Genomic DNA, 54,775 nt, shown 5'->3' with positions numbered 1-54,775 from the left:
CCAGCGCAGCCTGGACATCCTCTATCGCCAGGGCGTTGAGCTGTGGCGCCTGCGACTCTATCTGCTGCTGGAAATGCTGTTGTTGTGCGTGCTCGGCGGGGTTCTCGGTGTATGGCTTGGGCAGGTGCTGGCGGGCCTCTTGGCCGAGGGCTTTCGAGGCACTCTGGCGGGGTTGTTCAGTGTGGAGGGGCTGGGTGCCGGCCTGTCGGCGGCGGAACTTTGGCTGCGGGCCGCCTTTGTCCTGCTGGTACTGCTGGCCTGGGCCTGCAGCGATATCTTGCTGCTGAGGTCCGGCATTCAGACGGGCGAGGATAGCCGCGTTGAGGGACTCTGGGGCTGGCTCGCCGCAGTGCTGCTGATGCAGGCGGGTATTCTGGGTCTGGCGCTGGATACGCCGCTGTGGCTGATTTTTGCCGCGACCGCTGCCTGCCTGCTGGGTGCCGGGCTCTTATTGCCGCGTCTGCTGTCGCTGCTGCTGGACGGGCTGCAGGTCTTGGCGCAGCGAAGACCTGGCACCGTGCTGCTGGAGTGGTCCTGCTCAGAGATGCAGGCGCTGTGCCGTCTGCTGCGCCTGCCATTGCTGGCGCTGGCGTTTGCCATTGCCTCGGCCATTGGTATCCAGGCCATGGTGACGGGCTTTGAAAGCACCTTCGCGCGCTGGCTCGATCAGCGCCTGCAGGGGCAGCTCTATCTGGATCCAGGGCAGCCGGTGGCGTTGCAGGACTGGGTTGCGCAGCTGCAGACGCTGCCCCAGGTGGTGGCGGTGCTGCCTCAGGTACGCGGACGGGCGCTGGTGGAGCAACAGGCGGTGGATGTGCTGGGGGTGGATCCTGGGTCCGCGCTGGTGTCGGGCTGGGATTTTATTGAGTCGACGCCGCAGCCCTGGCTGGCGCTGCGGGGGCAGGGCCTGATGGTCAATGAGCAGCTGGCGCGGCGCCAGCATCTCAAGCTCGGTGACTGGATCAAGGTGCGCATGGGCGCCATGGAAAAGCTGTACCAGGTGGCGGCCATCTATGCCGATTACGGCCGGCCGGATGGCGAAATTCTGCTGGCGTCCCGCCATATGCCCGCGGCGCTGCCCGGGCGCTATACCACCTTTGTGTTGGGGCTGGCGCCGGGCCCTGCGCCGGATTGGCAGCGCTGGACGCAACAGTATCCCTGGCTTGGCGGCAGCCGGCTGCGCGATCAGGCCGCGCTCAAGGCGGGGGCCCGGGCGGTGTTTGGCCGTACCTTCGATATTACCGGCGCGCTGAGCGGCCTGACGCTATTGTTGTCCGGGGTTGCGCTGATGCTGATGGCGCTGACGCTGTTTCGTTTGCGTCAGCGCCTGTACAGCTGGATCTACGTCTGCGGCCTGACCCCTGCTCAGTTGCGCTGGCGCCTGTGCGCCCACGCCATGCTGCTCACCACTGTGCTGGGGATGCTGGCGACACCGCTGGGGGTTTTTCTGTCCTGGGTGCTGGTGGCCAGGGTCAACCCGGTGGCCTTTGGCTGGGCACTGCCCTTTAACCTCTATCCGGCGTACTGGCTACAGGTGTGGCTGGCCTGTCTGCTGGTCGGCGCCGTAACCGGTTTGCTGATGGCAAGCCCGATACGGCTCGAGACACTGAAAAATGAATAGCCGCCTGAGCTGCTGGCGACCCTGTGTGGGCATCTTGCTGTTGCTGTTGCTGGCAGGCTCTGAGCCTGCACCGCCGCCAGCAGCCGATGCGAAGGCTGGGCTGAGCGAACTGACATCGCCCGAGACGGGCTTTACCCAGGCTCGGCCCGGCATGACGATCTCCTTGCCCCAGGATATGGGTGCGCATCCGGACTATCGGCTGGAATGGTGGTACCTCAATGCCAACCTGCACAGCGAGGCAGGCGAGGCCTTCGGTGTGCAGTGGACGCTGTTTCGCATGGGCCTTGGCGGGCGCAGGGGGGAGGATGCAGTAGAGAGGCCCGGTGCCGCCGGCTGGTATAGCGATGAGTTGTGGCTGGCGCACGCGGCGCTGAGTCAGCCGGGAAAACATCAGTTCGCATCAAGGTTGGCACGGGGTGGCAGTGGCCAGGCCGGGGTCAAAGCTGCGCCTTTTGAGGCCTGGATCGATGACTGGCAGTTGGGTGCCGTAAAACAGGGTGCCTGGGCGCTGCAGACGCAGGCGGATGATTTTGGCTACCGCTTGCAGCTGATGCCGACCCTGGCTGCGGTACGTCACGGCGATCAGGGCTTTAGCGCCAAGTCGGCAGTGGGCGGTGGTTCTATGTATTTCAGTTATCCAGCCCTGGAAATCCAGGGAGAGATCACTCTGGAGGGCAAGACGTATAAGGTCAGCGGCCAGGGCTGGTTTGACCGTGAATGGAGCAGCCAGCTGCTGCAACCGGATCAGCGCGGCTGGGACTGGCTGGCGCTGCACCTGGATGATGGCCGTCGGCTGATGCTGTTCCGGGTACATGGCGCAACGCCGTATTATGCCGCCAGCCTGATTCAGGCCGATGGCAGCAGCCAGGCGTTGAAGCCCGATGAATTCAGTTTGCAGCCGCTGGCTTTTCGCGACAGCACGCGTGGCCAGGTGCCGGTGCGCTGGCAGGTGAATGTGCCTGCAGCGGGTATCGAACTTGAGGTGGCAGCCTGGCCTGGAGACTTCTGGAATCCGGGCCGGCTGAGTTACTGGGAAGGACCGGTGGAGGTAAGCGGCAGTCATACGGGTGAAGGCTACCTGGAAATGACCGGCTACGGCGACTGAGGCTGCGCCCGCCGCGGCTTCGGGTTATGCTGGCGACCTTTCGTTATCGACTGTCAACCCTGCTCCGAGACCGGTTTTTCCCATGGCGTTATTTTTTCAGCTTGGCTGGTTTTTTCGTGAACACTGGCGCACCTACAGCCTGGCGCTGCTGATGCTGGCGGGTGTGGCTGTGCTGAACATGAGCGTGCCCTGGCTGATCGGCCGCGCCATCGATGCGCTGCTGCAGGCGCCGGCCGACACCGACAACACCACACCGGGCGCGCATTATCTGCTGGCGCTGTGCGGGCTGGGGTTGGCGGTCTATCTGCTGCGCATGGGCTGGCGGCTTATTCTGTTTGGCACCTCCTATCGGTTGGGCAATCTGCTGCGGGCGCGCTTCTATCAGCGCCTGACACGTCAGGGGCAGGCGTTCTACAACGTCCACAACACCGGCGATCTGATGGCCCGCGCCACCAACGATATCGATGCCATCGAGCTTGCGGCGGGCGAGGGCGTGCTGTCGGGCTTTGATGGCCTGCTGACGCTGTTGCTGGTGCTGCTGATGATGTTTGTCGTTATCGACTGGCGTCTGGCACTGGTGGCGCTGATTCCGTTTCCCTTTATGGCGCTGGCGTTCTATCGCATCTCCAGCGCCGTGCACCGTCATTTTCAGCAGGCGCTGGAGCAGTTTTCCCGCCTTAATGATCGCACCCAGGAAGCCCTGGCCGGCATTCGGCTGGTCAAGGCCATGGGGCGTGAAAGGGTTGAAACCAGTGCTTTTTGCACCATCGCCGAAGAAGCCGCGGCAAGCAACTTCAAGGTGGCGCGCAGCGAGGCGCTGTTCGAGCCGGTGATCTTCCTCTGCATGGCGGCGGCGCTGGCGCTGAGCGTGGGCTTTGGCGCCTGGCTGATTGTGCAGCAGGCGCTGACGGTCGGCGCCCTGGCCAGCTTTATCATGTATCTGGGGCAGCTGATCTGGCCGATGTTTGCCTTTGGCTGGCTGCTGAACATTGTCGAGCGTGGCAGTGCCGCCTTCAAGCGGGTAGACAGCCTGCTGCAGCGCCCGGACAGCATCGATGCCAGTGGCACCTCGCAGCCAGCGGGGGCGGATATTCGCCTGCGCGGGCTGACCTTCAGCTACCCCGATAGCCCGACGCCTGCGCTGGGGCAGATCGACCTGAACCTGCCCCAGGGGCGGGTGCTCGGGATTGTAGGCCCGACCGGCGCCGGCAAGAGCACGCTGATTCAGCTGCTGATGCGCTACTGGGATGCGCAGCAGGGGGCTATTGAGTTGGGCGGCGTTGGCATCAGGGAATTGCAGCTGGCGGCGGTGCGGGGCACTTTCGCCTATGTGCCCCAGGATGCTTTCCTGTTCAGTATCAGCATCGCGCAAAACATTGCCCTGGCCAGGCCCGATGCCTGTCGGGCGGACATCGAAGCCGCTGCCCGCATCGCGGCGGTGCACGAGGATATCATGGGCTTTGAGCACGGTTACGATACCCCGGTGGGCGAGCGTGGCGTGACTCTCTCGGGTGGGCAGCGTCAGCGTCTGGCGATAGCCCGGGCGCTGCTGACCCAGGCGCCGGTACTGGTGCTGGACGATGCGCTCTCGGCGGTAGATGTGCATACCGAGCGGCATATCCTGGGGCATCTGCGGCGCAATATCGGTGCCCAGAGCTGCATTATCATCAGCCACCGATTATCTGCGGTACAGCATGCCGACGAAATTATGGTGCTGTCCCACGGCCTTGTGCTGGAGCGTGGCAATCATGCCGCCCTGCAGGCGGCAGACGGCTGGTACAGCCGCATGCAGGCTTATCAGCAACTCGAGGCGTCACTGGAAGCCAGGGATCAGGAGCTAACGCTATGACCGCCGATACTAAATCCGAGCAGTCCGAGCAGCCTGCAGACAAGCGCGGCGCCTTTCGCCTGCTGAGTGAGTATGTGGTGCGGGACAAGCCGCTGCTGATCAAGGCGCTGCTCCTGTTGCTGCTGGCCACGGCGGCGGATGTGGCCGGCCCGATTTTGCTTAAAATATTTATTGACGATCACCTGCTGGTGGAAAATTTCGAGCTGCGGGCGCTACTGACCCTGCTGCTGGTCTATCTGCTGACTCAGATCTCGGCCGCCTGGCTGCGCTATCAGCAAACGCTGCGCTTTTGCGACATGGCGCTTGGGGCTGTTTTGGATATTCGCGAGCGGGTATTCGCCCATGTGCTGCGCCTGCCCATGGCCTTCTACGACCGCGCCATGACCGGTCAGCTGGTCAGCCGCATCACCAACGATACCGAGGCGATCAAGGACCTGTATGTGCAGTTCCTGTCGGTGGTGCTGACCAACCTGATTCTGCTGGCGGGCATCATAGTCGCCATGGGGCTGCTCAATGTGCAGCTGATGCTGATTGCACTGACCCTGGTGCCAGCGGTGGTGGCGGTGATTTACGTCTATCAGCGTCTCAGTGGCGCGGCTGTGGGGCAAACGCGCCAGCTCCGCTCCGAGATTAACGCCAGTATTAGCGAGTCCATCGCTGGCATGGGGGTAATTCAGGCCAGCAATCAGCAGCAGCGTTTCAGTGCCCAGTTCGAGGGCCTGAACAGCCAGTACTACCAGGCCCGCATGCGCACCGTGCGGGCCGGAGCTTTCCTGCTGCGCCCGGCCATCGATCTGCTCAGCGTACTGGTGCTGGTGGCGGTGGTCTGGGGCTTTGGTCTGCAGCAGGTCGCCGGTGTGGCGGAAATTGGCGTGCTCTACGCCTTCCTCAATTACCTGAGTCGCTTCACCGAGCCCCTGGCCGAAATCACCCAGCGCTTTAATCTCTATCAGCAGGCCATGGTTGCGGGCAGCCGCGTGCATCAGCTGATTCAGGAGGGCGAGCAGCAATACTCGGCCGGTGATGCACGGATCAGTGCCGGTGCCATCAGCGTGCGCCAGCTGGATTTCCAGTATCAGCCGGGCAAACCGGTGCTGAAACGGCTTTCAATCGAGGTGCCGGCGGGTGGATTCTTCGCCGTGGTGGGGCATACCGGCAGCGGCAAGAGTACGCTGCTGAACCTGCTGCTGAATTTCTACAGCCCCAGCGGCGGCGAGATACGTCTGGACGATCAGCGTCTGTCGCAGCTGGGCCACGAGGCTCTGCGCTCAGGCATAGGCCTGATTCCACAGGAGCCCTTTGTACTGGCGGCCAGTCTCTACGACAACATCGACATGGGGCGGGGTCTGGGTCAGTCGGCGGTCGAAAATGCGGCGCGCCAGGCACATCTGCACAGTCTGATTGTGTCCATGCCGGATGGCTATGAGACCCTGCTGGGTGAGCGGGGCACGCGCCTGTCGACCGGCCAGCGCCAGCAGCTGATTATTGCCCGGGCGCTGGCTGCATCGCCGCGTATTCTGCTGCTCGATGAAGCCACGGCCAACGTCGACAGCGAAACCGAGCAGGTGGTGCAGCAGGCGCTGAGCGAGCTGCATGGCAAGGTCACGCTGATGGTGGTGGCGCATCGATTGTCTACCATCCGCCAGGCTGACCGTATTCTGGTGCTGTCCCACGGCGAGATCGCAGAAGCGGGTACTCACACTGAACTGCTGGCTCTCCCCGACGGCCTGTACGGCTCCATGTATCGGCTGCAGCAGCAAGCACAGCGGGTGGCAGAGGCCGAAGACGCCTGAGGAGTGGGCCAAAGGTCTAGCCGCTGCTCAGTCTGTCCGCCAGTTGGCGCAGGCGCAGCCGGTCCGGCTCGAAGCGCAACTCCTGTTCGGCGCGCGCCAGCGCGCGGCGGGCATGCTCCAGACTGATCCGCTGCATTTCAGCGTGACCGGTGGTGGCGAGGCTTTCAAAGGCTTTTTGCAGTCGTATGGCCACTTCCAGGTTGGCGGCGCCATCGCGGGCAATCGGGTCGAAGGCATCGTCGAACAGATCCTGCAGTGCGAGTGTCGGTACGCCGATCCGGTCGTACAGGGTGCTGCAGCGCTCGTCATCGCCGACAGGCGTAGCCCAGAGCGCAAACAGCCGCACCAGCGAGCCGATTACATCGATGGCGGTCCCGGGATCATTCACCGCCGGCGACAGCGCCCGGCTGGCGATTTCAGCCAGTACGATCAGGCCAAAGCGAGGGTCTTCATCGAAGGTGCGTTCGGCCTGAACGCGAAAGGCGGCGGCAATTTCAGCGCCGTCCCAGGGCTCGGCAGCGCTGTCTGGCGGGAGTGTGCCGGATTCTGGATCTGGTACAACCTGGGCCAGGGGCCTGCCCGGGCCTATAAAGCTGCCGGGAAGGCAGGTCAGGCTGATATGCAGACGTGACTTTTCAGCCAGCGCCTGTAGGGCAGCCAGATCTACAATCTGCACATAACCAATGTGTTCGCTGAACACCGCTTGTGCGCCTGGCTCAAGCGGCGTCACCGCAATGCCTCTGAGGGTAGGGGAGCAGCGACGGCGTTGCAGTGCCGTGGCGGCGGCCTTTTCTGCCTTGTGTACGGTGCTGCCCAAACGACCCAGGCGGGCGATGGAGTCCACCCAGCGCACGAAGGTGATGATAACGATGGCAAACACCAGCAGGGTCAGAATGAAGAGGGCAAAATAGCCCGTCTTGCCGTAGTAGCCATTTTGCAGGGCAATGAGGGCGACGATGCTGAAGATAAAGGCACTGATAAAGGCGGAGAGTGCGTTCTGGGACCTGTCGTCCGCGATCACCAGGGCAAAGGTACGTGGCGTGGCGGTACTGCTGGCCGAGGCGTAGGCCGACACCATGGAGGCAACGGCGAAGGTGGCGATGACCAGCATGCTGGAGGAAATAATGCTGAGCAGTGTTTCGATCGAATCCGGTGTAATGCTCGGCACTATGGCCGCAAGGCCCGTGTAGTCGGCCATCTTGGCGACGAAGACCCAGAGGATCGACAGCACGCAACTGAGCAGCGGCTTGACCCAGAGGCGCTCGCTGATGCGGTTGAACATAAATCTCAGGCGATCATTCATGATCAGTCATTTTGCGGGAACCTGTTGCAACACAGCTACCCGCAAAGCGTAGCACTCAGTTACATGCTTGCCGGCCCATTAGTCATCCTGTTTTGCAGCAACGGCCGGAATCGCCTTGAGGTAGGCCGCAATGGCATGCCGGTCGCTGGCTGCAAGCCTCGCCGTATTCTCCACCACCTTGGCCATGGAACTGCCGACCACGTCGTAGTCGGGGGTAAAGCCGGAGGACAGATACTCGGCGATATCGGCCTTGTCCCAGTCGCCAAAGTCTCCTCCGCCTGGGCTGATATCGGGAATGCTACCCTCGCCATCCGGGTTGGCGGCGCCACCGAGCCAGCGGCTGTAGTCAGTGCCACCCAGAGCACTGCGTGGCGAATGACATTCACCGCAGTGTCCCGGGCCTTCGACCAGATACTGGCCGCGCAGCAACTCAGGGTCTGCAGTGCTCAGGTCGATCACAGGTCCTGCGCGCAGATAGAGTTGCTTCCAGAGTCCCAGGGCTCTGCGCACGGAAAACGGGAAATCGAGATCGTGCACCTCATTGGGCCGGTTGACGGCCGGTTGAGCGTCGAGAAAGGCCTTGAGATCGGCCACATCCTGCAGGGTCATGCGGCCGTAGGAGCTGTAGGGAAAGGCCGGATAGTAGTGTTGCCCCTGGGGTGACACGCCTTTTAGCAGGGCGGTGGCAAAGTCAGTATCTGACCAGGTACCGATACCGGTCGTCTTGTCTGGAGTGATATTGGGTGCGACAAAGGTGCCGAAGGCGGTGCTGAAGCGCATGCCGCCACTGAGCGGCGGAACGCTGTCGGTATCCGGCTGTTCGTAGCCAGGCGGCATATGGCAGGAGGCACAGCCACCGATATGAAAGATGCCGGCGCCGCGCTCTGCATCACCGACAGCGCCTGTGGCCAGGGCCTTGGCCGAGATGGCGGGCTCGGGTGCGCTGAGCATCCAGAGTCCGGCGGCAATGCCCGTTGCGGCCAGCATGGCCACTTTCAAGCACAGTTTCATGGGATGTCCTGAATGTTGGTCGTGATTTTGCGGCTGTTGTCAGGCCTGGCAAAGATACCCAGGGAAGGGGCCTGGACATCTCGCCTGAGCAGCGCGCTTATCCTGAGCTACTTGTCTTCTTTCTTGGCGCGGAAGTCTTCGTGGCAGCCCTTGCAGCCGTCACCGACCGCCTTCATGCCACCCCTGAGGCTGGCAAGGTCCTTGCCCGCCACTGTGGCGAAGGTTTCCAGCGCCGTGGTGAGGTCGTCCTGCTTCTCAGCTATTTTGGGGTAGGTGGTCCAGATTTCCGGCAGGGCGCGGGTCACTTCTTCGAGCCCGGTATCGGCCTTGCTGCTGCCCTGGGGCCACATAGGGCCTGTGTTCATCTTCGCCAGCGCCAGCAGGTTTTGTGCGGCATTGGCGGCAATTTCGGCGTCGTACTCGGTCTTGCCCTTGGCCATTTCACCGACCAGACCCAGGTTAAAGGAGTACAGCTGCATAAATGATTGCCGGGCTTCAATGACCTTCTCGACTTCCTCTGCGATAACAGCGCCGCTGCCAAGTGCCGATACAGTCACCAGCGTTGCGACAATTCCCTTTAGTTTGATCATTAAGGCTCTCCAGTGGTTTGGGGCATAGGGCCCCATGGCGTAAACAAGTGCCAAATTACCCTGAAACGGAACAAAAGTCCCTATCGGGTGTGTCTTTACTGCGTCTGATCTTTGGCGTGTTGCGAGTCCGGATCTGTGTAGTCACTGCTGGAGCTGAGGGAGCCGGGCAGAGGGCGCAGCGGGAGCAAAGGGAAGGGCGGGCGCTGATACTGTCGGCTCAGCGCTCGCGGAACTAACGGGGCTTATCAGGGGGCAGTCCACTGCTTGATTCTGTCCTGGGATATCTTTACGGCGTCGTCACTGAAGGTTTCCGGGTAGCGGATGATCACGGCTTCCAGCGCATAGTCTTCCAGGCCCATGTCGACGAGGCTGATGTAGCCTTCGGGCTCGGCCGGGCGGTTGATGGCGCGGTCAACGGCGCTGATGATACCGTGGCGCTTGATCAGCTGCCAGGTACTGGAGGCGCGGGTTTTCTTGCCGTTTTTGGCGCTGAGGACTTCTTCATAGGCATAGATGGCGCTGATGGCCTCTTTTTCTGCCTCCGACTCGGTGTCGTAGGCGTCGGCCCGCAATTGCACGGCCCGCTGCTTGGCTTCCATCGCCAAATCATCTCTGCCACGGTCGGCGCAGTTCTTGGCAAATATTTCACATTTTTCCGGTGTTTTTATATTCCTGACTCTGTCGTCCATATTTGTTTTCACCCTGTGTTGGCAGATGCCGACAATAACGTCGACAGAGCACGTTGCTCGCTGACGTATATCAGCCTGTATCGCATTATTTCCCCTAGACACTTTTTTCACTATACGGAGATTAATCGCGCAATGCAGCCAAAGGCCTGAGTTCTGCAAGATTAACTGCCGCAGCGATAGGGGAGTAACGGCAGAATTCTGTGGCTGGCGCCCGGCTTTTGGGGCGGCCAGGGCGAAGCGCATAGTTGCGCGGGCAAGTTTTCGTTTGTTTGGCGCAGAACTAAATGCGATTCGTGCAATCTATTGAAACTGCACCGGTAATTAACCTGATGTACGGAGCCTGGAACGGACGTGAAGGCATTATTCTATACTCTGACATTGCTGCTGTTTTCGCTGGGCGCATCCGCATCCGAGCATGCTCATGATGAAGCGCTGCCGGCGAGCCATGCTGATTTCAGCACGCTGTCTGCGGTTATTGATCCGGCGCCTTGCAGCGGTGCGGATCGTATTTTTGCCGCCGCTGTATTAACCAGCCTGCTTGATCTGCCGCCAGCTAAGCCTGGGTTCCAATGTCGGCTTGGCTATGGCTCATCGGTCAGTGGTCTCCAGTCGATCCGCGCCCCCCCTGCCTCTCTTGTGTCCCGTTCGAGCGTTTAACAACTGCATTGTTATTTTTATTGATTCCATTTATTTGGGGTGGCATCTGCACGTCTGCAGCCTGTGGCCCCCCGGGGGATTGCATGATTACTTCGACTCTTTTTCGTCACGGTGTGAGCGATGCGCCCGCCAAACAGCAGATCAGCCACCGGCTGCAACGGCTCGCCGCAGCGGCGCCGCAGATTACCCGGGTGGATATAGTGCTGGATCAGGTACCTTATGGAGGGCGTCCCAAGCACCTGTATCAGTGCCATATTTCGATGCGTTCCGCCGGGCGCAAGCAGTGCGATGTCTACGTGAACAATGGCTCCATTGATCTTGCGGTCGCGGATGCTTTCGATCAGATAGGCAGTTTTATTCGCTACAAAAATCCCGAAAACCGGGCGCTGAACCGATAGCCCCGAGAGTACGTATGAACACTTTAATGCACAGGAGTACCCCTACAATGGCGCGTAAATTCAGGTACATGCTGATTCTGGTGCTTGGCACCCTGTCGAGCCTGAGCATGGCGGGCTTGCCGATGGCCGATGGTTCGGGGCGCGAGCTGCCGTCCCTGGCGCCCATGCTGGAGCAGGTCAATCCGGCGGTAGTGAACATCTCGACCTATACCAGCAAGGAGCAACAGCAGAATCCCTTGCTGCAGGATCCATTCTTTCGGCGCTTTTTCAATATTCCCGATGAGCAGGCCCGGCCGCGCCCGCGGCGCCGTCAGACCAGTGCTGGCTCCGGTGTTATCGTTGATGCCGCCAAGGGCTCCATTGTTACCAACTTCCATGTCATCAAGGGCGCGGATGAAATTCAGGTTTCGCTGGTCGATGGCCGCACCTTCGAGGCGCAGCTGGTAGGTGGCGATCCCGAGGTGGATATCGCGGTGCTGCAGATCCAAGCTGACGCCCTCACAGCTGTGTCACTGGCGGACTCGGACAATCTGCGCGTAGGTGATTTCGTGGTGGCCATTGGCAATCCCTTTGGTCTGGGCCAGACCATTACCACCGGTGTTGTCAGTGCGCTGGGGCGCAGTGGGCTTGGAATCGAGGGCTATGAAGACTTTATCCAGACCGATGCCTCGATCAATCCGGGTAACTCCGGCGGTGCGCTGGTGAACCTGCGCGGCGAGCTGGTGGGGATCAATACGGCCATTATTGCCCCGGGTGGCGGCAACGTGGGTATCGGTTTTGCCATTCCGGTCAATATGGCCCAGGCCAGTGCGGCGCAGATTCTGGAACACGGCGAGGTCAAACGGGGCCAGATCGGCGTTGCGATTCAGGACATGACACCTGCGTTGCAAAAGGCCTTCAAACTGCCCAATGGCCAGAAAGGCGTGCTGGTGACCGATGTGAAGAAGGATTCTGAAGCCGACAAGGCAGGATTGGAAGCCGGTGACCTGATCATGGCCGTTAATGGCCAGGCAACGCCGAGTACCGGTCAGCTGCGCAACAGCATTGCTTTCAGCGATATTGGCGAAACCCTGATATTGAAGGTATTGCGTGATGGCAGAATCCTGATGCTTGAGGTGGATGTCGGTGAGTCGGCGGACTGGGCGCTCAAAGCTGGGCATCCGCTGCTGCAGAACCTGACGCTGCAGCCCAACCCCCAGGGGCCCGGTGTGCAGATCAAGGCGCTGGCGCCGGACTCAATGGCGGCGGCCAATGGCCTGCGTGCCAATGATATCCTGCTGAGCGTTAACCGGGTCAAGGTCGCCTCGGAGCAGGATATCGCCCAGGCGCTGCAGAAAAGTGACGATCCCGTACTGTTGCAGGTCGAGCGGGGCGGTGGTGTGTTTTTTCTGGTGATTCACTAATTTAAGTCGGCAACACTGAAGGACAAACAGGCGTCCTGCCTGTTTGTCCTTCATTTCTCCTGCAATATGAGGGTTAGCGCAGTGCCTGCCTGTCGTACCAGGCACGGTGATGAGCGAGTGACCCGACTAACTACTTCCAGACTTCCTGCTTCTAAGGCGTTATGTCGCTTCACTGCGACCGCTTTCTGTGCTTCCATCGGCGGTCTATTAACCGAACAGGATTTTCTCCCATGCCTCTGGCCATTAGTCTGCATCTGCTTGCTGCCGTTATCTGGGTGGGAGGCATGTTTTTCGCCTACCAGTGCCTGCGCCCGGTGGCTGCCAAAGTGCTGGAACCGCCACTGCGCCTGACGCTCTGGTGCCATCTGTTCAGCCGCTTCTTCGCCTGGGTCTGGGGTGCAATAGTCACGCTGCTCGTTACCGGCCACTGGATGATCGGACTGATGGGCGGCATGGCCGCGGTGGGGATGCATGTACACGTCATGCTTGCCACTGGGTACCTGATGGTGGCGCTCTTCCTGCATCTGTATTTTGCCCCCTATCAGCGCCTGAAAAAGGCAGTGGGCGCGTCCGACTGGCCGCAGGCGGGCGTGCAGCTCAACAAGATTCGGCTCTTTGTGGGCATTAATCTGCTGCTGGGGCTGATCACAGTGATCAATGCTGTCGGCGGGCGAATGCTCTACGCTTAAGGCGGGAGCGGGATGTTAGTGGGTCGGCGGCGCTGTCGCCAATCGGTCTTCGCAAGTGGTAACAGGTTGTCGCATGAAAACCATAGATGGCCAGGCACTCTGGCATTCATTGGGAGCGAGTCATTTCAGGGAGATGTCTACATTCGGCGCCTTGCCGGACAGTACGGTGCAACGCCTGCTGACAGAAGGTAAGGTGCGGCAGCTCGACAAGGGGGAGGTGCTGTACCGGGCCGGTGATCGGGTCTACAGCTTCTTTGTGGTGATTAGCGGCAAGCTGGCGATGTATATCTGCGCCGAGGATCAGTACGCTTTTTCGCGCCACCATATTAGAGGCGAAGAGCTGGGTTTTGTCGCCATGATTGGCTTGCATGACAGGGTCGGAACGGCGGTCGCGGCTGAGGAAACCCTGGTGGCGGAAATATCGTCCGATCAGTTTCTCGAATTGCACATCAGCGAGCCCGAAGCTTTCGGCCTGCTGTTGCTGAACCTGTCGCGGGAAATGGCCCGGGGCATTCGTCAGCTGAACAACATCATTGTTCAGATGAGCATGCAGCAAAACACGGGCAAGGCCGGCTGATTCGCGCAGCCTTGTACGTGCTTTAATCGAGCTGCGCGCCGGCGACACCGCTCTGGTGCCGCCGTCACTTATCCGCTTACTCGGGTGCGGCTTCAAGATCCAGGTGCAGGGACACTTCATCGCCGATGGCGGGCAGGCCGTAGCCCATGCCGAAGTCGCTGCGCTTGATGGTGCCGCTGGCGGAGAAACCGGCCATCGGTGCCTTGGTGAAGGGGTGCGGGCCAATCTTGTTGATGGTCATGTCCAGTACCACCGGCTTGGTAACGCCCAGCAGGGTCAGATCACCTTCAAGGGTGGCGGTATTGTCACCGGTCTTGGTGATCTTGCTGCTTTCGAACGTCATTTCAGAGAATTCGGCAGCATTGAAAAAGTCCGGCGAGCGCAGGTGCTCGTCACGCTTCTCATGGAAGGTGGTAACCGATTCAGTGTCGATGACCATCTTGATGCTGGAGTTTTCGATATTGTCGGCGTCCAGCATCAGGGTGCCGTCCAGCTTGCCGAAGCGGCCGAACATGGTGGAAAAGCCCAGGTGGTTGATGTTGAACACGGCACTGGTGTGAGCCATGTCGATCTTGTAGTTGGCAGGCGCAGCCAAGGCTGCACCACTGGACAGGGTGGCGGCAATAACGCTGGCGGTGAGCAGGGATTTCAGGGTCATGGTCAGTTCCTTTCGGTTGTTGGTTTTGTACTGCATAAAGCAAAGTGGAATTAGTAACCCGGAGGGTTACTACATGAAGCAGGGATGCTTCATCATTGGCCGCAGGCCAATGCGAACGCCAGAAAAACCAGCATGTCCGCGCACCTGCGCCCGTTTTTATGGCGTGACGGACAAATAGGGAGGGAGCCTATTTGTCCGCCAGGTCAATAGTAACCTGAGGCGCTGTCGGCGCTCAGCAGCAGTGCCACGGCAATGGCCAGCGCGCAGATCAGGGCGCCAAGCGTGGCCAGACACAGAGCCCGGGGTCCGGGCTGGGTGACATTGCGCAGGCCCGGCAATCGGGCCTGCAGCAGGTCGATCAGTAGCAAGGGGGTCAGCAGCAGCAGGGCCCAGCCGCTGGCCTTGGTGAAAAACAGCAGCTGAGCACAGAGGGCTGTCAGTGCGGTGATCAGTACATAATGGCCGCTGGCCCCCAGGGGAAAGCGAACCCGGGGCCAGTTCCACAGCAGGAAGCCGCCGCAGGCCGCCATCATGGCAAAGCCGGTTTGAGCGATGGATGCCGAGGCGCCGATCAGGCTGATGGCGCCGACGCCGCCGCTGGCAAAGAGCAGCATGATGCCGCCATCAAGGCGTTCCCGGGTCGCGCTGCTGCGCAGGGTGGCGAGCAGGGCGACGGCGATCAGCAGCAGTATCAGAACCCAGCCTGCCAGGTCGATGCGCTCGATGCGGCTGCCCAGCAACCAGCCCAGGGCAATGAGGGAGAGCACAAAGCCGATTCCCTGCCGGAGGCGGCCGCGCAGATTCAGAGCGTCGATAACGAGTCCCAGTACCAGTGCCAGTGCGACCAGGTAGGGCAGCTTTTGCGATGCCGAGCGCGGTGGAAACACCGGTATCTGGATAAGCAGCAGGCTGGCAAGAAAACCAATGGCAATGGCGGCGCTGGCAAGCCGGGCGCCGGCGTGGGGGCCGAATGCCAGGCGGATCAGCCCGCTCAAGCCCAGGGCCAGCAGCAGGGGCAGCAGTGAGCTTTGTATGGCGGGGTTATTCAACAAGGATGACATCCGTGCGCCTCGGCCTTTATATCGATGGGTTGCGGTCAGGGCTCTATTAAGCCGGTTAAATGTGTACAAAGTTTTTCAGTCAGCGGCTGAATTGTCGCGCCTTGTCGCAAGTGGCTCGCCTGGCATACTTTGATACACTTTGCTGTTCGCCCAGGGCCTGCACAGCAGTTAAGCTGGCCAGATTCCCACACCGACTGAGATCCCATGAATTCGACGCCCCACATACTTGTTGTTGACGACCATCAGGAGATTCGTGATCTGGTGGCGCGCTATCTTGAACAGTACGAGATGCGGGTCAGCACGGCGCGGGACGGTCAGGAAATGAAAAGGCGCCTGGCAGGCAGCGCCATCGATCTGGTGGTGCTGGATCTGATGATGCCGGGGGAAGATGGGCTGGCGCTCTGCCGTCATCTGCGTGAACACAGCCAGATTCCCATTATCATGCTGACCGCGATGGCGGAAGAAACCGACCGGGTGCTGGGACTTGAAATGGGCGCCGATGATTACCTCACCAAACCGTTTTTCCCCCGCGAGTTGCTGGCGCGCATCAAGGCGGTGTTGCGACGCACCGAGGCGCTGCCACCGCAGCGCGAGGCGCCGGCGGTGGAGCAGCTGCGCTTTGCCGGCTGGCGGCTGGATGTTGCACGCCGGGAGCTGGTGGGGGCCGATGAGGTGGCGGTACCCCTGAGCACCGCTGAATTCAAGCTGCTGTCGACCTTTCTGGCGCATCCGCAGCGAGTGCTGAGCCGCGAGCAGCTGCTGGATATGACAAGGGGCCGCCAGGCTGAGGTATTCGATCGCAGTATCGATAACCAGGTCAGTCGGCTGCGCCGCAAGATCGAGCAGGATCCGGGTAATCCGGTACTGATCAAGACGGTGTGGGGCGGTGGCTACATGCTCAGCGTCGAGGTAAGCGAGTAATGCTGCGCTACCTGCGCCAGAGCCTGCCCGGCAGGGTGATTGGTCTGCTGATCGTGACGCTGGGGATTGTGAATGCCACGACGGTGTATATCTTCTTCGAGGAGCGCAGTCGCGCCGTGCGGCACAGCCAGATGGAAGACCTGGTCTCGCGCAGCGCCGCCATGGAGCGTCTGCTCGGCGACACACCGATCGAGCTGCATCAGCAGATGCTCAGCTCCGTGACCAGCACCCGTTTTCGCTTCGCCATTGAGGACGATGCCGCCGCCAGCCCCGCTGAGCGCACCGCGCCTGATCATCCGCTGTATCAGCGTTTAAGCGACCTTTCCAGCACGGCGCCGGATCAGACCCGGCTGTCGATCAGCCCGCGTTACTACTGGTGCTACAGCTGGGTACAGAATCTGCTCAGGCCCAATTTGCTGTTCGACTCCGCCGACGGTGGCCTGCCCCTGGCCACGGTATCGCTGCAGCGTGGCGACGGCCAGTGGCTCAATGCGGTGCTGCTGTCGCCCACCAAATTGCCGAGCTGGATAGGCCCGCTGCTGGTGGCGCTGGGGCTCTTTGCTCTTACGGTCATAGTGGTGGTGCTGATTGTACGCCACGTCACAGCGCCTCTGGCGGCGCTGACCCAGGCGGCGGACCGAATAGGGCGCGGCGAGGCAACAGAGGTTATTTCCGAGCAGGGCCCGCAGGATATGCGCCACACCATGCGGGCCTTCAACCGCATGCGTGAGCGCCTCGAGCGCTTCGTGCGCAACCGTACCCAGATGATGGCGGCCATTTCCCATGACCTGCGCACCCCGCTGACGTCCCTGCGCCTGCATGCCGAGTTTCTGCCCCAGGGGCCGGAGCGGGACAAGATGCTGTGCATCCTGGGGGAAATGCAGGACATGATAAATGCGACCCTGGCGTTCACACGGGAGGATGCGGTGCAGGAAGACTCACGCAATGTGGACCTGGCGGCCCTGACCGGCAGTCTGTGTGACGACCTGCAGGCGCTGGGACTGAATATCAGCTATGACGACAGTCGGCGAATTCCGTTTTTGTGCCGGCCTGTGTCCCTGCGCCGGGCCCTGAGCAACCTGCTTGAAAATGCCTGTCACTATGGCGGCAGTGCCGAGGTCGAAATACGTCAGGACGCCCAGCAGCTGCAGATATTTGTGCGTGATCAGGGGCCCGGTATAGCGGCGGCGGATCTTGAACGGGTGTTCGATCCCTTCGTGCGGCTGGAAGGGTCACGCAACCGGGATACCGGCGGCATAGGCCTGGGGCTCTCCATCGCCCGCAGCATTGCCCACGCCCACGGTGGCGAGATTCATTTGCGTAATCGCACCACTGGCGGTCTCGAAGTCGAGCTGCAACTGCCGCGCAGCTGAGCACAGTAGCCCTGGCGCTATTGAACACAGGGAGTGTCGCCTGGCCGCTGGTTTTGCCGGGCTGGCGGCTGACAGATTTCCGTTATATAGTTCCGCCTGCGCTCTGAGACTAAGGTTGCGGGGCCGAAAACAATAACAAGGGTGCGATGAATGAAAGCTTTTCTGAATGCTTGTGTGCGCTCACTGGCGAAATGCAGTGTCTATTTCACCTATGTGGAGTCCCGGCCTGACCTGCTCGAAGGCGCTCGGATCGTCAGACACTGAGGATTGAGGCTCGGGCAGCCTCCTGAAACGCTTTGCAAGGATCGCTTCAGAAAAAGCACCGCTGGCCAGGTCAGCGGTGCTTTTTTGTCATTGGGCCTGCTTTTCCTGAGTTGCCGGACTGGACCTTATGCGCATAACCCTGGTCACTCTGATACTCGCCACCCTGGGCGGTTACCTGGCGTGGCTGGCCGAGATTCCGTTGCCCTGGATGCTGGGGTCCATGTGCCTGACCGGAGCCCTGGCGGTCGCGGGCAGGCCCGTGGCGGTGCCGGCGGGATTGCGCAGTCTGTTTCTGGCGGTACTGGGGGTCTATCTCGGTTCCGGCGTCTCATCGGACCTGGTGCAACAACTGCTGGGCTGGCGCTACTCCCTGGCACTGATTCTGCTTTATGTGCCGCTGCTGACGCTGATTCTGCTGATCACGGCCAGTCAGTACCTCTTTGCCCGTGAGCGCGCCCTTTAAGGGGGTGGAGCTAAGGGCTCAGCGTAAGAGCTTAGAAAGTTTCGGTATCGACTTCCTGCAGGGTAGCGTCGTTATAGCGCGCGCCCTTGACCGTATGCTGGTTAATCAGCTCCCCCAGCCGTTCCATTGTTTCCTGCGACAGCTCGACCTCGGCGCTCTGGCTGTTTTCGATCATATGGTCGGCATTGCTGGTCCCCGGGATCGGAATGATGTGATCTGCCTTGGCCAGTAGCCAGGCCAGCGCCAGTTGCGCCATGGAGCATTCCGCCTGCCGTGCGATGCGGTGGTATTCGCGCAGCAGCGCAAGGTTGGCCGGGTAGTGCTGCTCGCTAAAGCGCGGCATGCTGCGCCTGAGGTCACTTTCGGCCAGTTGCCGCGGGTTGTTCAACTGGCCGGGCAGAAAGCCCCGGGCCAGCGGGCTGAAGGCCACGAAGGCGGCTCCTATGTCCTTGCAGGCCTGCAGCACGGCAATTTCGGGCTCGCGGGTCCAGAGTGAATACTCGCTCTGCACGGCACTGATCGGATGTTCGGCGTGGGCACGCTGCAGGGTCTTCGCCGATACTTCGGACAGGCCCAGGGCGCGGACTTTGCCCGCACGCACCAGATCACCCAGGGCGCCAACGCTTTCCTCGATGGGCACCTGCTTGTCCCAGCGGTGCAGGTAGTACAGATCAATGGTGTCGGTATTGAGGCGACGCAGGCTGTCTTCACAGGTTTTGCGCAGCACCTCGGGGCGGCCATTGATTTCCCGCGTGCCGGCCTCGTTCCGGAAAATACCGCACTTGCTCGTCAGCACGAACTCATCGCGCCTGTGCATCACCGCCTGGCCGAGCAGGCTTTCATTCTGCCCGAAACCATAGAGGGCGGCGGTATCGAGCAGGGTATGGCCTGCGTCCAGCGCCTGATGCAGCAGGCGGATGGCGCTGTCTTCATCGGGCCCAGGGCCATAGCCGTGGGACAGGCTCATGCAGCCGAAACCAATGGCCGAAACGTCGAAGGGGCCGAGTGTGCGCCGCTGCATAGGGTGCCTCTGGTACTGTTCGTGAAAAGTGAAAAGTAAGTGTTAAGCCTGGTCGCGAATAAAGACCCAGGTATCAGCCTCGGACATGGATTCAGCGAAGCGGTAACCGTCGCTATCGAAAGCGCGCAGCTGTTCGGGGTCCTGGATGCGGTTCTGGATAATGTAGCGCGCCATCAGGCCGCGGGCCTTCTTGGCGTAAAAACTGATGATCTTGTACTGGCCGTTTTTCCAGTCCTTGAATACCGGAGTGATCAGGCGTGCATCCAGTTTTTTGGGCTGCACGGATCGAAAATACTCATTGGAGGCCAGGTTCACCAGTACCGGTGTAGCGCCCAGTGCCAGTTCCTGATTCAGGGCTTCGGTCAGGCGCGGGCCCCAGAATGTATACAGGTCCTTGCCGCGGCTGTTACCAAGCTTGGTGCCCATTTCCAGCCGGTAGGGCTGCATCAGATCCAGCGGTTTGAGCAGGCCATACAAGCCCGACAGGATACGCAGTTTGGACTGGGCAAAGTCGAGATCATCCGCCGACAGACTTTCGGCATCCAGCCCCGTATAGACATCGCCCTTGAACGCCAGCAGCGCCTGCTTGGCGTTGTCGGCACTGAAAGGCGTTTCCCAGCTGGCATAGCGCGCCACATTGAGGCTGGCCAGTTTGTCGCTGAGCTTCATCAGCTGGGCCACATCCTGCACCGCCAGGGTGCGCAGCTCATCGATCAGCATTTGCGACTGCTCAAGGTAGGCCGGCTGGCTGTGCTGCTCGGTACCGGGGGGCGTTTCGAAATCCAGTGTCTTGGCGGGGGAGATGACTGTCAGCATGGGTACGGGATCTTTGGCTTCAATTCGACCCCGATCATACGCAGGTTGGGCCAGCAAAAAAAGCATCGCAGGCAGCAGGCCTGCGGGGGCTGCCCGTGATGCAAATAATGCAGCCTGACAGCCTTGGGGCTGCCAGCCACAGGCGCTATTTGTGCTAAAGTGGGCGGCACTTTATTTGCGAGCCGGATATGCAATATACAACGGGAAAGGAAGCCTTTTACGCCGGGGTTCGGGCGCTGTTGCCAGCAGCGCCGGGGGTGATCCCCTTTGGGCTGGTTACAGGCGTTACGGCTATCGAACAGGGATTGTCGCCACTGACCACCATCGGCATGACGGTGTTGTTCTTCGCCGGTGCCGCCCAGATGGCAGCGCTGCAACTGCTGCGCAACGATGCCTTCCCGCTGGTCATTATTGTCACGGCTCTGGTGATCAATCTGCGCTTTCTGATGTACAGCGCCTCCATGGCGCCGCATTTTGCCCGCTTGCCCAAACGCTGGAAATGGCCATTGTCCTATGTGCTGTCCGATCAGGCCTATGTGCTGAGCATCCTTAAATTTACCGATGGCAAATCGGCCTTGTATGGCCACTACTTTTTTGCCGGCGCAGGCTTCAGCATGTGGCTGACCTGGCAGCTGGCGGTGATGGCAGGGGCGTTTCTGGGGGCTGAGATTCCGGCCAGCTGGTCGCTGGACTTTGCCATTCCGCTGGTCTTTCTGGCGCTGCTGGTGCCCTCGGTCAGAAATAGCGCCTGCCTGGCAGCCGCCTGTGTCGGCGGGGTGGTAGCGGTGCTTGCGGTGGATATGGCCTATAACCTGGGTCTGCTGCTGGCGTCTGTGTGCGGTATTTGTACGGGTCTTATGGCGGAGCGTTTTCAGCGCCGCAGGCCTGGCCGGGCCCTGTCTCCGGCGGTTGAGGGTGATGCATCCGAGGAGATCGTACCCGAAGCTAAAGCTCCCGAGGAGAAAGTAACTGGGGAGAAAGCACCATGAGTGAACTGGAACTCTGGTTGCTGTTTCTTGCTGTGGGGCTGGGGACCTTTTCCCTGCGGCTTTCGTTTATTCAATTTCACGGTCAGTTGCGCTTGCCGGCGGTACTGAACCGGGCCCTGGTCTATGTGCCGGCCAGCGTACTGGCCGCTCTGGTGTTGCCATCGGTGGTCAACTCTGGCGCCGATGCTGAGCTGTCACTCCTGAGCCCGCGCACCCTTGCTGCGCTGGCGGCGGCGCTGGTGGCCTGGAAGACGAAAAACATTCTGCTAACCCTGGGCACTGGTATGGGGGTGCTCTGGCTGCTACAGGCATTTGGCTAAAGTAATAAAGCTTTGGCGGTAACGGCGGGTCTGGCGCCTGAGTTGATTCAGTTGCGCAGGCGGGTATTGAGCTCGTCGACCACCTCGCTCCAGTCCGAGTCATCGTCGATGGCTTCGCGCAGAAACGCCGCCTGTACCGGCGTCCAGAACGTGGCCTGGTCGAGTTGAATGTCCTGGCTGAAGAGCCGGTGGATGCGAATAAACTGCTCGACATCCTGCTCACTGCTGGGCAGACCGAGCTGCTCGAACAGGTTGTGCATACTGTGTTGCGAGGTATCCATGCTGATTTCCTGCCATGTGTTGCGGTGGTGCCCAGGCGCGACGCGTCTGATTCTGTGCCTGCACACTGGAGTCTTGTTCAGGTATGGGGGAAAGTCAAAGCGCAGGGTCGCGCCTGACCTGTGCTTCAGATCAGTGTTGCAGCCATAGCCCCGGCGGGGCTGTTCAGGGGCATAGGCGTGCCGAATTGTGTATCATGGCGCTCAACCTTTTCTGCAGGCTTGTAAAGAGTTCATCACAGAGCCATGACCAAAAAAACAGTACTTACCGGCATCACCACGAGCGGCACGCCGCATATCGGCAACTACCTCGGCGCCATCCAGCCGGCCATCGAAGCCAGCCGCAATCCGGCACTGGACAGCTATTTCTTTCTGGCCGATTTCCATGCCCTGATCAAATGCCATGATCCGGAGCGTGTGGCGCGTTCGACCCGCGAAATCGCCGCCACCTGGCTGGCCATGGGGCTGGATACCGATGCGGCGACTTACTATCGTCAGACGGACATCCCCGAGATACCCGAGCTGACCTGGATCCTGACCTGCATGACCTCCAAGGGTCTGATGAATCGGGCCCATGCGTACAAGGCGTCCACCGATGCGAACCGGGACGCGGGCAATGCGGATCTGGATGACGGCGTCACCATGGGGCTGTTCAGCTACCCGATTTTGATGGCCGCCGATATTCTGATGTTCAATGCCGACATTATTCCGGTGGGCAAGGATCAGATTCAGCATATTGAAATGGCGCGGGATATTGCCGGACGTTTCAATCATAACTATCAGCCGCTGTTTAACCTGCCTGAAGCTCAGGTGGATGAGCAGACCCAGCTGATTCCGGGGCTCGACGGGCGCAAGATGTCCAAGAGCTACGACAACACCATTCCGCTGTTCAGCTCCACGGATGAACTGCGCAAGCTGATCAACCTCATTACCACCGATCTGCGTGCGCCCGGCGAGCCCAAAGATCCGGATAGCAGCACACTGTTTCAGCTCTACAACTGCTTTGCCGATGAGGCCCAGGCCCAGGCCATGCGGCGTCAGTTCCTCGAAGGGATTGCCTGGGGTGAAGCCAAGAAGCAGCTGTTCGAGTTCCTGGATGCCAAGCTCAGCGCGCCGCGCAGCCGTTACAACGAGCTGATGCAGGATCTGGGTCATGTCGAGCAGGAGCTGCAAAAGGGCGCCGAGAAAGCCCGTGCCAAGGCCGCGCCTTTGCTGGAGCAGGTACGTATCGCCGCCGGTATTCGTCCGCTGACTTACCAGGCACCGGCGGCCGCGAACGACGCCAAAAAGAAAGCAAAGTCGGCTGAAGAGCTGGCGCGGGTGGACGAAGGCCGTCGCCGGGCTATTCTTATGCAGCTCAAGCCATTGCTCGATCAGGTCACCGGTGCCGACGACAAGGCTGCAGCTGCGGCCGATATCATTGCGCAGAAAAGCGCCGAAGTGGATGGGCTCAAGAAAAAGGCCCGCCAAAAAGCCCAGAACGAACTCGATGTGCTGCACGAAGAGCTGGCGGAGTTCCTTAACGCCTGATCCCAGCAGCCAAAAGGTGAAGCCATGTTGAACAGCCCGTTCAGTACAATTGTCAGTCCGCAGCAGCTGCAACAGTTGCTGGCGCAGAACGCCTCGCAGTGCTGCCTGCTGGATTGCCGCTTCAGCCTGGCGGACAAGGGCTATGGCCGGCGCCTCTATGGCGAGGGTCATATAGCGGGCGCCCATTACCTTGATCTGGATGATGATCTGGCTTCGCCGGTGGCGCCAGGCACGGGGCGTCATCCACTGCCGGACATGGACGCGCTTATGGCGCGGCTGCGCGCCTGTGGTATCGATGCCGCCAGGCAGGTTGTGGTGTACGACGATTGTGGCGGTGCCATGGCGGCCCGTGCCTGGTGGCTGCTGCGCGGTCTTGGGCTTGCGTCCGTCGCCGTGCTTGATGGTGGCATCGGGGCCTGGGTTGCTGAAGGCGGTGCCCTGAACGCAGAGATTCCCGTCGCTGCAGAATCCTCCTGGCAGGGTGAGTGGTCCGCTACCGGGGTGCTCGATAGCACCGCGGTGGAGGAAAACCTGCTATCAGATCAGTTAATACTGGTGGATGCTCGCAGCGCAGAGCGCTTTCGGGGTGAGCAGGAGCCGATAGACCCGGTGGCAGGCCATGTGCCGGGTGCGCTCAACCGTCCATTGGGCGACAACCTGCAGCAGGGGCGATTCAAGAACCCGCAGCAGCTCAAGGACGAGTGGAATTCGTTACTGGGTGGGCGCAATGCCAACCTGGTGGTGCACATGTGTGGCTCAGGTATAACGGCCTGCCATAATCTGCTGTCCATGCAGATTGCCGGCCTTGATGGCGCCGAGCTCTATCCCGGTTCCTGGAGCGAATGGATTCAGGATCCACTGCGGCCTGTGGCCACAGGCCCCGCCTGAGGCGCTTTCTTCGCCTGCATTCAACCCTGTTACTGTCATGAATCTGTTGGCAAACCGGCACAGGGCTGTCATCTGCCGTCGCTATCCTTAAAGTGCTATCCGGGTGGTTAGGCTAGACTTAATGGTTAAGACAATAATAACGGGAGAGTGGTGAATGCAGATCAAAGAGCAGATCAGAAAGATCGCCGTGCTGGATGTGGACGGTGAAAGTTTTGAAGTCGATGGTCATTACAGGGGGCATGCCCGCAAGGCGAGCTGGTATACGGTGACCCGCGCCAGCACCCGCAAGGTGCATGCGGATCATCTGGCAAGCTTCCCCAGCTGTGAAACGATACGCAGCCTGACCCACTAAGCGTCGGTCATGATAAAACGCCAGGGGCATGCCCCTGGCGTTTTTGTTTACTGCACCAGTTCGTTGTCGCTGAACATGCCTTCAAACAGTGCGGTCGACAGGTAGCGCTCGCCCGAGTCCGGCAGAATCACGACTATATGCTGGCCGGCGAAAGCCGGATCATTGGCGATGCGCAGTGCTGCACAGACCGCTGCGCCACAGGAAATCCCCGCCAGAATACCTTCCTTTTCCATCAGCGCCCGAGCGGTGGCGATGGCGTCGTCATTGCTGACCTGCTCGACCCGATCGATCAGTGCCAGATCCAGGTTGCCGGGTACGAAGCCTGCGCCAATGCCCTGGATCTTGTGCGGTGAAGGCTTGAGCTCATCGCCCGCCAGTGTCTGGCTGATAATGGGTGAGTCCACCGGCTCCACCGCCACGCTGGTGATGGCCTTGCCCTGGGTCTGCTTGATATAGCGTGATACGCCGGTAATAGTGCCGCCGGTACCCACGCCTGCTACCAGTACGTCCACCAGACCGTCGGTATCCTGCCAGATTTCGGGGCCTGTTGTCTTTTCGTGGATCTGCGGGTTGGCCGGGTTTTCAAACTGCTGCAGCATCAGGTGGGTCGAAGGGTTGCTTTCCACCAGTTCTGCGGCCTTGGCAATAGCGCCCTTCATGCCTTTGGCCGGTTCCGTCAGTACGATCTCGGCGCCCAGGGCTTTCATCAGCTTGCGGCGTTCAATGCTCATGGAGGAGGGCATGGTCAGTACCAGCTTGTAGCCGCGTGCCGCAGCAACATAGGCCAGGGCAACGCCGGTGTTGCCGCTGGTGGGTTCAACCAGGGTCATGCCGGGCTTGAGCTGGCCGGACTTTTCCGCCGCCCATACCATGCTGGCGCCGATACGGCACTTGACGGAGCCTGCCGGATTGCGGGATTCGATCTTGGCGTACAGCCGGGCGTTGGGGGCCAGCTGTTTGAGTTGTACCAGCGGTGTATTGCCAATGGATAAAGAGTTGTCCTCGTATATCTTCATGGTGATCCTTGCGTTGTGGGCGGTGGTAAAATCCGTTGCACAGTTATAGCGAACCCAGAGGCTTTGTGAAAGGCTGCGGGGGCTTGATGACAGAACAAGGCAGGATTGCCTTTAGCATTAATGATGAAAGAGAGGTAAAGGATGCGCTTGTTGATGAGAGTCCTGTCCCCAGTGGTGTTCTGGCTGGCCTATGGGCTCTTCAGAATGCGCTGGCTGAAGTCGTCACGTCGCCGGCATCTGCTGGCCATGAAGCTGTTCCGGCTGGCGGCGGATAACGGCCATCGCCGGGCGCTGTCGGTCTATGGTCATCTGCTGCACTTTAGGGGCGAGGGCATTGCCAACCGTATCCAGGGTGCGATCTATCTGCAGCTGGCCGCCGACAAGGGTGACAGCAAGGCCTGCTATCAGATGGGACGTATCTGCGAGCAGGGTTTTGAACACCGCTTCCCCGTCGATGAGGCCCGGGCACTGCATTACTATCGCCTTGCCGCCGAACAGCTGCACCCACTGGCCGTGCGCCGTCTGGCGGATGTCTACCGTGACGGCGAACTGGGGCAGAACGCCGATGGCCAGGCGGCAGAGCGCTGGGAACTGAACCTCTGACCGGAACAGGGGCAGTGGCTAATCTCGTCTTTCCCCTTGCCCCTGGTTTCCCCCTGAATCAGGGCGTTGGGTTCTTCAGCTTGACGCGAAAGCGCAGCATGGTTTTGTCCTTGGCGGGAATATCCAGCGTCCAGTGCGCCCGGCCTCCAAGACTCTCGCCCATGGGCTGGCTGGCGTGTTCCAGCGTCCAGGGCTGGGTGAAATTGACCGCCAGATTCAGTTGCTTGGCGTCACTGCTGCTGTTGCGCACCAGTACTTCGTACTCGGCCAGGTAGCTGTCATATTCCTTGCTGAGCAGCGTTTGCTGGCGCTCAACGCTCAGGTCAAAGGCCTCGCCAAGCATCAGCTCCACCGTCTGACCGGTGGCGGTATGATCAATCTGGCTGCCGCCGATAAACTGCAGTCGGCCGTCTTCATCCGGTGCAAAGGTGCGCACGGCGCCGCCCGGCAGCGGCGTCGTGTCGCCATTCTGGAAACTGAGCCAGCTTTGCGGTGCCGAGCGGTGGCGCTGGTTGTCCGGATGCGGCATGGCAAGAAATTCGTGGCGGTATTCCCGTGTGACCGGCAGCGCGGCTGTACTGACCAGTGGCAGCTGTTTTTGCTGCTGATCCAGCAAGCTGGTGCTGTTGGGCAGGGTGTAGAGCTGGTAGTCCTCAAAGGCGGCAGGTGCCGCTCCGCTATCGGCGGCCATGGACGCCATGGCGAGGTTGGCCTTGCGGTAGGACTCAGGTGCGGGCTGGTTCAGGGTGCCAGCCATCAGCTGGAAGTGGGCATTTTCAAAGTCAACGCCGCTGGAGTTGTGCAGCGTGGCAAGACCTTCAAGCGACATCTGGCTGCCGCCTTTATTGAGGGTCATGACATAGTCCATCTGCCAGCTCAGGCCACCGGTCAGGTAGCTGAATGTACCCTCGGCGGGGCTGTCGGTGCCCTGGCTGCGAAACTCAAGGCTTGGCTTGCTGCTCAGGTGCGCTGGCAGTGACGGGAAGATAAAGCGCCAGTCGGTGTTCAGCGGGATGCTTTCAATCTGGCTGTCACGTCGTACCAGGGCGCGATCTCCCTCAATGCTCAGCAGGGTGACAGGGGTGATGCTTTCGTCGCCACTGGCGGGGTTACGCCTGGCCAGCTGCAGCTCCTGGCCCAGGTAATATTGCAGCAGGGATTGATGGGACAGCAGGTTGGTGTTGAGATTCTGCTCAAGGATCTGACCTGCGCCCTTGATGGACAGGGTTTCGGTCTGCATTTGCCGGCTGACATCCTGAATGATAACCGCCTGGCCGGGCGCCAGAGCCGGCAGGGCTCGACTGTCCCGTACCAGCCCGAGGTTCTGGGTATAGACGGTCAGCGTCACGCCTTTCTGCGCGCTGGCATCAATGCTCAGCGGTGAGGGTGTTGCAGCGTACAGCTGAGTGCTCAGGGTCATCAGCAGAGCGACAGGGGCGCTATAGCGGGCTTTCATTAAACATGCTCCATGTTTTTGGGCAGGGGCGGGGATCTCCCGCCAGCCTGGCCCTTAGTGTCTTTGTCAGCGTAATTAGGGGTTATTGTTGCGACGGCAGCTCCGGCAGGTCCAGGGCAACTCGAAAACCCCAGCTGGATCTAGATCCTGCTGGGGGGTTGCGGTAACGGCTGGACGATCGCACCAGGCGACCTATATCAAACCAGGAGCCCCCGCGCATAACGCGGTACTCGCAGCCGCTTTGCTGGCGCGCAGACCCGTTGTTGGACGCATCCTCATGGTTGTCTGCATAACAGTCCTGCACCCACTCATCGACATTGCCATTGAGGTCAAACAGTCCCCAGGGGTTGGCATCCAGGCTGCCGACCGGCGCCGGCTGTTTGCCATCCCATTCGCTGCCGCACTCGTCACAGACCGCAAAACTGCGGCCAAGTTCATCCCCCCACCAGTACGGACCCTGGGTCCCGGCACGGGCCGCGTATTCCCATTCGGCTTCGCTGGGCAGGCGGTAGGGCTGCCCGGTTTCGCCGGCGAGCCACTGGGCATAGGCACTGGCATCCGACCAGCTGACATTGACCACAGGCTGGCGCCCCCGGCCCCAGCCATTGTCATCGGGCAGGGTTCGTCCGGTGGCAGCGGCAAAGCGGTCGTAGTCTTCAAACGTGACTTCGTGGCGGGCCAGGGCGACGCCGTGGCTGATGGTGACTTCGTGTACAGGCTTTTCATTGTCATCACTCTGGCGTGACTCTGAGCCCATCAGAAAGCGGCCGCGGGGCAAATGCACCATTTCAGGTCCATAGTCACCCTGTTCGAGCGCATCGAAGAAGAAACCGCCAGGCGTGGTGCGATCGCCGCGAACACGATCAGCAGCGGGCTTGTCCGCTGGCTGCACAGTACTGTCGCTCGACGCTGGCTGAGGACTGACGGGCGACTGATTCTTCAAGGCCTCGAGCGCCGTGGATAGCTCGGCGTTTTGTTCGGCCAGGCGCTGCAACTGCTGTTGTAGCGGATTAACGGCAGGTTGGCTCAGCCAGAGCCCGAACCAGATGCCAAGTACCAGTCCGCCCGCAAAGAGTGCGCCGCCGGCCAGGCGACTGAGAGTAAAGCAGCCTCTCAGGCGCCGGCGCAGGTTTTCAAAGCGGCTGCTTGTCGTTGTGCTCTCGGCGCTTTGCTGGGGTGTATTGGTGCTGTCCGGTCGCAGGGCCGCCGAAGGCTGTTCCGGCGGATTGAACAACTGCTGCACCCAGCGGGTGGCGCCCTTGGGGCGCTCGCCGGGCTCGGTTGCCAGCGCCTGCTGAAATAACGGCCACTGGGCTGGGGTGATTTTGCCGGGCCTGGTCTGGCTTTCGATATCAAGGAACTCTCCCGGAGCCTGCGCCGGCAGATTGCCGCTGAGCAGTTGCAGGCTGATCAGGGCAAGGGAGTACTGATCCGAGGGGATGCTTAGCCGGCTTGGGATATCGGTTTCGGGGGCCTGGAAACGCCTTGACCTGTCATCCGGGTTGCCGACAGCCTGCAGGGCTTCCTGGCTGGCGAAGCCGAACAGTTTCACGCCGCCCTGGCGATTGATAAAGACCTTGTCCGGACTCAGAGCGCCGTGGGGTTGTCGCAGTATCTGGTGCCCTGCGTCCAGGGCCTGCGCCAGCTGGCCGAGCAGTGCCCGTTGTTTCGCCTGCGCGAGCTTGCGTGCCTGACCGCGGGCGAACAGCTGTGCCAGGGTGAGACCATCGACGGCTTCATGGGCGCTGAACAGTTGTCCGCTTTTATCCAGAAAGTAGCCATAGCTCGCCAGTACATGGGGATGCTTCAGCGCCTTGCTCAACAGAATTTGCTTCTTGAAGGCATTTACAAAGGCGCTGTTGCCCAGCAGTGCCGGCTCTATTAATAGCAGGGTAACAGAGGTTTCCGGGCGGGTGCTCAGATCCCGGGCCTGCCAGAGTTCGCCCAGCGGGTGGGCATCAAGGCGTGCGCTGAGTTGAAAGCGATGATGATCGGGACCCAGTGTCAGGCCTTGTGTCAGCAGTGGATTGGATCTGTCCAGGTGCGCCTCCGTTTCGCCATTCTGTGCCGCGTGCCATGCCAAACTATGCCAAATGTCAGCTACCCATAATAGCGCAGGTTGTGTACTCGAATTCAATAGTTCAGTCGGGCGCTCGGCACTTGTCTTTAGGCATTGTGCCTATGCCGGCCAGGCAGCCGTTGTGGTATTGTTCCTCGCATAGATAGAGGCAAGAAACCCTGCTGGCAGGGAGCCTTATTTCGATATCGGCACATTGAGGTGCCGGTGTGTATTCACTCCGGTGTCCGAAGGGCTGCTATTGCAGTTGCCCGCCGGGGTTACAGGGATGTAGCGTAATGAATCACATCTGTTCCGGCATTTTTCCGGGGCGCTCTTTGCGTGCTTCGGTGCGGGGTTTCAACACCCTGCTGTCCATATGGTGTTCATGGAAAGCGTTAAATCCCCATGGACTCCATACGCCGCAGCGGCCCCCTGAAAATTTCCTAGCTGCGCGTAGCCTGAACCTCTGGCAAAGGGGGGGCTATGGCTAAGTTATATATGGTCTGTATCCCCATAGCGCTGTTTTTTTCAGGTCTGTTCTATTTTAATGTGCCCGATAGTTTGGTTGGCATTTACGGTCCGTCTTCGGCGGTCAGCGCGCTGGAACAGGAGTATGCCCAGGCGCTGGCGGAAACAGAGACTCTGCAGCAGCGGCTGTTGCAGGATGCGCTGCTTGATCCGACCGACGAACAGGAGCCTGCGGCGGCGGGGGCTGCGCTCTATGAGTGTGATAATTACAACATAGTGGTGCTCAATAACTGCCATTTCGCCAAGCAGATGGCCGATACCGGTGTCATCTACACCGTTTTCCCGGGAAACAGTACGACCTATGGCGTAGTGGATGTGGCTGACGCCATCATTAACTTTTTGCCGCAGGACGAACTGCCGATAGCCGTCAGGCGCAAGCTGGACGGCTTTCTGCCGACGCTGGAAATGTGTCGCCGAACACCCAGCACTACTACGGCACAGAGTCCCTATCTGTTAAGTGCGACCTTGCAGGATATGCTGCAGCGCAATCTCTAGGTTGCAGAGCAAATAAAAAAGCGTCCATCAGGACGCTTTTTTATTTGCTCTGCTTCCAGTCCCTGGCGGGTGACTCAGGCAGAGGTGTCCAGTGCCGCGAAGCTTTTGACCAGATCGTCCACGGCCTTCATCTGTGCCAGGTAGGGCTCGAGCTTGGCCAGGGGCAGGGCGCAGGGGCCATCGCACTTGGCTTTTTCAGGGTCGGGGTGGGATTCAAGAAAGAGCCCGGCGATACCCTGGGAGAGGCCGGCGCGGGACAGCTGGGCGACCATGGCACGGCGGCCATCGGCGGAGTCGGCACGGCCACCCGGCATCTGCAGCGCGTGGGTAGCATCGAACATCACCGGATAGCCGAACTCCTTCATGATGGTAAAGCCCAGCATGTCGACCACCAGATTGTTGTAGCCAAAGCTGCTGCCACGCTCGCACAGAATCAGCTGATCATTACCGGCTTCTTCACACTTGTGCAGAATGTGCTTCATTTCGTGGGGGGCCAGAAACTGCGCTTTCTTGATATTGATTGCAGCCTGGGTTTTGGCCATGGCGCTGACCAGGTCCGTCTGGCGTGACAGGAATGCCGGTAGCTGGATAATGTCGCAGACTTCTGCCGCCGGAGCCGCCTGATCGGGCTCATGGATATCGGTAATCAGCGGAACATTGAAGGTACTTTTTATTTCCTGCAGGATTTTCAGGCCTTCATCCAGACCCGGGCCACGGAACGAACCCAGGGACGAGCGGTTGGCCTTGTCGAAGGACGCCTTGAATACATAGGGAATGCCGAGCTTGGTAGTGACTTCGACGTAGTGCTCAGCGATTTTCATCGCCAGGTCGCGGGATTCCAGCACATTCATGCCGCCGAACAGCACCATGGGCTTGTCGTTGGCGATCTCGATTTCACCTACGCGAATGACTTTCTGCTGCATTGTTTCCTACCGTAGCCGGAGTTCTTTGGAAGACGTTACTGATCCGTGTAGCCGTAACCTTTTGAGGAGCGCCTCAATAAGACGCCAGGGATCCGAGTTTGATCAGTCTGCCTGAAAGGCCCGATTATAAGTTATTCGATGGGAAAAGTGCGGCATATTTGGCGATCCATTCCAGGGCGGCTTCGTCTTCGCTCAGGCTGCGGCCCTGCTGCTCCTGTACCCATTGGCGGTAACGGCGGATATGGCAGACCTGCTCGAACATGCGCATGCGCTGGGCGTGTTCGTCGCTGGTGAAGCGGATATGCAGCTCATAATGGTCCAGGTGGGCGCGGCACCATTCGATTTTGCCGGTTATGGCTGCGGCATGGGCAAGATCACCGGTACTGATGCTGACCTGCTGTCCGGTTGCGAGCATGGCGGCCGAGCGGCACAGTAGCCCAAGTGGCATGGACAGGTGTGCGCTATCGCAAACGGCTTCGACGACCTGAAGCTCGAGGGGGATCTCGTCGGGGTGGCGGATAAAACGTTGCTGGTTGCGCATAACAACCTCCGCAGATCAGATGACTCAAGGCCCTTGTCTCACCACTAAGGGAGTCTGTGTTCCCTTGTGCTTGTCCAGTGGCGCCCTTGTACCTAGAGTATATCGGCCAGGGTGAAAGTAACCTGAACAGAGTTTTGTAGCTTTTATTCAATAATGTCGGGTAGTCAGATGGACTCAATACAACAGCAGGCGGAAGCAGGCTGCGCGGCCCTGATCGATTCTCAGGCCACGCTATCACTGGCTACGGTGGCCAGCGATGGGCGGGCGGATATCAGTTATGCCCCCTTTGTGCGGGACGGGCAGGGGCGTTTCTGTATCTTCGTCAGTGCGCTGGCGGCCCACACCGGCAACCTGCTGCGCGAGCCTGCGGCCTCGGTGATGCTGATTCAGCCGGAATCTGAGGCGAGCAATCTGTTTGCCCGCGAGCGTTTGACGTTACGCTGTTGTGCCGAAGAAGTTCAGCGAGGAACTGTCGATTACGAGTCGATTTTGCAGCAGATGCAGGCGCGTTTCGGGCCGCTGATCGCGCAGCTGAGAGGTCTGGGGGACTTCCATCTGCTGGCGCTGGTACCGCAATCAGGCACCTACGTTATGGGCTTCGGGCGTGCCTATGAGCTGGATGTGCACAGCGGTGAGCTGCGCCATATTGATGCTGACCGGTTGCGCCAGCGCTTAGCAGGGGAAGCGGACTAGCAGCCTGTCCGAGAATGCTGGCCGTAGCGAGAGACGGCTGATTTGAGTGGTTTTTTGCGGTGTTTTAAGGTGATAAATCACAGGGTAGCCGCTTACCAAAGCGTTAGTGCGTCCACAGGGCAAGCTACAGGGATGGAGTGGCTCACTTCTATGTATATAGCGATCAATGAAACATGGCGGCGAACCGCCGCCTGGTGCAATTCGCTTGGGTAAACGGTGCGATTCGCTTCGCTCATCAGCACCTACAAAAGCCGCGGGTTCCAGGCCTGGAGATCCCACCGATATGGCAGCGCGGCTCTTGCTTCCCCCTTATGAAGACGGCGAGCACTGGCGTCAGTGTGCGATCAGGCCCGTAGGGGCGAGACAGGGATTATCAGAAAGTCACTGTCGTTAGCTGTATTGCGGATCTCGGCGAAGGATGCCCCTCCTCCTCGATGGCTAGGGCCAGAAAGTGTTACTCATGTCATTGAACTGAGTATTGTCAGAGAGCCTCCTAGTCACGCATCAAGCGGCTGCGTTACAGCGCCTGCAGCATTTCGCCGGCGATCCAGCTGGCAACAAGCAGGGCCACAAAACAGCCGTAGGCGAACCAGCGATAGCGTTTGGCCAGTTTTTCTTCATCGTAGCTGGAAAGCAGGTAGGGTTGATCCGACTCGTCCGGGCGCATCAGTACATGCACCGTGGGCAGTGTCTGCAGTTCTTTCTGGCGTTGCATGATTTGGTTACGGGCCTGGATTTGTACTTGCTGCCATTCATCCGCCTCCAGCTGGCCGTTGCAGTTGCCGTCAAAGCGCGCCAGTAGCTGCTGATAGTCGGCTTTCCACTGGCGAATAAGCTCGCCGACTTCCCGGGTCTGATCCAGCTGATCGCGCCCGCCCCCCAGGCTGTGGAACCGGCCCAGGGCATAAATGCTTTCGTATTCCAGTATCAGCTCTTCCAGGTAGCGGTAGCGGCTGCCGCCAAAACTGATATTAAAGCGCATGCCGGGGTTGTGCTGCGGTGGCCCGCCTGTGGGCATGGGGGTGCGGCCATGCCAGCGCTTGCGCACCTGCGCCTTGATTTCGGCCCCTTGCGGGTCTATCTGACAGATACCGCTGCGATCATCCAGCTGGAACCATTCGTCCGAGGTGCCCTCGCGCTCGCACACCCAGCGGCGGTTCTTGCCGCTGCCTTTTTCCTTTTCCACCTTGTAGTGATACCAGACGCATTCACGCCCGGTGAGAGGGGAGTGGAGCAGACCGCCGGGGCTTGGCAGGGCCTGGCCCTGCAGTTCGACATACCCCTGGTGGGCTGACTGCACCCGGGCGGTTGGGGTGTCTGCGATCAGACGGTAGCGTTTGAGAAAACGAAAGCCAAACCAGAAGCCAGCCAGAATAACGCCACAACTGATCCCCAGAGATATCAGGACTTCGTGCAGTTCCAGCGAGCTTGTATCCAGCAGCATTAGCCGAACAGTGCCTTGATATTGACGTCGGCTTTCTGCTCGTCTTCGAATTCCAGCAGGTCCGCGGCCTTGAAGCCGAACTTGCCGGCAATCAGGGTATCGGGGAACTGCTCGATGCGGATGTTATTGAGGTTCACCGACTCGTTGTAGAACTCGCGTCTGTCGGCAATGCCGCTTTCAAGTCCGGTGATGCGTGCCTGCAGGTGCTGGAAGGACTCGCTGGCCTTGAGGTCGGGATAGGCCTCGGCCACGGCAAACAGATTGCCCAGGCCGAAGCGCATCTGGGTTTCGGCCTTGCCCACGGCCTTTATATCCTGGGCTTCGCGCGCCTGGGCCACGGCGTTGCGGGCCTGCATCACGGCTTCCAGCGTCTGCTGCTCGTAGCCCATGTACTGCTTGCAGGTTTCAACTAGCTTGGGCAGTTCGTCATGGCGCTGCTTGAGCAGCACGTCGATATTGGCCCAGGCCTTGGAAACATTGTGCTTGAGGCGAACCAGGTTGTTGTACAGCGAGATGCCATACAGCACCAGCAACACGGCGGCGGCCAGCAGAATCAGGGTAATCGGATCCATGAACGTCTTCCTTGCTTGATGACCAGAACACTATAGCGCACGAGTTTGCCGGATTGGGCGCTGCGGCTTGGGCGAGTCCGGGAGCGGACTCAGATATGGCCACCGCCCATCATCTCGACCACCAGCGTCTTGACGAGAAAGGCGGCCAGCCCGAGGCCGAGGGCGCCAAAAAGTATGAAGGTGCCAAATTTGCCGGCGTTGGACTTCTTAGCCAGGTCATAAATGATGAAAAATACAAAGGCCGCGAACATAACCAGGCCAATGTTCAACGCAAGAGATTCCATTTCAGCCAGACGCACGTATTTGCTCCCAAGGCCAGGGCCATAATTTGGTCGCAGATTGTACAGCATGAAAGGGCGCCAGAAAACGCATGGATATCTGGTTTGGTACGGGCTTGGGCCGCGCTGCGCCAAGGCGAAGGAAAAGGGCTCAGAAAGGGTGCAAGGCTGGGGTGAGTGCGGCGCACTTTTGCTGTGAATGGGCCTGGCCCTGTTGTGGGGCGCGGCCGCCGTGCGGTGTGCTTCTTTGTGGTGCGAAGCTTCGCTGGTGCGTAAAACCGTGCGCGATGAAGACGCATTGTGGCACAGGGATGCCGCTTTTCTGGATGTGGTTCGAGTTAGGTTGTGGGCCGCCCGGTCCCGTATCTGGGCGTTATTTAAAAACTGGCACCACCTTTGCAGTAGGTCTGGTCGCATGTTTCAGACTGACACACTTTAAATGGCAAGGGGTGACTGTAGATGAAAACCAAGGCTTCCAAATCCGCCGTGATCGGGACTCTGTCCGCGCTGGCGCTGTCTGTGTCCATGAATGTCGCGGTTGCGGCAGAAGACACGATCAAGGTCGGTATCCTGCATTCCCTGTCGGGCACCATGGCGATCAGCGAAACCACGCTCAAAGACACCATGCTGATGCTGATTGAAGAGCAAAACAAGAAAGGCGGCCTGCTGGGCAAGCAGCTGGAAGCGGTGGTGGTGGATCCCGCGTCCAACTGGCCGCTGTTTGCTGAAAAAGCGCGCGAGCTGATCGAGAAAAACGGTGTGGATGCCATCTTCGGTGCCTGGACCTCGGTGTCACGCAAGTCCGTACTGCCGGTGGTGGAAGAACTCGACAGCATTATGTTTTACCCGGTGCAGTACGAAGGTGAAGAGTCTTCCAAAAACGTTTTCTACACGGGGGCTGCGCCCAACCAGCAGGCCGTGCCTGCAGTGGATTACCTGATGAACGACCTGGGCGTCGAGCGCTGGGTACTGGCGGGCACCGATTATGTTTACCCGCGCACCACCAACAAGATTCTGGAAGCCTACCTCAAGGCCAAGGGCGTGGCGGCTGAAGACATCATGATCAACTACACGCCTTTCGGTCATTCCGACTGGCAGTCCATCGTGTCTGATATCAAGAAATTCGGCGCCGAAGGCAAGAAGACCGCCGTGGTGTCCACCATCAATGGTGATGCCAACGTGCCGTTTTACAAGGAACTCGGCTCCCAGGGCGTTGCTGCCGGCGATATCCCGGTTGTTGCCTTCTCCGTGGGTGAGGAAGAGCTGTCCGGTATCGACACCGCGCCTCTGGTCGGCCATCTGGCGGCCTGGAACTATTTCATGAGCGTGGATAGCGACACCAACGACAGCTTTATTGACGGCTGGCATGCCTACACCAAGGATGATAAACGCGTCTCCAACGATCCGATGGAAGCCCACTATATCGGCTTCAACATGTGGGTCGAAGCCGTGAAAAAGGCGGGCACGACTGATCCTGCGGCGGTGCAGGAATCCATCATTGGTGTGGCTGTGCCTAACCTCACCGGCGGCTACTCCACCATGATGCCCAACCACCACATCACCAAGCCGGTGATGATTGGCGAGATTCAGGATGACGGTCAGTTCGAAGTGGTTTGGCAGACTTCAGGCACTGTGGCGGGCGATGCCTGGTCTGACTACCTGGAAGGCTCCAAGGACATCATCTCCGACTGGCGTGCACCGCTGTCCTGCGGCAACTACAACACCAAAACCGCCAAGTGCTCGGGTCAGAATTTCTGATTTGAGCTGAAGTGCCGTGACGGGGCCTGGCACTAGCCTGGCCCCGTTTGACTGAACTGTTGGGAGAACAGCATGCCCGTCCCCAAGACTGTGGTCAGACTGCTACCGTTTATTGCGCTCTGGATGCTCGTGACACTGGTGCTGACATTTTCGCTGGATGCCAAATCCGCCGAAAACGACACGACTCTGGCAGAAGTCAGTACGCTGCTGGTGAAAAAATTCGACGACAAGGCCCGCGCGGTAGCGCTGCTGGTCGAATCGGCTCATCCGCGCACCGAAGAAATCCTGCGTCTGATCCAGGAGGGCGAGCTTTACTACCGCAAGGACGACGATCGGCTGTTCAAGATCCCGGTGGCAGAGACCGGCGCTCAGGCAGTCGATCTGCTGGATGCATCGACGGTCACAATCGAGAAAACCCGCGATTTCAAAAAGGTCACGCTCAACAATCTGATGCGTGGCCAGATAGGTCTGGCACTGGCGGAGATCAGGCTCAAGTCTGCGGACCCGGCCCAGCGCGAGGCTGCCGTGCGCATGTTGCTCGGTGAGCTGAGTGATGACTCCGTGGCGGTGCTGCGCAAGCGCATCGGTGCGGAGCCGGTTGCCGCCGTGCGTGACCTGATACAGGTTGCCCTGGCGGTGAATGACCTGAAAAACGGTGATGAAGCCGCCCGTCTGCAGGCGGTTGGGCGCGTTCAAGGATCGCTGGAGTCGCCGGTACGCACGGCCCTGACCCAGGTAGCAGAGTCTGACGTCAGCCCCGTGGTCAAGCAGAAGGCGCAGCTGGCGCTTAACGGTATAGACGAGCAGATTCGCCTCTATGGCATGGTTGAAACCCTCTATTTCGGCATCAGCCTGGGCTCGGTGCTGGTGCTTGCAGGCATAGGCCTGGCCATTACCTTTGGCGTCATGGGTGTGATCAACATGGCGCACGGCGAGCTGATCATGCTGGGCGCCTACACCACCTACGTTGTGCAGCAATTGATGCCCAATCATCTGGGTGCCTCCATCCTGGTGGCGATTCCGGCTGCCTTTATGGTATCGGCACTGGTGGGTGTCGCTATCGAGCGCGGTGTCATTCGTTTTCTGTACGGCCGCCCGCTGGAAACCCTGCTGGCGACCTTTGGTATCAGTCTGATTCTGCAACAGGCGGTGCGCTCGGTGTTTTCGCCGCTGAACCGTTCCGTCTCCACGCCTGAGTGGATGAGCGGCATGGTCGAGATCAACCCGGTGCTGTCCCTGACCCTGAGCCGGCTTTACATCATCCTGTTCTGTCTGCTGGTGTTCGTGGCGCTGGTGATGGTGCTCAAGCGCACCCCGCTGGGGCTGCAGGTACGGGCTGTATCGCAGAATCGCGCCATGGCGCGGGCCATGGGTGTGCGCTCCAAATGGGTTGATGCCATGACCTTTGGCCTGGGTTCGGGCGTGGCCGGCGTGGCCGGTGTGGCACTGTCGCAGCTGACCAACGTGGGGCCCAACCTCGGCCAGGCCTATATCATCGATTCCTTCATGGTGGTGGTGTTTGGCGGTGTCGGTAACCTTTGGGGCACCCTGGTGGCGGGCTTGAGCCTGGGTATCGCCAACAAGGTACTGGAGCCCTGGGCCGGTGCCGTGCTGGCGAAGATTCTGGTGCTGGTGTTCATCATTCTGTTTATACAAAAACGACCGCGCGGGCTCTTTCCGCAACGCGGCCGTGCGGCGGAGGGCTGATGGCGATGTTTATTATGAATGCTCTCAAGGGTGATCGGGGTGGCCAGATACTGCTGGGTGTACTGCTGGTGCTGGCCATCGCGGTGCCGCTGCTGAACCTGATGGTGCCGGCGGGCCATGCGTTGCATATTCCCACCTACACAGTGACGCTGATGGGCAAGTATCTGACCCTGGCGCTGCTGGCGGTGGCGGTGGATCTGGTATGGGGTTACCTGGGGATTCTGACCCTGGGCCACGCGGCCTTCTTTGCCCTGGGTGGTTACGCCATGGGCATGTACCTGATGCGCCAGATTGGTGACCGGGGTGTTTATGGCAACCCCGATCTGCCGGACTTCATGGTGTTCCTGAACTGGGACGCGCTGCCCTGGTTCTGGAGTGGTTTTGATCAGTTCTGGTTCGCAGCCCTGATGGTGCTGCTGGTACCGGGTCTGCTGGCCTTTGTGTTCGGCGCCCTGGCGTTCCGCTCCCGGGTGTCGGGGGTCTATCTGTCGATCATTACCCAGGCGCTGACCTATGCGCTGATGCTGGCGTTCTTTCGCAATGAAATGGGCTTTGGCGGCAACAACGGCCTGACCGATTTCAAGGAGCTGCTGGGCTTTGATCTGCAGTCGGACCAGACCCGTATAGGTCTCTTTGTCGCTTCCGCAGTGGCGCTGATGCTGGGCTATCTGCTGTGCCGCGTGCTGATGAACGGTCGCCTTGGGCGCGTCTGTGTGGCGGTGCGCGACGCCGAGTCCCGTGCGCGCTTTATCGGTTACCGGGTCGAGAACGTGAAACTGGGTGTCTTTACCGTATCCGCCATGCTGGCCGGTATTGCCGGCGCCCTCTACGTGCCCCAGGTCGGCATTATCAACCCCGGCGAGTTCTCACCGCTGAACTCCATTGAGGTGGTGGTCTGGGTGGCCGTGGGGGGCAGGGCAACCCTGTACGGCGCCGTGGTGGGGGCTCTTGCGATCAACTACGCCAAAACCTACTTCACCGCCGAATTGCCGGAAGTCTGGCTCTTTGCCCTGGGTGGTCTCTTCGTGCTGGTTACGCTGCTGTTGCCGCGGGGTATCACCGGCCTGCTGCGTCGCAAGGAGGCCAGCGCATGAACGTGACAACCGTATTCGAGCAGATACTGGACCGCGAACATGTCTATCCCTTTATGCAGGGGGCGCAGTATCGCAACATTGATGTCAGCCACAATGTGCTGCTGTATCTGGAAGGTATTTCGGTCAGCTTTGACGGCTTCAAGGCCATCAATGACCTGAATCTCTATATCAATGACGGTGAGCTGCGCTGCATTATCGGCCCCAATGGCGCCGGCAAGACCACCATGATGGATATCATCACTGGCAAAACGACGCCCGACAGTGGCTCGGCCTGGTTTGGTCAGAACATCAATCTGTTGGCGCTGGATGAGCCTGCGATCGCCCAGGCGGGCATCGGACGCAAGTTCCAGAAACCCACGGTGTTCGAGTTTCTCTCGGTGGTGGAAAACCTGGAACTGTCGATGGAGGGCGACCGCGGTCTCTGGTCGATTATCAGCAGCAAGCTGAGTGGCGAGCAGCGCGATCACCTCGACAAAGTGGCAGAAATGATAGGCCTGGTCGAACAGCGCGCGCTGCGTGCCGGCAGTCTGTCCCACGGTCAGAAGCAGTGGCTCGAGATCGGCATGCTGCTGATGCAGCGCCCGCGTCTGCTGCTGGTGGATGAGCCTGTGGCGGGCATGACGCACCAGGAAATGGACCGCACCGCCGAGCTGCTGGTCTCCCTTGCCGGCGCGCATTCGGTGGTGGTGGTGGAGCACGACATGGACTTTGTACGCAACCTGGCGGGCAGGGACCGTACCGTGACAGTACTGCATCAGGGCTCAGTACTGGCCGAAGGCACCATGGAGCAGGTGCAGAATAATCGCAAGGTTGTCGAAGTTTACCTCGGGGAATAAGGCATGCTCAAAGTTTCAGGTCTTAACCAGTTTTACGGTGAAAGCCATACCCTTTGGGATGTGGAGCTGAACGTTCCCAGGGGCAAGTGCACGGTCTTGATGGGGCGTAACGGGGTGGGGAAAACCACCCTGTTGCAGTGCATCATGGGGCACCAGGCGGTGAAAAGCGGCCAGATCGAGTTGGCCGGCCAGGATCTGCTGGCACGCTCGGTAGAGCAGCGTCCGCGTCTGGGCGTGGGCTACGTGCCCCAGGGGCGACAGATCTTTCCGTTATTGAGCGTGGAAGAAAACCTGCAGCTGGGCTTGCCGGTGCGCAAGCGCGGTGATCGCAAGATACCGGACTACATCTTCGAGCTGTTCCCGGTGCTCAAACAGATGCTGAACCGGCGCGGCGGTGACCTGTCGGGCGGCCAGCAACAGCAGTTGGCGATAGGCCGGGCGCTGGTGGTGGACCCGCAGCTACTGATACTGGATGAGCCCACCGAGGGCATTCAGCCCAATGTGGTGCAGGAAATCGGCGATATTATCCGTCACCTGAATCGCGAGTTTGGCCTGACCGTATTGCTGGTGGAGCAGAAACTGCCGTTCGCCCGCAAGGTCGCGGATCATTTCTGTATCCTTGATCGTGGCCGCAGCGTCGCCACCGGCGCCATGGACACGCTGGATAATGGCCTGATCCGCAAGTATCTGACGGTCTGACGGAGGGAGCCTTCATTGAACATGCAATCGGCGGTACAGGCTGAGCGCGGTTGGCAGGCCCGGCTGGAGCTGGGGTATGAGTCCCGCGGTGGCAAAACTCGCTTGGTGCATCGCAGCATGCATGGGCCTTTGGCGGTGCAGCGGCCTTTCTATCCCCAGGGCGGCATCTGTCACAGTTACCTGTTGCATCCTCCCGGTGGCGTAGTGGGCGGCGATGAGCTGGAGATCGATGTGCGGGTTGGGGGTGGCGCCCATGCGCTGCTGACCACGCCCGGTGCCACCAAGTTCTATCGCTGTGCCGGGCTTACGGCACATCAGTGCCAGCATTTCTGGGTCGAGGATGGCGGTATTCTGGAATGGTTGCCGCAGGAAAATATCTTCTTCCCCGGCGCCTCGAGCCGCCTGCGCAGCCGTATTGATGTGGCGGCCGGCGGACGCTTTATTGGCTGGGAGTTCCAGTGTCTGGGGCGGCCCGCCAATAATGAAACCTTCAGCTTTGGCAACGTCGACAGTCGCTGTGAGCTGCGTTTGAATGGCAAGCGCGTGCTGATTGATCAGTTGCAGGTACAGGGGCTGGATCAGTTTGGTGCCGCCGCGGGTATGCGCGGCCATGCCATGGCGGCCAGTCTCTATGCCTTGCCGGCCACCGAGGCCGTGCTGGGCAGGGTGCAGTCACTGATTGATGAGCGTTTTGCTGAGCATGCCATCGGGGCAACCCTGGTGGATTCGGTGCTGGCCGTGCGTATGCTGGGGCAGAATACTGAAGATATTCAGGCGGTGCTTATCCCTTTGTGGGAGCTGTTGCGCCGCGAGTTACTGAAGCTTGAACCCTGCCCGCCGCGGATCTGGTCGACCTGAAGGCGGCGGGATATCGGTTGTTGATGGCGCAGCCTCGGGTGTTTGCCCGATCAGTTGCCACGATCATTGTGTCGCAGCCAGCGCAGGTCTCTATCGCTGCCTGCCTCGTTTTCGCCTCGGCGCCTGACGGGGCCTGCTTCCTGCCGGTCTGCCCGTCCATCTGCCCGTCCATCCGTACGGCGGGCCCTGTCTCTATCCTGCCGTGCTTCTTCCCGTACGGCCTGGCGCCTGTCGTCTCGTCGCTCTTCCCTTCGTTCTGCACGGCCTGAGTCCCGCTTAGCCCTGCCGTCGGACTGGCGACTCTCCTGCTCGCGTTTTATCTCCTGGCGGCGCAGTGCATCCTGATACAGCCTCTGGCGTTTCTCAAAGGTGTTAGCCTCCTTTATCCGCCGGGCGCTCTCCGCCTTGCGCCGATCCTCGGCTGAACGTTCGATGCGCTCAATGCGTTCGGTACGCTCGCGGTTGCGCTGAAGACGCTCGACCGCCTGATCCTGCCTGCGCCCGTCGTCCTGCCGGTTGCGCTCGAAGCGGCGCGGGCCGCTTTGGGCATCAATGGATGAGTGGCGATCTTGCCGGTCGCTGCGATCGTTCCGATCATTGCGGCGGCGATCCCCGTCCCGGTCACCCCGGCCGTCATTGCGTCCATCACGCTGACGCCAGCGGTCGCTGTCGCCGCGGTAACGCTGGCTGTGTTTCTGGTAGTCGCGGTAGGGCTGGTCGCGGTGGGCTTTCATGCGCACCCGGTGATCGGGGTGCAGCCGATAGTGCCGCGGCAGGGTGCGGGTGCGCACCCAGCGATGCTCGTGCTGATAATAGTAGTAGCCGGAGTGGATATGGAAATAGATACCCACGCGCGGATAGTAGTAAAAATCATCGTAGTAGCTGTCGCTATAGCCGACGCCGGCATAGCCGTAGTCGTAGTCTCTGACTGCGCCACCGCTATGGTAGGGGGCGTAGGCACAACCCGCCAGCACCGTGGCTGCTAACAGCGTCAGTACCTTTAAAATCCTGGCTGACATGGGCCACCTCCGGTGTTATCAGTTGGGTGAAGGAACCTCCACTTGTTCCGGGAAACCGGGCGCCTCCCTGGGCCAGATCTTTTGCATCAACCCGCCACTGGCAGGGTGCTGCCAAGCGTAAAAGGGCATCACGCCGCCTTGACGGGTTATACCCATTAAGACAGCGGGCAACTGAATCAATGCTGAAAACGCGAATTTCGATACGGGCGGGGCATGTTGGAGTCTATCGGCAGGCCGTTGGCGGCGCAGGGGAAATTGCTTGGACCCTGGGGTCAGAACGCATGCCAGAGCACGGCGAAGTAGTGGCAGGTGGTGCCGGCCATGACAAACAGGTGCCAGATGAAATGCCCGTACAGCAGGCTGGAATCAAGCACGAAAAATACGACCCCGACCGTATAGGCCAGGCCGCCGCCCAGCAGCCAGGCAAGGCCGGTGCCGGACAGGGCTTCGCTCAGTGGCTGGATCATGAGCACAATCAGCCAGCCCATCAGCAGGTAAAGCCCGGTGGAGAGCGCTGGGCGCGACAGCCGCTGGGTGATTTTCAGTACAACCCCCATGCCCGCCAGTAACCAGATGGTGGTCAGCAGTATCCAGCCGCCGGGGCCATCGAGGACCCCCAGCATAAAGGGTGAGTAGGTGCCGGCAATCAGCACATAGATCGCGGAATGTTCGATGATGCGCATCAGGCGTTTGGTGCGGCCCGTGGGCAGGGCATGGTAAAGGCTGGAGCTCAGGTAGAGCAGCACCATGCTCAGGGCAAAGAGGCTGGCGCCGATAATGATGCCGATATCGCCGCGCTCAATGGCCTGCGCGATCAGCACGGGAGCTGCGATCAGGGCGGCGACGAAACCCAGACTGTGGCTCAGGCTGTTGACGAACTCCTCCCGGCGCGACTGAGGCCTGCCGGGAATTCGGGGTGGGTTGCGCATGGCCGTCACCTTGTGTGAGGGCGGGCAGGAAGTGCCGCCCGCTGCCGAACCTTGTTATGCATTCTAGTTGAGCTTGCCCGTTTGCTCCTGCAGTGCCGCGAACAGCCGGTTGCTCCAGGCTGTCATTTTGGTGCAGGGGGTGCACCTGTCCTGTGCGCTGTGTGACGGACTGCACATCCGTGGTGCGCGTCCCCGCCTGGGGTCTGCACCTTTGTGGACGCAAGCCCCGTGCGACAGCGTCTGTTCGGCGAAGTGGCAAGGTTGGTCTGGGTATTGCATTCATAATTTCACACTTTAGGCAGGCAGCGATCAGTCGCCGTTTTTATCGGCCTCGCTGTCCAGTACCAGCATTGCTGACGGGGTTCTGCATGGAATTGACACCACGGGAAAAAGACAAGCTGCTGCTGTTTACCGCCGGCCTGCTGGCAGAACGTCGCAAGGCGCGGGGGCTGAAACTGAACTATCCGGAAGCGGTGGCTTATATCAGTGCAGCCATTCTGGAAGGCGCCCGCGATGGCCGTACTGTGGCGGAGCTGATGGACTACGGGCGCACCCTGCTCAGTCTGGACGATGTTATGGATGGGATTGCCGAGATGATCCACGATGTGCAGGTCGAAGCGACCTTTCCCGATGGCACCAAGCTGGTCACGGTGCACGATCCTATTGTCTGAGGGGGCTCCTATGTCAGCAGATGAAATGAAGACCGAAGGTTGCTGTATTGAATTCTGCGTGTGCGGCCCAGCCCTGCCAAAGGAGGAAGCGTCATGATCCCGGGTGAAATGAAAGTGATGAACGGCGATATTGAGCTGAACGTCGGTCGCCCTGTGGTCACGCTCAAGGTGGCCAATACCGGGGATCGCCCCATCCAGATTGGTTCCCACTACCACTTCTATGAAGTCAACGATGCATTGCAGTTCGAGCGTGAGCTGGCGCGGGGCTTTCGTCTCAATATTGCCGCCGGCACCGCCGTGCGCTTTGAGCCGGGGCAGAGCCGCACCGTGGAGCTGGTGGCCTATGCCGGTAATCGCAGGGTTTACGGCTTTCAGGGCAAGGTGATGGGGGACTTGTAATGGCACGGATATCAAGACAGGCCTATGCGGAGTCCGTTACGAGAGCGGCCCACGGGGGGCTTTTTGCCGCGTGTAATTCAGGGAGGTGTAACTGATGGCCAGAATCTCACGACAGGCCTATGCGGAAATGTTCGGGCCCACCACCGGCGACCGGCTGCGGCTGGCGGATACCGAGCTCTGGCTGGAGGTCGAGCGGGATTTCACTGTTTACGGCGACGAGGTGAAGTTCGGCGGTGGCAAGGTCATCCGTGATGGCATGGGGCAGGGGCAGTTCCCCAGCAGCCAGACTATGGATCTGGTCATCACCAATGCGCTGATTCTGGATCACTGGGGCATCGTCAAGGCGGATGTGGGCATCAAGGCCGGGCGTATCGCGGCCATCGGTAAGGCCGGTAATTCCGATGTGCAGCCGGGCGTCGATATTCTGATCGGCCCTGGCACCGAGATACTCGCCGGCGAAGGCCAGATTCTCACCGCTGGCGGCATCGACTCCCATATTCACTTTATCTGCCCGCAGCAGATCGAAGAGGCGCTGACGTCCGGCATCACTACTATGCTGGGCGGCGGCACCGGGCCTGCTACCGGCACCAATGCCACTACTTGTACGCCGGGGCCCTGGAACATGCATCGCATGCTGCAGGCCGCCGATACGCTGCCCATGAACATCGGCTTTCTGGGCAAGGGTAACGCCAGCCAGCCCGAAGCACTGCGCGAGCAGGTGGCGGCCGGCGCCATTGGTCTCAAGCTGCATGAAGACTGGGGCACCACACCGGCCTCGATCAACTGCGCGCTCAGTGTGGCCGAGGAAATGGATGTGCAGGTGGCGATTCACACCGACACCCTGAACGAGTCTGGCTTTGTGGAGGAAACCCTCAAGGCCATCGGCGGGCGCACCATCCATACCTACCACACCGAGGGCGCCGGCGGTGGCCATGCGCCGGACATCATCCGGGCGGCGGGCTATGTCAATGTGCTGCCCTCATCCACCAATCCGACGCGGCCCTACACCGTCAATACGGTGGATGAGCACCTGGACATGCTGATGGTCTGCCATCACCTGGACCCGGGCATCGCCGAGGACGTGGCCTTTGCCGAGTCGCGCATCCGCCGCGAAACCATCGCCGCCGAAGACCTGCTGCACGACCTGGGGGCCTTCTCGATGATCTCGTCCGACTCCCAGGCCATGGGACGGGTGGGGGAAGTGATTACCCGCACCTGGCAGACAGCCCACAAGATGAAGGTGCAGTTCGGCAGTCTGGCCGGTGATCCGGCCGGGCACGACAACACGCGCCTCAAGCGTTATATCGCCAAGTACACCATCAATCCGGCGCTGGCCCACGGTATTGCCCATGAAGTGGGTTCTATCGAAGTCGGCAAACTGGCGGACCTGGTGCTCTGGCGGCCGGCGTTTTTTGGCACCAAACCCAGCATTATCCTCAAGGGTGGCCTGATTGCCGCGGCGCCAATGGGGGACCCGAATGCGTCCATCCCCACGCCGCAGCCGGTGCACTACAGGCCCATGTTTGGTGCCTATGGCGGTGCCTGTCAGGCGACCTCCATGCTGTTCATGTCCCAGGCGGCCATTGCCGCCGATGTGGCAGGGCAGGTGGGGCTCAAGAGCCTGATCGGCGAGGTGCGCAACTGTCGCAGCGTGACCAAGAACGACATGGTGCACAACAGCTATCAGCCGGTGATCGAGGTGGACTCGCAAACCTACCAGGTGCGGGCCGATGGTCGCTTGCTGATCTGTGAGCCTGCCGCGGTACTGCCGATGGCACAGCGCTACTTTCTGTTCTGATGGCCTGGCCAATAACAAGACACAGGGGATACCCATGATTCATCTGATCAAAGTGCTGGATTCGCCCCGGCCCCACAGCGCCGAACTGCGGCTGCCCATCGATAAGCGCATCAAGAGCCGGCTGCGTGCCGAACTTGAAGATGGCCGCGAGGTCGGGCTCTTTCTGCCCCGGGGGCTGACGCTGCGCAACGGCGATCTGCTGCAGTCCGACGATGGCCTGGTGGTGCGCATAGAAGCGGCGCCGGAACCTGTGTCCACCGTGCGCAGCAATAACGCCCTGGCGCTGGCGCGGGTCTGCTATCACCTGGGCAACCGCCATGTGCCGCTGCAAGTCGAGGCCGGCTGGGTGCGCTATCTGCATGACCATGTGCTGGACGACATGGTGCGCGGTCTTGGGTTGGAGGTGGCTTTTGAGGAGGCACCCTTTGAGCCCGAAGCCGGTGCCTATCAGGGCGGGACCCATGCTGGTTCACACAGCCATTCACACAGCCATTCACATGCGAGTGATGGCAATGACGAGAGTGCTCATGCCGGCCACAGCCACTGAACTGTATTTTTAAAGGAGTTTTACCCATGAAGATCACCCACAAGGCAGCCGCAGCGACCCTGCTGACACTGGCATCACCCCTGGCTCTGGCCCATACAGGGTCAGACATGGCGGGTTTTGCCGCAGGCTTCCTGCACCCGCTGACCGGCCTCGATCATTTGGCGATGCTGCTGGGTGTCGGTGCCCTGGGGGCGAGCCAGGCGCTGCGCGCCCGTGCCGGCATCTATGGCGCAGCCTTGATCGCACTTTTTGGTGGTGCGCTGCTGGGGCTGGCCACCGGCTGGGCTTACGGCATCGAGCTGATGATTGGGCTGTCGCTGTTTGTGGTGGCGGCGGGCCTGTGGTTCGGGCGTGGCAAGGTCCTGGCGCTGATGGCATCGGTCGTGCTGGTGCTGTTTCATGGTTGGGCCCACGGGCTTGAAGTGGCCCCTGCGCAGATGGCGCTGTTCCTGCCGGGCATGTTGCTCATGGCCTGTGGCCTGCTGGGTGCGGGTTACGGACTGGGCCGCTTTATGGCGCCAAAGGCATTGGGTGCCAGCAGTGCGCTGACCGCCATCGCGCTCGCACTCTTTGCCTGAGTCCGGTTGATGCTACCGGATTTGCGCCTGTATCAGCTCACCAGCCCCTCGTTGCCGGTGGGTGGTTTTACCTACTCCCAGGGGCTTGAATGGGCGATTGAGCGTGGCTGGGTCACATCAATCGAGAGCCTTGGCGACTGGCTTGAAAGTGTGCTGAATCACAGTCTGGTGACGCTGGAACTGCCACTGCTGAGCCGGCTTCATACTGCCTTTGGGCAGCAGAATTGGATGCAGGTGGATGACTACTGTCAGTGGCTGCTCTGTTGCCGTGAAACCCGTGAGTTGCGTCAGGAAGAGCGCCAGCGCGGGGCCGCTTTGGCAACGCTGCTGCCGAGCCTGGGGATCGAAATTCTGCCTGAGCTGGCTGAGTCAGTGCGCAGTACTCAGCTGGCGGGCTTTGCACTGGCGGCGGTGCGCTGGGACATAGCGCCACGGGATGCGCTGCTGGGGTTTTGCTGGAGCTGGCTCGAAGCCGGTGTCATGGCGGGGGTCAAGCTGGTGCCGCTGGGGCAGACGGCCGGTCAACAACTGCTGCTGCGCCTGTCCGAGCGTGTGCCGGCGGCACTGGAGCAGGCTCTTTGTATTGATGACGACCATATCGGCAGCTCGACACTGGCGCTGGCGATTGCCAGCAGCCGACACGAAACGCAGTACACGCGCCTGTTCAGATCCTGATTGGAAGGCTGCGCTCCTGATTGAACGGCTTCGGTTCTGGCTGGATTTACGAATGTTTGTTTCCTGAGGTGAAAAATGAACGATTACAAATCTCCGCTGCGTATCGGTGTAGGCGGCCCTGTAGGCTCCGGCAAGACGGCGCTGCTGGAAGTGCTGTGCAAGGCCATGCGCGATCAGTACAACATCGCGGTGGTCACTAATGATATCTACACCCAGGAAGACGCCAAGATACTGACCCAGGCTGAAGCTCTGGCGGCGGATCGCATTATCGGCGTCGAAACCGGCGGCTGCCCGCACACGGCGATCCGTGAAGACGCCTCCATGAATCTGGCGGCGGTGGAAGAGCTGGCGCGGCGTCACAAGACGCTGGATCTGGTCTTCGTCGAAAGCGGTGGTGACAACCTCAGCGCCACCTTCAGCCCGGAACTGGCCGACCTGACCATTTATGTTATCGATGTGGCTGAAGGCGAGAAGATCCCGCGCAAGGGCGGCCCCGGCATTACCCGTTCCGATCTGCTGATTATCAACAAGATCGATCTGGCACCCTACGTGGGGGCGGACCTGAATGTGATGGATCAGGACACCAGGCGCATGCGCCCCAACAAGCCCTATGTGTTTACCAACCTGAAGTTGGGCACCGGGGTGGACGAAATCATCGCCTTTGTGATTAAGCAGGGCATGCTAGACGCCGCCTGAAACCAGGTTTAAAGCGCGCCTGCAACTTACGCCTGTAAAAAAATGCCGGGCCAGGAGTACATCCCTGGCCCGGCGTTTTTTGTGCTCGACTTACCAATCACCAATCACCAATCACCAATCACTATCCTTCTTTCACTTTCACTTTCACCTTCACGTATCACCGTGACGCGGGCTTCTCGCTCGGCGCGGGCTGTGATTTCGCAGGCGTCTGGTTGCCGCGCATCCAGCGGTGGTAACGGCCGACCCACTGCAGCAGCTTTTGCGGGCTATGGGCGCGTTTCCATTCGCCGGCGGCGTACTTGTTGGCCTCACTCATGGTGGGGTAGATGTGGATGGTGCCCAGGATCTTGTTCAGCCCCAGTCCCTGCTTCATGGCCTGCACGTATTCGGCGATCAGCTCGCCGGCATGGGCGCCGACGATGGTCACACCCAGAATGCGATCCTTGCCCGGTACGGTTAGCACCTTCACGAAGCCCGCTTCCTCTCTTTCGGTGATGGCCCTATCCAGCTCCTTCATATGGAAGCGGGTGACTTCAAACGGCACCTGTTGCGCTGTTGCTTCCTGTTCGTTCAGGCCGACACGGGCAACCTCCGGTGCGGTGAAGGTGCACCAGGGAATCACGCGGTTGTCGACACGAAAACTGCGGAAACGGCCGAACAGGGCGTTCACGGCGGCGTACCAGGCCTGGTGGGCGGCGGTGTGGGTAAACTGGTAGCCGCCGGTCACATCGCCAACCCCGTAGATATTGGGAATGTTGCTGCGCAGGTACTCATCCACCTGCAGGGCGCCACGCTTGTCGAGCTGGACGCCGATTTCCTCCAGCCCGAGCCCCCTAGCATTGGGCGTGCGACCGAGTGCCAGCAGCAGGGTGTCGAACTGGATGGCCACTTCCTCGCCCCGGTGGTCACAGATCAGGCGGTGCTGGCCGTCACTGGTTTCAAAGTGGCGCATGTCATGGCCGGTCAGAACCTGGATGCCGTCTTTTTCGAAGTGCTGGGCGACCACCGCCACGGCATCTGTGTCTTCCCGGGGCATCAGTCGCTCGCCACGCAGCACCTGGGTAACATCGGCGCCCAGGCGGGCAAAGGCCTGGCTCAGCTCGCAGCCGATAGGGCCGCCACCCAGCACCAGCAGGCGGCCTGGGTGTGAGCGCAGCTCCCAAATGGTATCCGAGGTGTAATAGGGAATATCTTCAAGCCCCGGAACCTCGGGTACCAGCGGGCGGGCGCCGGTGGCGATAACGATATTGCGCGTGGTCAGGCGTTCGCCATTGACCTCCACCTCGTAGGGCGAGATGACTCTGGCTGTGCCGCTGATGCACTCGACACCCAGGCCGCTGTAGCGCTCGACGGAATCATGGGGTTCTACCTTGCGAATAATATCCTGTACGGATTCGAGTACGCGCTCGAAATCCACCTCGGGGGTGACGCCCTCAATACCCACCTCGCCCGCCTCGCGCATATCGTGCACTCGCTGGGCCGAGCGGATCAGCGCCTTGCTCGGCACGCAGCCGGTGTTCAGGCAGTCGCCCCCCATGCGGTGCTTTTCAATCAGCGCCACCCGAGCCTTGACTGCCGCACCTATGTAGGTGCTCACCAGGCCACCGGCGCCGGCGCCTATGGCCACCAGGTTGTAGTCATACTGAGCGGGTTTTTCAAAGTGGTTCAGGGCGCGGCGCTGTTTGACGATATCAATTAGCTTGCGGGCCAGCAGCGGGAAGATGCCCAGCAATACAAAGGAGGTGAGGATCGCCGGCGACAGTATGCCGGACAGGCTTTCCAGCTGACCCAGCTGGGTGCCGGCATTAACGAACACGGCGGTGCCGGCCAGCATGCCGACCTGGCTGACCCAGTAAAAGGTGCGGGCCTTGATGGGTGTCAGGCCCATCAGCAGGTTGATCATGAAGAACGGAAACAGCGGTACCAGGCGCAGGGTAAAGAGGTAAAAGGCACCGTCCCGTTCCACACCACGGTTAAAGGCGCCGAGCTGATTGCCAAAGCGGCTCTGCACCGCATCCTGGAACAGGTAGCGGGACACCAGAAACGCCAGGGTGGCGCCAATGCTGCTGGCGAAGGACACCAGTACCAGGCCGGTGGCAAGGCCAAAGAGTGCGCCGGCGGCCAGGGTCATGATGGCGGCGCCGGGCAGCGACAGCGCCGTTACCAGTATGTAGAGGCCAAAGAACAGACCCAGGGTCTGCAGCGGATTATCCTGGTAGTAGCTGTTGAAGTCGGCCTGGCGCGCTTTAAGTTCGGCCAGGCTCAGGTACTGCTGCAGATCGAAGGCGAAGAAGAGCGCGATAAGCGCGGCAAGGACCAGAAGGATGATCAGTTTGGTATTTTTCATGACGTGTGCCGTCCTCATGCAACAGTCCATTCAGTATGGGGACCTATTGTGCAGAGTAAACTGAACTCAGGGTGAATACAGGCATTGCCGCAACCTGCAGCGGCCTTGATGTAGGGCAAGGTCGGCGAAAAATACCGGGTTTATACTGTAAGGCACTGTCAACGACTGGACTGGCAATGAACACAGAGCAGCTGTTTGATCAGAGTCTTGCGCGGGTGCTGGCCTGTCAGCGGGACGGGCGGGCGTTTTTCGAGGCTTTCTACGATGCCTTTGTTGCGGCCTCGCCCGAGGTGGCGCAGAAGTTTCGCAACACCGACATGGCCCGTCAGCAGACGATGTTAAGCAAATCCTTTTATCACCTGCTGAGCTTTTACGCCTCCAGCAATGCAGATTACTACCTCGACCGGGTGGCGATCAGCCACAACCGCAGTCATTACGATATCCAGCCATACCTGTACGACCTCTGGCTGGAAACCCTGATCGCCACCCTGTGGCGCTTTGACTCCGGCTGTGACGATGCCACTGAACTTGCCTGGCGCCTGGTGATGGCGCCCGGCATCGTCTACATGAAGTTTCATTATGGGCGAACAGGCATTGTCGGTCTGGATAGTGGTACGGTTTCGGGTGACGCCTGAGGCGTTGTTCGTAATTCGTGATTCGTGATTCGTAATTCGTGATTCGTGCCGGCGGGCACCGTCTTTTCACCTTTCACCTTTCACCTTTCCCCTCGCCCCTTGCCCCTTGCCGCTGCTGGGCATTCACTCCTTTATCAGCAATATCACCAGGGTGCGCGGACCATGGGCACCCATCTGCAGCTTTTGTTCGATATCGGCGCTGCGCGAGGGGCCTGTAATCAGGTTGACGGTACGTGGCATTTGGCCTGCGGTGGCGCTGCGCAAGCGCTTCCAGGCCTCCTCATAGACCCCGACAATGCGCGATTCATGCAGGATCACCAGGTGATTGTCCGGCAGAAAATTCAGTGTGGTCGGGCTACTGGCGCCTGAGTACAGCATCAGGGTGCCGGTTTCGGCGATGCCGGCAAAGCTGCCGGTGAGGCTGGCCATATCCCCGGCCTGGGCGACGCGCTCAATCCGGTTGACAGAGCCCAGTGCCGACCAGTCGAGGGCCTGCAGTGCCGCGTCACTGGCGCACACCAGCTCGGTTATCTGCTGCGCTGCCAGCCAGTCGGCGATGGCGGCTGGTGCTTGTTCGATCCTGTCGAGTTCAATCAGCTCGGCGGCGGCTTCCAGCGCCATGGTCTTGAACAGTGCTACCTGCTCAGGCCGGGGCAGTTGAGCCCTTTGCGGAATCAGGTTGTCGGCCCGCGCGTCGATGCGCGCCAGCGCGGCAGCGCGCTGCTCGGGGGAGGCTTCGCCACGGCCGAGGCCCCGACGGATATTGTTCATAATCTCGGCCCGGCTCATGACTGCTGCTCCTGTGGCGACTGCTGTTGTTTTTGTTGTGCCTGCTGTTTGGCCTGCCACTGCTGCATAAAGGTTTTGCCGCTGGGGGCCGGCATGTCGCGACCGTCCGTCCAGCCCGCGCCCAGGGGCAACCGGTGGATCAGTCCCTTTTTGCCGCCTAGCAGGCGCAGCGCCAGGTTGGAGGCCTGGCTCAGCAGGCGGTAAAGCCTGGGTCTTTTTGCAAAGAAGGCCCAGCCGCCGATGCCATAGCGCACCGCCCTGGGGCTGAGATGCTGCTCGAATTCCCGCTCGCGCCAGTGACGCATGAGTTTGGGCAGGGGAATGCGCACAGGGCAGACGGATTCGCACTTGCCGCAGAAGGTGGAGGCATTGGGCAGCAGCGCGGCCTTGTCGATGCCCACCATCTGGGGCGTGAGCACCGAGCCCATGGGGCCGGGATAAACCCAGCCATAGCTGTGGCCGCCGACTGCGCCATAGACCGGGCAATGGTTCATGCAGGCCGAGCAGCGGATGCAGCGCAACATGTCCTGCAGCTCGCCGCCCAGCATGTCGCTGCGACCGTTGTCGATGAGCACCACGTGGAAATTTTCCGGCCCGTCCTGATCGCTCTCGCGGCGCGGCCCGCTGGACAGGGTGTTGTAAACGGTGAATTCCTGACCGGTGGCTGAGCGGGCCAACAGGCGCAGAAACAGCGTCATGTCTTCCAGCGTGGGCACCACCTTTTCGATGGAGGTCACCACTATGTGGGTTTTCGGCAGCGTCTGGGTCAGGTCGCCATTGCCTTCATTGGTGACGATCAGGGTCGAGCCGGTTTCGGCCACCAGGAAGTTGGCGCCGGTAATACCCACATCCGCCGCCACGAACTGCTCGCGCAGTACCTCCCGCGCTTCGCGCATCAGTACCGCGGGATCATCAGACTTGGGGCGATGATGGTGCTGGTGGAAGGCTTCGGATACGTCTTCCAGATTAAGGTGTATGGCCGGGGCTATGATGTGGCTGGGGTGGTCGCCGCGCAGCTGCAGTATGTATTCCCCCAGGTCTGTTTCCACCGGCGTCACACCGTTCTTTTCCAGGTAGTCGTTGAGGTTGATCTCCTCCGACACCATGGATTTGCCCTTGGTGACCGTTTTGGCGTCCACCTGCTTGCAGATATCGAGGATGGTTTTGCAGGCATCGTCGCTGCTGCGGCACCAGTGCACCTGGCCGCCCTGCTGCACCACCTTGTTCTCGAACTGTTCCAGGTAGATATCGAGATTTTCGAGGATATGGTTTTTCAGGTCGCGGGCTTCATCGCGCAGCGCGTCGAACTCCGGCAGCCGTGCCACGGCCTGGGCGCGCTTGACCGGGAAGCCGGCCTTGAGGTTGCCAAGGGCCTTTTGCAGGCTGGCATCCTTGAGCGCGATACGGGCGTTTTGCTTGAACGCGGGACTGGTTATTTGCATGGTCTGGGCTCCGCGTCAAAGTTGCTTGGCAAGGTCGTAGGGGGATGCCGTCGCCCGGGTGGGTTTTCGGG

At 60.3% G+C, this 54,775-nt stretch carries 57 protein-coding genes (2 of these 57 cut by a window edge); 34 read left to right on the top strand and 23 right to left on the bottom strand.

Translation table 11 applies throughout. The features are described 5' to 3' along the window. The 4 genes from A8C75_RS17025 to A8C75_RS17010 form a co-directional block, all read left to right on the top strand. On the top strand, positions 1-1,621 hold the 3' portion of the coding sequence (locus tag A8C75_RS17025; RefSeq protein WP_067385175.1) for an ABC transporter permease. It extends 875 nt beyond the left edge of the window; the window shows 1,621 of its 2,496 coding nt (coding positions 876-2,496); its start codon lies beyond the left edge, outside the window; the stop codon is at positions 1,619-1,621. Then, positions 1,614-2,726, top strand: a complete 1,113-nt coding sequence (locus A8C75_RS17020) for a lipocalin-like domain-containing protein (RefSeq protein WP_067385172.1) — start codon at positions 1,614-1,616, stop codon at positions 2,724-2,726. Before A8C75_RS17025 ends, A8C75_RS17020 begins: the two co-directional genes overlap by 8 nt. A gap of 82 nt (positions 2,727-2,808) precedes the next feature. Then, positions 2,809-4,575: an ABC transporter transmembrane domain-containing protein gene (locus A8C75_RS17015; protein ID WP_067385169.1), complete on the top strand. Its 1,767-nt coding sequence runs from the start codon at positions 2,809-2,811 to the stop codon at positions 4,573-4,575. Continuing rightward, on the top strand, positions 4,572-6,368 hold the full coding sequence (locus tag A8C75_RS17010; protein WP_067385166.1) for an ABC transporter transmembrane domain-containing protein: 1,797 nt from the start codon (positions 4,572-4,574) through the stop codon (positions 6,366-6,368). Before A8C75_RS17015 ends, A8C75_RS17010 begins: the two co-directional genes overlap by 4 nt. 16 nt (positions 6,369-6,384) lie before the next feature. Here A8C75_RS17010 and A8C75_RS17005 read toward each other — a convergent pair whose 3' ends face one another. From A8C75_RS17005 to A8C75_RS16990, 4 genes are all read right to left on the bottom strand, one after another. Beyond that, on the bottom strand, positions 6,385-7,671 hold the full coding sequence (locus tag A8C75_RS17005) for a DUF2254 domain-containing protein (RefSeq protein WP_067385163.1): 1,287 nt from the start codon (positions 7,669-7,671) through the stop codon (positions 6,385-6,387). 78 nt (positions 7,672-7,749) lie between these two features. Beyond that, entirely contained in the window at positions 7,750-8,682 is a 933-nt protein-coding gene (locus A8C75_RS17000; protein WP_067385161.1) for a c-type cytochrome, read from the bottom strand. Between the two features lie 107 nt (positions 8,683-8,789). Further along, positions 8,790-9,272: a c-type cytochrome gene (locus A8C75_RS16995; protein ID WP_067385159.1), complete on the bottom strand. Its 483-nt coding sequence runs from the start codon at positions 9,270-9,272 to the stop codon at positions 8,790-8,792. 245 nt (positions 9,273-9,517) lie between these two features. Next, positions 9,518-9,961: a hypothetical protein gene (locus A8C75_RS16990; protein WP_067385156.1), complete on the bottom strand. Its 444-nt coding sequence runs from the start codon at positions 9,959-9,961 to the stop codon at positions 9,518-9,520. A 351-nt stretch (positions 9,962-10,312) separates the two neighbouring features. On the opposite strand from A8C75_RS16990, the gene A8C75_RS23675 reads away from it, so the two are divergent. The 5 genes from A8C75_RS23675 to A8C75_RS16970 all read left to right on the top strand — a co-directional run bounded on the left by A8C75_RS23675 (position 10,313) and on the right by A8C75_RS16970 (position 13,685). Then, positions 10,313-10,618, top strand: a complete 306-nt coding sequence (locus tag A8C75_RS23675) for a hypothetical protein (protein ID WP_157890318.1) — start codon at positions 10,313-10,315, stop codon at positions 10,616-10,618. 83 nt (positions 10,619-10,701) lie between these two features. Beyond that, positions 10,702-11,016 (top strand): hypothetical protein, encoded by a 315-nt coding sequence (locus A8C75_RS16985; RefSeq protein ID WP_067385153.1) that lies wholly within the window; start codon positions 10,702-10,704, stop codon positions 11,014-11,016. 47 nt (positions 11,017-11,063) lie between these two features. Next, the gene (locus A8C75_RS16980; protein WP_067385150.1) at positions 11,064-12,419 is read left to right on the top strand and encodes a Do family serine endopeptidase; all 1,356 of its coding nucleotides are present in this window, start codon (positions 11,064-11,066) and stop codon (positions 12,417-12,419) included. 230 nt (positions 12,420-12,649) lie between these two features. Further along, positions 12,650-13,108, top strand: a complete 459-nt coding sequence (locus A8C75_RS16975; protein WP_067385147.1) for a CopD family protein — start codon at positions 12,650-12,652, stop codon at positions 13,106-13,108. Positions 13,109-13,181: 73 nt separating this feature from the next. After that, positions 13,182-13,685 carry a Crp/Fnr family transcriptional regulator gene (locus A8C75_RS16970; protein WP_067385144.1) on the top strand — a complete coding sequence of 168 codons (504 nt, stop codon included), beginning with the start codon at positions 13,182-13,184 and terminating at the stop codon, positions 13,683-13,685. 76 nt (positions 13,686-13,761) lie between these two features. Here A8C75_RS16970 and A8C75_RS16965 read toward each other — a convergent pair whose 3' ends face one another. Together A8C75_RS16965 and A8C75_RS16960 are read right to left on the bottom strand one after the other, a co-directional pair. Then, positions 13,762-14,343 carry a YceI family protein gene (locus A8C75_RS16965; RefSeq protein ID WP_067387468.1) on the bottom strand — a complete coding sequence of 194 codons (582 nt, stop codon included), beginning with the start codon at positions 14,341-14,343 and terminating at the stop codon, positions 13,762-13,764. A gap of 203 nt (positions 14,344-14,546) precedes the next feature. After that, positions 14,547-15,404, bottom strand: a complete 858-nt coding sequence (locus tag A8C75_RS16960) for an MraY family glycosyltransferase (protein ID WP_067385141.1) — start codon at positions 15,402-15,404, stop codon at positions 14,547-14,549. A gap of 204 nt (positions 15,405-15,608) precedes the next feature. Between A8C75_RS16960 and A8C75_RS16955 the strand changes: the two genes are divergently transcribed. From A8C75_RS16955 to A8C75_RS16945, 3 genes are all read left to right on the top strand, one after another. Continuing rightward, positions 15,609-16,325: a response regulator gene (locus tag A8C75_RS16955; protein WP_067385138.1), complete on the top strand. Its 717-nt coding sequence runs from the start codon at positions 15,609-15,611 to the stop codon at positions 16,323-16,325. Beyond that, a complete protein-coding gene (locus A8C75_RS16950; protein WP_067385135.1) occupies positions 16,325-17,698 on the top strand; it encodes a sensor histidine kinase in 1,374 nt (457 codons plus the stop codon). The genes A8C75_RS16955 and A8C75_RS16950 overlap by 1 nt, the downstream gene beginning before the upstream one ends. 391 nt (positions 17,699-18,089) lie before the next feature. Then, positions 18,090-18,425 carry an AbrB family transcriptional regulator gene (locus A8C75_RS16945; RefSeq protein WP_067385132.1) on the top strand — a complete coding sequence of 112 codons (336 nt, stop codon included), beginning with the start codon at positions 18,090-18,092 and terminating at the stop codon, positions 18,423-18,425. A 31-nt stretch (positions 18,426-18,456) separates the two neighbouring features. Here the strand turns inward: A8C75_RS16945 and A8C75_RS16940 are convergent, their stop codons facing one another. Next, positions 18,457-19,446 (bottom strand): aldo/keto reductase, encoded by a 990-nt coding sequence (locus A8C75_RS16940; protein WP_067385129.1) that lies wholly within the window; start codon positions 19,444-19,446, stop codon positions 18,457-18,459. Positions 19,447-19,488: 42 nt separating this feature from the next. Further along, positions 19,489-20,262: a peroxide stress protein YaaA gene (yaaA, locus tag A8C75_RS16935; protein WP_067387466.1), complete on the bottom strand. Its 774-nt coding sequence runs from the start codon at positions 20,260-20,262 to the stop codon at positions 19,489-19,491. Positions 20,263-20,450: 188 nt separating this feature from the next. Here yaaA and A8C75_RS16930 point away from each other — a divergent pair, with 188 nt between their 5' ends. Then, complete coding sequence (locus A8C75_RS16930) at positions 20,451-21,251, top strand: AzlC family ABC transporter permease (protein WP_067385126.1); 801 nt, start codon at positions 20,451-20,453, stop codon at positions 21,249-21,251. After that, the gene (locus A8C75_RS16925; protein WP_067385122.1) at positions 21,248-21,571 is read left to right on the top strand and encodes an AzlD domain-containing protein; all 324 of its coding nucleotides are present in this window, start codon (positions 21,248-21,250) and stop codon (positions 21,569-21,571) included. The genes A8C75_RS16930 and A8C75_RS16925 overlap by 4 nt, the downstream gene beginning before the upstream one ends. Before the next feature lie 47 nt (positions 21,572-21,618). Here A8C75_RS16925 and A8C75_RS16920 read toward each other — a convergent pair whose 3' ends face one another. Next, the gene (locus tag A8C75_RS16920) at positions 21,619-21,852 is read right to left on the bottom strand and encodes a DUF2789 domain-containing protein (RefSeq protein ID WP_067385119.1); all 234 of its coding nucleotides are present in this window, start codon (positions 21,850-21,852) and stop codon (positions 21,619-21,621) included. Positions 21,853-22,095: 243 nt separating this feature from the next. On the opposite strand from A8C75_RS16920, the gene trpS reads away from it, so the two are divergent. The 3 genes from trpS (at position 22,096) to A8C75_RS16905 (ending at position 24,619) form a co-directional block, all read left to right on the top strand. Next, positions 22,096-23,379: a tryptophan--tRNA ligase gene (gene trpS, locus A8C75_RS16915; RefSeq protein ID WP_067385117.1), complete on the top strand. Its 1,284-nt coding sequence runs from the start codon at positions 22,096-22,098 to the stop codon at positions 23,377-23,379. 24 nt (positions 23,380-23,403) lie between these two features. Beyond that, positions 23,404-24,267, top strand: a complete 864-nt coding sequence (locus tag A8C75_RS16910; protein ID WP_067385113.1) for a sulfurtransferase — start codon at positions 23,404-23,406, stop codon at positions 24,265-24,267. Positions 24,268-24,421: 154 nt separating this feature from the next. Then, positions 24,422-24,619: a hypothetical protein gene (locus A8C75_RS16905; RefSeq protein WP_067385109.1), complete on the top strand. Its 198-nt coding sequence runs from the start codon at positions 24,422-24,424 to the stop codon at positions 24,617-24,619. Positions 24,620-24,666: 47 nt separating this feature from the next. On the opposite strand, the gene cysK is transcribed toward A8C75_RS16905, so the two are convergent. Continuing rightward, positions 24,667-25,635 (bottom strand): cysteine synthase A, encoded by a 969-nt coding sequence (gene cysK, locus A8C75_RS16900; protein WP_067385106.1) that lies wholly within the window; start codon positions 25,633-25,635, stop codon positions 24,667-24,669. A gap of 153 nt (positions 25,636-25,788) precedes the next feature. Between cysK and A8C75_RS16895 the strand changes: the two genes are divergently transcribed. Continuing rightward, positions 25,789-26,238 carry a tetratricopeptide repeat protein gene (locus tag A8C75_RS16895; RefSeq protein ID WP_227819953.1) on the top strand — a complete coding sequence of 150 codons (450 nt, stop codon included), beginning with the start codon at positions 25,789-25,791 and terminating at the stop codon, positions 26,236-26,238. Between the two features lie 58 nt (positions 26,239-26,296). Here the strand turns inward: A8C75_RS16895 and A8C75_RS16890 are convergent, their stop codons facing one another. Further along, complete coding sequence (locus A8C75_RS16890; RefSeq protein WP_067385100.1) at positions 26,297-27,694, bottom strand: DUF4139 domain-containing protein; 1,398 nt, start codon at positions 27,692-27,694, stop codon at positions 26,297-26,299. An 82-nt stretch (positions 27,695-27,776) separates the two neighbouring features. Continuing rightward, positions 27,777-29,777, bottom strand: coding sequence for an SUMF1/EgtB/PvdO family nonheme iron enzyme (locus tag A8C75_RS16885; RefSeq protein ID WP_067385097.1), 2,001 nt, complete (start codon positions 29,775-29,777; stop codon positions 27,777-27,779). A gap of 459 nt (positions 29,778-30,236) precedes the next feature. Here A8C75_RS16885 and A8C75_RS16880 point away from each other — a divergent pair, with 459 nt between their 5' ends. Next, positions 30,237-30,776 (top strand): hypothetical protein, encoded by a 540-nt coding sequence (locus A8C75_RS16880; protein ID WP_157890317.1) that lies wholly within the window; start codon positions 30,237-30,239, stop codon positions 30,774-30,776. A gap of 74 nt (positions 30,777-30,850) precedes the next feature. On the opposite strand, the gene kdsA is transcribed toward A8C75_RS16880, so the two are convergent. Both kdsA and A8C75_RS16870 read right to left on the bottom strand, forming a co-directional pair. After that, on the bottom strand, positions 30,851-31,699 hold the full coding sequence (gene kdsA, locus A8C75_RS16875; protein ID WP_067385091.1) for a 3-deoxy-8-phosphooctulonate synthase: 849 nt from the start codon (positions 31,697-31,699) through the stop codon (positions 30,851-30,853). 124 nt (positions 31,700-31,823) lie between these two features. Beyond that, entirely contained in the window at positions 31,824-32,240 is a 417-nt protein-coding gene (locus A8C75_RS16870; RefSeq protein WP_067385088.1) for a hypothetical protein, read from the bottom strand. 168 nt (positions 32,241-32,408) lie between these two features. Between A8C75_RS16870 and A8C75_RS16865 the strand changes: the two genes are divergently transcribed. Then, positions 32,409-32,933: a HugZ family pyridoxamine 5'-phosphate oxidase gene (locus A8C75_RS16865; protein WP_084784280.1), complete on the top strand. Its 525-nt coding sequence runs from the start codon at positions 32,409-32,411 to the stop codon at positions 32,931-32,933. Positions 32,934-33,450: 517 nt separating this feature from the next. On the opposite strand, the gene A8C75_RS16860 is transcribed toward A8C75_RS16865, so the two are convergent. The 3 genes from A8C75_RS16860 to A8C75_RS16850 all read right to left on the bottom strand — a co-directional run bounded on the left by A8C75_RS16860 (position 33,451) and on the right by A8C75_RS16850 (position 35,248). After that, a complete protein-coding gene (locus A8C75_RS16860) occupies positions 33,451-34,377 on the bottom strand; it encodes a hypothetical protein (RefSeq protein WP_067385083.1) in 927 nt (308 codons plus the stop codon). Beyond that, positions 34,377-34,949 carry a LemA family protein gene (locus tag A8C75_RS16855; protein WP_067385080.1) on the bottom strand — a complete coding sequence of 191 codons (573 nt, stop codon included), beginning with the start codon at positions 34,947-34,949 and terminating at the stop codon, positions 34,377-34,379. Before A8C75_RS16855 ends, A8C75_RS16860 begins: the two co-directional genes overlap by 1 nt. A gap of 89 nt (positions 34,950-35,038) precedes the next feature. Beyond that, positions 35,039-35,248 carry a DUF2788 domain-containing protein gene (locus A8C75_RS16850; protein ID WP_067387464.1) on the bottom strand — a complete coding sequence of 70 codons (210 nt, stop codon included), beginning with the start codon at positions 35,246-35,248 and terminating at the stop codon, positions 35,039-35,041. A gap of 438 nt (positions 35,249-35,686) precedes the next feature. Between A8C75_RS16850 and urtA the strand changes: the two genes are divergently transcribed. The 6 genes from urtA (at position 35,687) to A8C75_RS16820 (ending at position 42,179) form a co-directional block, all read left to right on the top strand. Then, positions 35,687-36,985 (top strand): urea ABC transporter substrate-binding protein, encoded by a 1,299-nt coding sequence (gene urtA, locus A8C75_RS16845; protein WP_067385077.1) that lies wholly within the window; start codon positions 35,687-35,689, stop codon positions 36,983-36,985. Between the two features lie 72 nt (positions 36,986-37,057). Further along, positions 37,058-38,692 carry an urea ABC transporter permease subunit UrtB gene (gene urtB, locus A8C75_RS16840; protein ID WP_067385073.1) on the top strand — a complete coding sequence of 545 codons (1,635 nt, stop codon included), beginning with the start codon at positions 37,058-37,060 and terminating at the stop codon, positions 38,690-38,692. Positions 38,693-38,697: 5 nt separating this feature from the next. Continuing rightward, the gene (gene urtC / locus A8C75_RS16835) at positions 38,698-39,786 is read left to right on the top strand and encodes an urea ABC transporter permease subunit UrtC (protein WP_067387456.1); all 1,089 of its coding nucleotides are present in this window, start codon (positions 38,698-38,700) and stop codon (positions 39,784-39,786) included. Next, on the top strand, positions 39,783-40,622 hold the full coding sequence (gene urtD / locus A8C75_RS16830; protein ID WP_067385070.1) for an urea ABC transporter ATP-binding protein UrtD: 840 nt from the start codon (positions 39,783-39,785) through the stop codon (positions 40,620-40,622). Before urtC ends, urtD begins: the two co-directional genes overlap by 4 nt. Positions 40,623-40,625: 3 nt before the next feature. Continuing rightward, complete coding sequence (gene urtE, locus A8C75_RS16825; RefSeq protein WP_067385068.1) at positions 40,626-41,321, top strand: urea ABC transporter ATP-binding subunit UrtE; 696 nt, start codon at positions 40,626-40,628, stop codon at positions 41,319-41,321. Positions 41,322-41,342: 21 nt separating this feature from the next. Beyond that, positions 41,343-42,179 (top strand): urease accessory protein UreD, encoded by an 837-nt coding sequence (locus A8C75_RS16820; protein WP_067385065.1) that lies wholly within the window; start codon positions 41,343-41,345, stop codon positions 42,177-42,179. A 50-nt stretch (positions 42,180-42,229) separates the two neighbouring features. On the opposite strand, the gene A8C75_RS16815 is transcribed toward A8C75_RS16820, so the two are convergent. Both A8C75_RS16815 and trhA read right to left on the bottom strand, forming a co-directional pair. Beyond that, entirely contained in the window at positions 42,230-43,198 is a 969-nt protein-coding gene (locus A8C75_RS16815; RefSeq protein WP_067385062.1) for a hypothetical protein, read from the bottom strand. Positions 43,199-43,470: 272 nt separating this feature from the next. Next, positions 43,471-44,127 (bottom strand): PAQR family membrane homeostasis protein TrhA, encoded by a 657-nt coding sequence (trhA, locus tag A8C75_RS16810; RefSeq protein ID WP_067385058.1) that lies wholly within the window; start codon positions 44,125-44,127, stop codon positions 43,471-43,473. 368 nt (positions 44,128-44,495) lie between these two features. Here trhA and ureA point away from each other — a divergent pair, with 368 nt between their 5' ends. The 7 genes from ureA to ureG all read left to right on the top strand — a co-directional run bounded on the left by ureA (position 44,496) and on the right by ureG (position 49,491). After that, positions 44,496-44,798, top strand: coding sequence for an urease subunit gamma (ureA, locus tag A8C75_RS16805; RefSeq protein ID WP_067385055.1), 303 nt, complete (start codon positions 44,496-44,498; stop codon positions 44,796-44,798). 93 nt (positions 44,799-44,891) lie between these two features. Further along, positions 44,892-45,197 carry an urease subunit beta gene (locus tag A8C75_RS16800; RefSeq protein WP_067385052.1) on the top strand — a complete coding sequence of 102 codons (306 nt, stop codon included), beginning with the start codon at positions 44,892-44,894 and terminating at the stop codon, positions 45,195-45,197. 94 nt (positions 45,198-45,291) lie between these two features. Beyond that, a complete protein-coding gene (ureC, locus tag A8C75_RS16795; protein ID WP_067385049.1) occupies positions 45,292-46,995 on the top strand; it encodes an urease subunit alpha in 1,704 nt (567 codons plus the stop codon). 34 nt (positions 46,996-47,029) lie between these two features. Further along, positions 47,030-47,542, top strand: a complete 513-nt coding sequence (gene ureE, locus A8C75_RS16790; RefSeq protein ID WP_067385046.1) for an urease accessory protein UreE — start codon at positions 47,030-47,032, stop codon at positions 47,540-47,542. Positions 47,543-47,568: 26 nt separating this feature from the next. Continuing rightward, positions 47,569-48,120, top strand: coding sequence for a HupE/UreJ family protein (locus A8C75_RS16785; protein WP_067385043.1), 552 nt, complete (start codon positions 47,569-47,571; stop codon positions 48,118-48,120). A gap of 9 nt (positions 48,121-48,129) precedes the next feature. Then, entirely contained in the window at positions 48,130-48,795 is a 666-nt protein-coding gene (locus tag A8C75_RS16780) for an urease accessory protein UreF (protein WP_067385040.1), read from the top strand. Positions 48,796-48,870: 75 nt separating this feature from the next. After that, entirely contained in the window at positions 48,871-49,491 is a 621-nt protein-coding gene (gene ureG / locus A8C75_RS16775; protein WP_067385037.1) for an urease accessory protein UreG, read from the top strand. Between the two features lie 157 nt (positions 49,492-49,648). On the opposite strand, the gene A8C75_RS16770 is transcribed toward ureG, so the two are convergent. Beyond that, complete coding sequence (locus A8C75_RS16770) at positions 49,649-51,838, bottom strand: FAD-dependent oxidoreductase (RefSeq protein WP_067385034.1); 2,190 nt, start codon at positions 51,836-51,838, stop codon at positions 49,649-49,651. Between the two features lie 176 nt (positions 51,839-52,014). On the opposite strand from A8C75_RS16770, the gene A8C75_RS16765 reads away from it, so the two are divergent. Continuing rightward, positions 52,015-52,473, top strand: coding sequence for a globin (locus tag A8C75_RS16765; protein WP_084784120.1), 459 nt, complete (start codon positions 52,015-52,017; stop codon positions 52,471-52,473). 123 nt (positions 52,474-52,596) lie between these two features. On the opposite strand, the gene A8C75_RS16760 is transcribed toward A8C75_RS16765, so the two are convergent. The 3 genes in view from A8C75_RS16760 to A8C75_RS16750 are tightly spaced (at most 15 nt apart) and all read right to left on the bottom strand, a layout consistent with a single transcriptional unit that may run on beyond the window. Then, a complete protein-coding gene (locus A8C75_RS16760) occupies positions 52,597-53,262 on the bottom strand; it encodes a LutC/YkgG family protein (protein WP_067385032.1) in 666 nt (221 codons plus the stop codon). Continuing rightward, positions 53,259-54,704, bottom strand: a complete 1,446-nt coding sequence (locus A8C75_RS16755) for a LutB/LldF family L-lactate oxidation iron-sulfur protein (protein ID WP_067385030.1) — start codon at positions 54,702-54,704, stop codon at positions 53,259-53,261. Before A8C75_RS16755 ends, A8C75_RS16760 begins: the two co-directional genes overlap by 4 nt. 15 nt (positions 54,705-54,719) lie before the next feature. After that, on the bottom strand, positions 54,720-54,775 hold the final stretch of the coding sequence (locus tag A8C75_RS16750; protein ID WP_067385028.1) for a (Fe-S)-binding protein. 766 nt of this gene lie beyond the right edge of the window; only the last 56 of its 822 coding nucleotides appear in the window; its start codon lies beyond the right edge, outside the window; its stop codon occupies positions 54,720-54,722.

It is taken from the genome of Marinobacterium aestuarii (assembly GCF_001651805.1).
Classification (GTDB): Bacteria; Pseudomonadota; Gammaproteobacteria; order Pseudomonadales; family Balneatricaceae; genus Marinobacterium_A; species Marinobacterium_A aestuarii.
Note: the sequence above shows the minus strand (reverse complement) of the source record. Positions and strands in the feature narration are given on the sequence as shown.

Bases quoted from the DNA above. Each gene is read 5' to 3' on its own strand.
- A8C75_RS17020 (WP_067385172.1), top strand. From the start codon at position 1,614: ATGAATAGCCGCCTGAGCTGCTGGCGACCCTGTGTGGGCATCTTGCTG.
- A8C75_RS17015 (WP_067385169.1), top strand. From the start codon at position 2,809: ATGGCGTTATTTTTTCAGCTTGGCTGGTTTTTTCGTGAACACTGGCGC.
- A8C75_RS17010 (WP_067385166.1), top strand. From the start codon at position 4,572: ATGACCGCCGATACTAAATCCGAGCAGTCCGAGCAGCCTGCAGACAAG.
- A8C75_RS17005 (WP_067385163.1), bottom strand. From the start codon at position 7,671: ATGAATGATCGCCTGAGATTTATGTTCAACCGCATCAGCGAGCGCCTC.
- A8C75_RS17000 (WP_067385161.1), bottom strand. From the start codon at position 8,682: ATGAAACTGTGCTTGAAAGTGGCCATGCTGGCCGCAACGGGCATTGCC.
- A8C75_RS16995 (WP_067385159.1), bottom strand. From the start codon at position 9,272: ATGATCAAACTAAAGGGAATTGTCGCAACGCTGGTGACTGTATCGGCA.
- A8C75_RS16990 (WP_067385156.1), bottom strand. From the start codon at position 9,961: ATGGACGACAGAGTCAGGAATATAAAAACACCGGAAAAATGTGAAATA.
- A8C75_RS16985 (WP_067385153.1), top strand. From the start codon at position 10,702: ATGATTACTTCGACTCTTTTTCGTCACGGTGTGAGCGATGCGCCCGCC.
- A8C75_RS16980 (WP_067385150.1), top strand. From the start codon at position 11,064: ATGGCGCGTAAATTCAGGTACATGCTGATTCTGGTGCTTGGCACCCTG.
- A8C75_RS16975 (WP_067385147.1), top strand. From the start codon at position 12,650: ATGCCTCTGGCCATTAGTCTGCATCTGCTTGCTGCCGTTATCTGGGTG.
- A8C75_RS16970 (WP_067385144.1), top strand. From the start codon at position 13,182: ATGAAAACCATAGATGGCCAGGCACTCTGGCATTCATTGGGAGCGAGT.
- A8C75_RS16965 (WP_067387468.1), bottom strand. From the start codon at position 14,343: ATGACCCTGAAATCCCTGCTCACCGCCAGCGTTATTGCCGCCACCCTG.
- A8C75_RS16960 (WP_067385141.1), bottom strand. From the start codon at position 15,404: ATGTCATCCTTGTTGAATAACCCCGCCATACAAAGCTCACTGCTGCCC.
- A8C75_RS16955 (WP_067385138.1), top strand. From the start codon at position 15,609: ATGAATTCGACGCCCCACATACTTGTTGTTGACGACCATCAGGAGATT.
- A8C75_RS16950 (WP_067385135.1), top strand. From the start codon at position 16,325: ATGCTGCGCTACCTGCGCCAGAGCCTGCCCGGCAGGGTGATTGGTCTG.
- A8C75_RS16945 (WP_067385132.1), top strand. From the start codon at position 18,090: ATGCGCATAACCCTGGTCACTCTGATACTCGCCACCCTGGGCGGTTAC.
- A8C75_RS16940 (WP_067385129.1), bottom strand. From the start codon at position 19,446: ATGCAGCGGCGCACACTCGGCCCCTTCGACGTTTCGGCCATTGGTTTC.
- yaaA (WP_067387466.1), bottom strand. From the start codon at position 20,262: ATGCTGACAGTCATCTCCCCCGCCAAGACACTGGATTTCGAAACGCCC.
- A8C75_RS16930 (WP_067385126.1), top strand. From the start codon at position 20,451: ATGCAATATACAACGGGAAAGGAAGCCTTTTACGCCGGGGTTCGGGCG.
- A8C75_RS16925 (WP_067385122.1), top strand. From the start codon at position 21,248: ATGAGTGAACTGGAACTCTGGTTGCTGTTTCTTGCTGTGGGGCTGGGG.
- A8C75_RS16920 (WP_067385119.1), bottom strand. From the start codon at position 21,852: ATGGATACCTCGCAACACAGTATGCACAACCTGTTCGAGCAGCTCGGT.
- trpS (WP_067385117.1), top strand. From the start codon at position 22,096: ATGACCAAAAAAACAGTACTTACCGGCATCACCACGAGCGGCACGCCG.
- A8C75_RS16910 (WP_067385113.1), top strand. From the start codon at position 23,404: ATGTTGAACAGCCCGTTCAGTACAATTGTCAGTCCGCAGCAGCTGCAA.
- A8C75_RS16905 (WP_067385109.1), top strand. From the start codon at position 24,422: ATGCAGATCAAAGAGCAGATCAGAAAGATCGCCGTGCTGGATGTGGAC.
- cysK (WP_067385106.1), bottom strand. From the start codon at position 25,635: ATGAAGATATACGAGGACAACTCTTTATCCATTGGCAATACACCGCTG.
- A8C75_RS16895 (WP_227819953.1), top strand. From the start codon at position 25,789: ATGAGAGTCCTGTCCCCAGTGGTGTTCTGGCTGGCCTATGGGCTCTTC.
- A8C75_RS16890 (WP_067385100.1), bottom strand. From the start codon at position 27,694: ATGAAAGCCCGCTATAGCGCCCCTGTCGCTCTGCTGATGACCCTGAGC.
- A8C75_RS16880 (WP_157890317.1), top strand. From the start codon at position 30,237: ATGGCTAAGTTATATATGGTCTGTATCCCCATAGCGCTGTTTTTTTCA.
- kdsA (WP_067385091.1), bottom strand. From the start codon at position 31,699: ATGCAGCAGAAAGTCATTCGCGTAGGTGAAATCGAGATCGCCAACGAC.
- A8C75_RS16870 (WP_067385088.1), bottom strand. From the start codon at position 32,240: ATGCGCAACCAGCAACGTTTTATCCGCCACCCCGACGAGATCCCCCTC.
- A8C75_RS16865 (WP_084784280.1), top strand. From the start codon at position 32,409: ATGGACTCAATACAACAGCAGGCGGAAGCAGGCTGCGCGGCCCTGATC.
- A8C75_RS16860 (WP_067385083.1), bottom strand. From the start codon at position 34,377: ATGCTGCTGGATACAAGCTCGCTGGAACTGCACGAAGTCCTGATATCT.
- A8C75_RS16855 (WP_067385080.1), bottom strand. From the start codon at position 34,949: ATGGATCCGATTACCCTGATTCTGCTGGCCGCCGCCGTGTTGCTGGTG.
- urtA (WP_067385077.1), top strand. From the start codon at position 35,687: ATGAAAACCAAGGCTTCCAAATCCGCCGTGATCGGGACTCTGTCCGCG.
- urtB (WP_067385073.1), top strand. From the start codon at position 37,058: ATGCCCGTCCCCAAGACTGTGGTCAGACTGCTACCGTTTATTGCGCTC.
- urtC (WP_067387456.1), top strand. From the start codon at position 38,698: ATGTTTATTATGAATGCTCTCAAGGGTGATCGGGGTGGCCAGATACTG.
- urtD (WP_067385070.1), top strand. From the start codon at position 39,783: ATGAACGTGACAACCGTATTCGAGCAGATACTGGACCGCGAACATGTC.
- urtE (WP_067385068.1), top strand. From the start codon at position 40,626: ATGCTCAAAGTTTCAGGTCTTAACCAGTTTTACGGTGAAAGCCATACC.
- A8C75_RS16820 (WP_067385065.1), top strand. From the start codon at position 41,343: ATGCAATCGGCGGTACAGGCTGAGCGCGGTTGGCAGGCCCGGCTGGAG.
- A8C75_RS16815 (WP_067385062.1), bottom strand. From the start codon at position 43,198: ATGTCAGCCAGGATTTTAAAGGTACTGACGCTGTTAGCAGCCACGGTG.
- trhA (WP_067385058.1), bottom strand. From the start codon at position 44,127: ATGCGCAACCCACCCCGAATTCCCGGCAGGCCTCAGTCGCGCCGGGAG.
- ureA (WP_067385055.1), top strand. From the start codon at position 44,496: ATGGAATTGACACCACGGGAAAAAGACAAGCTGCTGCTGTTTACCGCC.
- A8C75_RS16800 (WP_067385052.1), top strand. From the start codon at position 44,892: ATGATCCCGGGTGAAATGAAAGTGATGAACGGCGATATTGAGCTGAAC.
- ureC (WP_067385049.1), top strand. From the start codon at position 45,292: ATGGCCAGAATCTCACGACAGGCCTATGCGGAAATGTTCGGGCCCACC.
- ureE (WP_067385046.1), top strand. From the start codon at position 47,030: ATGATTCATCTGATCAAAGTGCTGGATTCGCCCCGGCCCCACAGCGCC.
- A8C75_RS16785 (WP_067385043.1), top strand. From the start codon at position 47,569: ATGAAGATCACCCACAAGGCAGCCGCAGCGACCCTGCTGACACTGGCA.
- A8C75_RS16780 (WP_067385040.1), top strand. From the start codon at position 48,130: ATGCTACCGGATTTGCGCCTGTATCAGCTCACCAGCCCCTCGTTGCCG.
- ureG (WP_067385037.1), top strand. From the start codon at position 48,871: ATGAACGATTACAAATCTCCGCTGCGTATCGGTGTAGGCGGCCCTGTA.
- A8C75_RS16770 (WP_067385034.1), bottom strand. From the start codon at position 51,838: ATGAAAAATACCAAACTGATCATCCTTCTGGTCCTTGCCGCGCTTATC.
- A8C75_RS16765 (WP_084784120.1), top strand. From the start codon at position 52,015: ATGAACACAGAGCAGCTGTTTGATCAGAGTCTTGCGCGGGTGCTGGCC.
- A8C75_RS16760 (WP_067385032.1), bottom strand. From the start codon at position 53,262: ATGAGCCGGGCCGAGATTATGAACAATATCCGTCGGGGCCTCGGCCGT.
- A8C75_RS16755 (WP_067385030.1), bottom strand. From the start codon at position 54,704: ATGCAAATAACCAGTCCCGCGTTCAAGCAAAACGCCCGTATCGCGCTC.